Raw genomic sequence first — 50,876 nt, 5'->3', positions numbered from 1 at the left:
TGCGGTTCAGCTGCAGATGCCAGTAACCGAAATCCTTGAGGAACGGCGGAAAACTGCGGGCATAATCGCCCCGTTCCGGCTCTTCGATTTTGATAACCTCTGCGCCGAAATCGGCCAGCAGCATTGTACAATACGGTCCCGGCAGCAGCCGTGACAAATCAAGCACACGAATACCCTCTAAAGCCTGCACAATAACGCCCCCTTAACAGCAGCATATTTTTAGACTGAGTTTTTATACTACCTGGAAGATATAGAATTTGAGATAATTTGTTTCCGGCACCTGCCACAGAATCGGATGGTCCGGAGATTGCTGGCGCGCTTCAATCTGACGCAGAGAAACATTGGCGTCATGCGCAGCGTCCTGCAGCATCTTCACGAACAGCTCCTCCTTCATGAAGTGCGAGCAGGAGCAGGTTGCCAGATAACCGCCGCGCGGCAACAGCTTCATCGCCTTCAGGTTGATTTCCTTATAGCCGCGAATCGCATTCTTCACCGTGCTGCCGGATTTGGTGAACGCCGGCGGGTCCAGAATAATAAAGTCATATTCACGCGAATGCTTGTTGAACAAATCGCTCAGCAAATCAAAAACATTCGCCTGCAGGCCGTGCATAACATCGGAGCAATCGTTAATCGCTGCATTATGCTCCGCCATCTGCACTGCCTCCGCACTGATATCAACCGCGGTAACGCTCGCAGCGCCGCCCTTGGCAGCATTCAGCGCAAAGGAACCGGTGTGGGTAAAGCAGTCCAGCACATGCTTGCCCTTGGCAATCTTGGCAATCGCCTGACGGTTATATTTCTGGTCGAGGAAGAAGCCTGTCTTTTGGCCGTTTTCTACATCAACCGTATATTCGATGCCGTTTTCGACAATCTCGGTAGTCACAGCGCCGGGCTCGGGGCACAAATCGGTAGCAAACCAGTGCTTGCCCTCCTCCATGCCCTCCAGCAGGCGGATTCTTACGTCATTGCGCTCATACAGACCACGGATTTCCTGTCCCATCTCGCGCAGAATTTTAATCAGCAGCTCAAACAGCATCTGCTTGCGCATTTCAATACCCAGGGACAGGGTTTGCGTTACCAGCAAATCATTATAGCGGTCTACGGTCAGGCCGGGGAACATATCCGCTTCGCCGAAAATCAGACGGCAGCAGTTAAAATCACGCTCGCCCATAACCGTCAGGCGGTAATCCAGCGCATAGCGCAGGCGGCGCTCCCAAAAGGCTCCGTCAAACTTGTCGTTAGTATTGGTGGAAATAATGCGCACACGGATTTTGGAATGGTCGTTCACAAAACCGGTGCCCAAATATTTGCCCTTAGACGTTACCACATCCACCAAATCACCGTTGGCATACTCGCCTTCAATTTTAGTTACCTCTTCACCGAACACCCAGGGATGACCGCCGCGTGCAGCGCGCTCTCCCTTTGGGGTTACGAAAAATTTTGCATATTTACGCATATTCTACCTCACGATTTTTAGATTAGTTTTTCTTTAAGTATAGCATATTTTGCAGGCGGATGCGTCAAAAAAATAAAAAGCAGGCCCACGGCCTTACCATCAGGTAAAGCCACAAGCCTGCAAGCCGTCTAAAGCTTTTCTGCCACAACCCTGCACCTTTTCTTGCAGAAGGCTATACCATAAAGCAAAACTTTTTCTCTGCCATTGTTATGCAGATAATCTGCGTAGCGTTTTGCGCGAATCTGCGCCAACGCCTTCGCACAGTTCTTCTCCATAGCCGTCATCGTCTGCGCATACTTCAGCTCTACGATTACGCCATCATCCAAATCATCTGTTTCAACAATAATATCCGCAAAGCCCTCGCCCGCTTCCACATTAGAGCGCACCAGCCAGTCTTCCTTTCCTGCCAACAGCCCTACCAAAAGCATGTGATAGGAATTTTCTCTTTCCGCATACCTGCCCTTAGCATCAAAAACGCTGATGGAATTGCTGAGAGTCCTGTTCAAAAACAGCTCTACCGCCTCGCTGTCACCCATGGCGAAAGCCTGCCAAAAGCTCTGCAGCTGCTCAGTGTCGGCAAAAACCTTCTTTTTAAACCATTCCTGAATCTGCAGCTTGTACACCTCGCGAATCTCCTGATTAGGAATCACCAGCTTATACGCGCCATCCTCTGTCACGCCCTTCTGCGTAAGATAACCGGTGGTAAAAAGCACGCTCCAAAGATTATCTATGCTGCTGTCTATTTCATCATAGGTCAGTTCCAAGCGGATATGCTTTTCTATAGCCTCGCCTGCAACCAGACGCTCCAGCTCATCACGCGTCGATTTATCGGCCATCTCTATGAAGAGCTTCACCAAAGCATTGCCACTGGTATTTATCCAATAAGCCTGTGGTTTTGCCGACGGATTGCTGCGCAGCACATCAACATGGTTGATAACATCCCACGGACAATAAACATCAGCATCACCAAAGCGGTAGCCGTCATACCACGCCTTGGTTTCCTCAAGATGGTCTGTCAGATTATAAGCCGCCAAAAGCTGCTCCACCTCAGCATCCGTAAAACCAAACTGCTCATCAAAACGGTTATCGGTAATCGAAAGCACCTTAAAATTATTCAGGCCGGTAAAAATGCTTTCTTTAGAAACACGCAGGCAGCCTGTCAACACAGCAAACTGCAGAAACTCGTTAGTCTTTAAGGCCTGGCCGAGCATACCGCGGATAAGTGACACCATTTCCTTATAATAGCCATTCTGAAAGGCCTTATCCAAAGGCACATCGTACTCATCAAGCAGAATAATCGTTTTTTGTCCGTAATGCTTAGATAAAAGCTTCGATAAAAGCTGCAAGGCAGAAACAAGGACTTCATCTGCCAGCGCATAACGTCCCTCGCGCACCGCCGTCAGTCCGCAATATAAGCTTTGCTCATTTTCCGTCAGCTTATCGCTCTGCGCCAAAAAAGCAAAGCGCTCCGCTTCTCCGGCAATCAGCTCTGCCAAACGATACTGCGCATCGGCAAAGGTAAGTCCCTCTACATTCTTAAAGGAAAGAAAAATTACCGGATATTTTCCCTGATACTCCTCGCACAGCTTCTTATTTTTTGCAATCTGCAGGCCGTCAAACAACGAAGCATCTGCTCCTATCTCAAAGAAATAGCGCAGCATACTCATATTCAGCGTCTTGCCGAAGCGCCGAGGTCTTGTAAACAAATTAACCTTGCCCCAGCCGTCCAGCAGCTGTTCAATGAATTTTGTTTTATCAACATAATAAAAGCCCGCCTGACGAATTTCCGCAAAATCTTCTATTCCCACAGGCAGTTTTAAAGCTTCCGTCATATGCTAAGCTCCCCCTTTCCGCAGTAGTAAACCGTTCTACACGCATCCCGTCTTTGTTATAATTGTATCATTATTACACCTGCATCGGCAACAAAATTTTGCTATATAAAAAAGCTGTCGCACTTTGACATGCGACAGCAGTTTTGCTTTGCTTAGAACGCTGCAACAACAGCGCCTTTGTATTTTTCGTCAATGAACTTCTTAACCTCGGGAGAACGCAGAGCATTCATCAGCTTCTGGATTTCCGGACGGTTTTCGTCACCCTTGCGGACAGCTACGATGTTAGCATACGGAGATTCCTTAGGCTCGGTGAACAGAGAATCCTTCACCGGATTCAGCTTAGCTTCCATAGCGAAGTTGGAGTTGATAACGGACAAATCGGTATCATCCATGGAACGCGGCAGCAGAGCAGCTTCGATTTCCACAATCTTCAGCTTCTTGTCATTGCCAACGATATCGCCTACGGTAGCCTTAACGCCAACGCCATCCTTCAGCTTCAGCAGCTTAGCGCTTTGCAGCAGAGCCAGCGCACGGCCGCCGTTGGACGGGTCGTTAGGAATAGCGATTTTTGCGCCTTCGGGAATATCATTCAGGGATTTGATTTTCTTGGAATAAATACCCATCGGCTCGATATGCACCTTGCCTGCGGATACAAGATTCATCTTGCGCTCGGAAACGAAGGTATCCAGATAAGGCTCATGCTGGAAGAAGTTGGCATCCAGCTCCTTATCGTTCAAAGCCAGGTTCGGTTTAACATAATCGCTGAATTCGATAATCTGCAGGTCTACGCCCTCTTTAGCCAGGGTGCCTTTGATCTGGTTCAAGATTTCAGCGTGCGGTACAGCGGTAGCGCCAACCTTCAAGGTAACCTTTTTGTCGGCACCGTTGTCTGCCTTTTTGTCTCCGCCGCCGCAGCCTGCAGCAACAACTGCAAGGCTCACTAATGCCAGTAATGCAACTAATAATTTTTTCATCTTTTTTACATCCTTTCTTTATCCAACACGTCTTGCAAAACATCCGCCTAAGAAAAAAACTCCTTCTGAGGAAGGAGCCGGTCTTCCTCTCATCTTTCAAGATTACACTTGCAGGATGTAGCACCATAACCTTCGTCTGGTTGCCGGGCATCATCGGGCCTGTTCCCTCCGCCACTCTTGATAAGAGCGTGTTATTAAGATGTGAGTAATAATATATTATCCTAGTGTCTTTGTCAACATTAATCGCAAAAAAAATTAAGGGCAGAAAATCCTGCCCTTAATCTGTTAACAATGTTACTCTTTTTTATATTTGGCAATACCAACTTTATAGAAGTCATTACCCTCGCTGTCGATGCAGACGATAGCCGGGAAATCCTTAACCTCGTATCTGCGGATAGCCTCCGGTCCAAGGTCCTCGTAAGCAATCATGGTTTCGCTCTTGATGGATTGGGTGATAACAGCAGCAGCACCGCCGACAGCAACGAAATAAACAGCGCCATGCTTCGCGCAGGCATCAATAACCTCCTGGCTGCGCAGACCTTTGCCGATCATGCCGCGCATGCCCTGCTCAATCATAGTCGGAGTGTATTTGTCCATACGGCCGCTGGTGGTGGGGCCGGCACTGCCGACAACCTCGCCCGGTTTGGCAGGAGTAGGACCAACGTAATAAATAACATTATTGGTCAGGTCCAAAGGCAGCTTTTCGCCGCGCTCCAGCGCTTCATACAAACGCTTGTGAGCAGCGTCGCGTGCAGTGTAGATATAACCGCTGATGCGTACAACGTCGCCTGCATGCAGGTCTTTGACAGTTTCTTCGGTCAGCGGAGCATTAATATATTTGATTACAGCTTCTTCACTCATCTTCAGGCGCCTCCTTTAAATTTCTGCTTCAGCCTTGCGTGCCTGGTGGCAGTTCAGGTTTACAGCACAGGGCATACCGCCGATATGGGTATGGGTAAATTCAACATTTACAGCCAGAGCGGTAGTGCTGCCGCCCAAGCCGGAAGGACCTACACCGGTCTTGTTTACCAGCTCCAGCAGCTCGTCCTCCAGTGCCGCATAGCGCTCATCCTTGTTGTGTTCGCCTACGGTACGGGTCAGCGCGTATTTAGCCAGAATAGCGGCGCGCTCCATGTTGCCACCGATGCCTACGCCGACGGTAATCGGCGGGCAGGGGTTCGGGCCTGCAGCACGCACGGTATCAACAACAAATTTTTTGATGCCTTCAACACCGTCTGCCGGCTTCAGCATCTTCAAAGCGCCCATGTTTTCGCTGCCGCAGCCTTTGGGGCAAACGATAATTTTAACCTTTTCACCGGGAACAATCTTGGTGTGGATGATTGCCGGAGTATTATCACCGGAATTTTTACGATCAAATACCGGGTCGCCTACAGAGGATTTACGCAGATAGCCTTCAGTGTAGCCCTTTGCTACGCCTGCATGAATGGCAGTGTACAAATCGCCGTCAACGAAATGCACTTCCTGGCCGATTTCCAGAAATACAACGGTCAGACCGGTATCCTGACACAGAGGAACAGCTTTTTTCTTAGCCAGCTCGAAGTTCTCAATCAAGGTAGCAAGGATTTCCCTGCCCAAAGGAGATTCTTCTTCAACAGCGGCATTTCTGATCTTGTCCATCATCTCCTGCGGGAGATAGTAGCAGGAATCCATGCACAGCTTGGCAATAACATCAGTGACTTCACTAACCTTTATTTCTCTCATGTTTTCATCCTCCTAAGCTCACATCGTCATTGTGAGAATAATATTTGTATACTGCGGCTTAACGGCCGATGCGTTTAGCAGTATTGGCTCTTACAACCTCAGGATCTACAATTTTGCGTGCCAGGCCCTTTTCAATAGCAACCTTAGCTACAGCGGCAGCAACCGCAGGAGCAACACGCGGGTCAAAAGCGTCCGGTACTACATAGTCCTCACGCAGGTCTTTTTCGTCAATCAAATCTGCAATAGCATAAACAGCGGCAACCTTCATGTCCTCGGTAATAGCGCGTGCGCGTACATCAATAGCACCGCGGAATACGCCCGGGAATACGGTTACGTTGTTAACCTGGTTCGGTCTGTCGCTGCGGCCGGTGCCCGCAACTGCAACGCCTGCTTCCTTGGCAGCATCATAGCTGGTTTCCGGAACAGGGTTAGCCAGAGCAAAAACAATAGCCTTGTCAGCCATGCTCTGCATAATTTCTTTAGTGAATACGTTCGGAGCGGAAGCACCGATCATAACGTCCGCACCCTTGGCAACATCAGCAAGAGTACCCTGCTTATGCTCTTTATTGGTTACGGTAGCCAGATAGCTCTGGATGCGATCCAGCTTAGCGTCAATGCCTTCATACAGAGCGCCGAAGCGGTCAACCATGATTACGTTTTGTGCGCCCATGTTTACCAGTAGACGGCCGATAGCACTGCCGGCAGCACCGCAGCCGTTGACAACGAATTTAGCGGTAGCAATGTCTTTTTTAACAAAGCGCAGTGCGCCCAGTACAGCAGACAGGCATGCAATAGCGGTACCATGCTGGTCATCGTGGAATACAGGAATATCGCAGATTTCTTTCAGCTTATCTTCGATATCATAGCATTTGGGAGAGGAAATATCCTCCAGGTTAACACCTGCATAGTTAGGCTGCAGCAGCTTAACGGTGCGAATGAATTCGTCCGGATCCTTGGTATCGAGGCAAACAGGCACAGCGTCAACATCACCGAAGGTTTTGAACAGTGCAGCCTTGCCTTCCATTACCGGCATAGCAGCCTCGGGACCGATGTCGCCCAAGCCGAGTACACGGGTACCGTCGGTAATAATAGCAACCATGTTGCCGCGGCAGGTATATTCGAAGGAGAGGTTTTTGTCCTCTTTGATATCCTTACAGGGTTCAGCTACACCCGGGGTATAGGCAATAGCCAAATCATGGCGGGTTGCAATAGGCACCTTGCTTACTACAGCAATTTTGCCGTTATTATCCATATGTAATTTAAGAGCTTCTTCACGCAGAGTCATTGTCATCTTTTTTCCTCCCAAGATTTCCCGACGTAAGCTGTCTAAAAAATCATTAGCTCCGTCCGATAAATAGTATACACTTATTGTATATTAAACTACCCTGTTTTGCAAGATATTTTCCGTGTAAACTATATCATTTCGAGTAATTGTCAAAAGATTTTTGCTTACTGTGCAAAATTTTCTTAACCAAAGACTCACACCTTGAAGAATTCCACCTGCGGCGTCTGCCCCGCCTGCAGTGTAAGCACCGCAAAGCAAGGCTCCGAGCCGCCGCGGGGGCGGGACGGACTGCCGGGGTTCACCAGCAGCGTTTCCGCATAATACTCTGCCATCGGCACATGCGTATGACCGAATACCACAATATCCTGCCCCAGCTGCTTGGCCCAATAGCCCAAATCAGCCTGCACATTTCTTTCTATATATCTGTGTCCGTGCGTCAGCCAGATTTTATAGCCTTCTATTTCCAGGTACTCATCAAATTTACTGCCATCATCCAATAAATCGCAGTTGCCGCGCACACGCACTGTTTTGATGCCTGTCGCATCATGCAGGCGGTTGGCGTCGGCCGCATAATCGCCTGTATGCAGCCACAGCTCGATAGGCGGTGTCCGCTGCAGAATGCGGCGAATCGCTTGCGCGCTGCCATGCGTATCACCCGTAATGCCTATTCTCATTTCTTTTTGCTCCAGATAGCAACCAGCTTACGGATTGCCTTACCGCGATGGCTGATTTTGTTTTTCTCCTGCATGGTAGCCTCTGCCATACCCTTGTGCAGCTCGGTGGACCAGAACAGCGGGTCGTAGCCGAAGCCGTTTTCACCTAAAGGCTCATGCAGCAGCATACCGTCGCAGATGCCGTCTACCTCATTGAGCACCTTGCCGTCGGGCTGTGCTACGCACAGTGCACAGCGGAAGCGGCAGGTACGCTTAACCTGAAACTTCATGTTGTGCAGCAGCAGATTATTGTTATCCTCGTCGCTGGCCTTTTCGCCAGCATAGCGCGCACTGCGCACACCGGGAGCACCGTCCAGCGCCAGCACCTCCAGGCCGGAGTCATCGGCAATACAGGGCTTGCCCAGCTTCTTTGCATAATAGGTAGCCTTTTGGCGGGCATTGGCAGCAAAGGTACGGCCTGTTTCCGCCGGCGCTTCCACTGCGTCAAAATCTGCCAGATATTTGATATCAATCGGCAAATCCTTCATTAAAGTTTTAAACTCTTCCACCTTGCCCTGATTATGGGTAGCTACAACCAATTCATTAATCATTATTTAACCTCGATTCTCAGCTTAGGACGCATATTTATTTGCCGGCGTCCTAATGCTTATTATTTATAGATTTTCTACTGTACCTGTGGCAATATCCTGCACCAGCACATACTGCCAGCGGCCGCGCTTCTTTTCTGCCAGCGCTGCATCGTAGGCCTTTTGCCGGCAATGCGGACAGATTTCGCGCGTCAGGCAGGTAATGAAAGCGCTCTGGTCGCCAAAGCGCGTCCCTTCGGCCGCCGTCTGCAGGGTAAAATAACCGAGGCAGGCCTTGCGTTCGCAATAATGCACACTTTCCACCTGCTCCTCGCGGATACCCTCCTCATCGTAGTAGATATGCTTGCTGCGCTGCCAGGTATTGCCGCATTTCGCCAGCAATTCCTTGCTCGTGCGCTCACGGTTGAAGTACAAATCGCCTACCTCGGCAATAAGCTGGTCTACGCGTTTATTGCAGCGCTCATCCTGCGGTCGCAGTCCGCGCAGATCAGGCTCCACCACCTTGCTGTAATCCATGCCTGCCATCGCCAGAATAATACCGGTGTTGACATAGGGCAGGGCGCTTTCAATAGAATAACCGCCCTCCAGCACCGCAATATCCGCCTGCAGCTTATCCGCCAGACGCGCATAGCCCTGTGCCGTCACCTGCATAGACGCCAACGGGTCGCTGAAATGGTTATCCTGCCCGGCGCTGTTGATAATCAGCTCCGGCTGAAAGTCCTCCAGAATATGTGTTATTAAGCCGTCATACAGACGGTGCAGTCCTTCGTCGCCTGTTCCCGGCAGCAACGGCAGATTGATATTCGTGCCCCAAGCCGCAGGGCTGCCTGCTTCATTAGGAAAGCCTGTGCCCGGATACAAGGTGCGCCCGTCCTGATGGAAGGAGATATACAGCGTATCGGGATCATGGTAGAACACATCCTGCGAGCCGTCGCCATGATGCACGTCGGTATCCACAACAGCAATCCTGCGGATATTATACCTGCTACGTAAATATTCTACCATTATTGCTTCAATATTAATAGTACAAAAACCACGGATTCCGTGTACTACACGCATAGCGTGGTGTCCCGGCGGACGCACGAGAGCAAAGGCACGCTGCACCTCCCGCTGCATTACGGCATCGGCCGCCGCCAGGCAGCCTCCCGCAGAGGTCAGATGTGCCGGCGTAATCAGGCGTGCAATAGACGGCACGCCTACATGCGCGCGCTGCAAATCCTCGATTTCAGCAAGACGCGGGCGATATTCCTTAATCTCCTCGCAATCGAACAGTCCCTCCTCCTCCAGCTGGTCGCGCGTATATAATAAGCGCTCCTGCCGTTCGGGGTGACCGGGGCTGATCATCCAGTCAAACGCAGGGAAAAATACTAATCCCAAGGTATTCTTTGCCATCAGAAGCTCACCTCCCTGCCGCTAACCTTATAGAGAATTCCCGGCTTCAGCTGCATACGCAGGCTGTAAATATCGCCGGTTTCGTAATAGCCGTGTACTGTATGAAAATGCTCGTAGCTGATAAGCTCCGTTTCCTGGTCGGGCAGCTGCCACTGCGCCGTCTGCTCCCGCAGCCAGCTTGCGAGCAGCTCCTCTGCCGCCTGCTTGCTGAAGCGTCGCGGCAAGGCTTCGCGTTTTCCGCCCTCAGGAATAATATAATAGCCGTCGGTAGTATCCGCTCTGAGTCCTGCGCTCAGCGTCGGCCTTGCCACCGCTGCACCGATAGCATTCGCTACCATCGCTCCGGCAGGAATATCCACCGGCAGCGCCATAGATTCGCCCAGCGCCCTGATTAAGCCCGGTGCGCCGCCGCCCACGCCAATCAGCTGCTGCGGAATAAATTCCGTGCCCTTGATAACATCGTTAACCGTATATACGGGCTGCTTGGCCCATTCGTCCAGCATTTCCCGAATCGTTGTTTTAATCTGCTCAACAGCGGCAGCCACAATCTTGCGTGCTTCCGTCTGCGGCTCGCCGCCCAAAGCGGCAATCGCCGCCTGCGCCCGCTCTTCATCACCGAAATGCACATAACCCGCCGTAATCAGCGCATCGCTCAGCGTCGCTATGCTGCCGCCGACAGCGGCAGCGGGACCTTCGCGCTCGGGGCCGACAACATAACCGGTTTCCGTCTTATGCAGTCTGCTGTCACCGCCGATGCCGATGCTGCGCATATGAAAGGCGCGTACTGCCGTAGGATAACCGGCAACCGCCGCACCCTTGCGGGCCATCAGCGGCAGGCCGTTCTCCCAAAAGGCAATGTCGGTAGTAGTGCCGCCAACATCAAGCGAGATGCTGTTCACTTGGGGAGCAGCCAGTGCCTCTATGCCCAGTACGGAAGCAGCAGGACCGGTAAACACAGCCTCCACAGGCTGCTGCAAAGCTGCCTCCAGCGGCAGCGTACCGCCGTCCGCCTTCAGAATATGCACCGGAGCGCTGATACCGCGCTCTGCCAAAGCCCGTTCCACGCGCCTGCAGAAGCGGGTGAAAAGCTCATACACCTGCGCGGAAAAATAGGCCGAATTGCTGCGGCGCACAAAGTTCAGCTCACCGCTCAGCTCGCTGCCCAAGAACACCTTGCTGTAGCCGCATTTTTTCAGCTCATGCTCCGCCTGATATTCCAGCTGCGGGTTGCGCACGGAAAACTTGCCGCTCACAGCGCACACGCCGCTGCCCTTGCGCCGCAGCAGCTCCTGATGTCTGCTCCATTCGATATTAGCCGTAATCTTGCCGCGATGGTCCACATAACCCGACAAATAATACGGTGTCACCGGCAGATGTCCCTTGACGTTCATGCCCGGTCCGGCGATAATTGCCAAAAACGCCGGCGGCAGGCTGCCCTCGGTCAAAGCGTTGGTCACGATAGTGCTGGATATTACGACACGCTCCAGCTCCTGCGCCATTCCCGGCTGCAGCACCGCATCCAGCGCCGCCAGCACGCACTGCAGCACATCGTCATGCGTTGTCGCGCGCTTGGCCTGCGCCACCACCTCGCCCTGCCGCAGCACTACGGCATCCGTAAAGGTTCCGCCTACATCAATACCTAACAGCATTGCTTCATCCCTCCTTCGTTGAAACCAGAGTGTCAATGCGTATTCTTTTAATCTATGCTATATTTACTTTCACCAAGCTAATAACAGACAGTCTATATTAATTATATTATATCATGTTGCCAAACTCCGTGCGAAGAAAATTCCTTACTATAATTATATGCCAACACACCAGCAAGCGTTTGCGGGCAGAAAAAAAGACGTAAGCTCCGTTGCTTACGCCTTGTAATTATTTTTGGCATCCGGGTGGGGTAATCCTGCAGACATTTTATATTTCTGATAATGTCCTGCAGCTGCGATTGCCGGATGTAAATTGCCACCGCTTAAATTTAGCTAAGCTCTTAAAAGAGCATCATAGTAAACCAGGCTGGCAGCACCGCATAAAGATAAAATGACAGTACTCAAAATAATAAGATACTTTTTCTCCATATTAATTCTCCTCTACACACAAAACGCATCTCTGTGTGTGAGGCTATTATAAAATAGGCTCTGCCCATAGTCAAGTTAAATGTTATAACGGTTTGTAATATTTAATATTCCCGATAGGCCTATATCAAATTCACCGTTACCGCAGCCTGCGAGAGCATTTATTTCTCTTTAGCTTGCTAAAAACAGGATAATAGCTTATACTATATACTATTATTGTATAAGTAAGGGAGACGATATGTATTATGGAACGTGAGAGCTTTTCTTCACGCCTGGGATTTATCCTGATTTCCGCCGGCTGTGCCATTGGCTTAGGCAACGTCTGGCGCTTTCCTTTCGTCACAGGTCAATATGGCGGCGCATCCTTTGTGCTCATCTACCTGTGCTTCCTGCTGCTGTTGGGCCTGCCCATCATGGTAGCGGAATTCGCTGTCGGCCGCGCCAGCAGACGCAGTCCGGCCAAATCCTTCGACACATTGGAGCCGAAGGGAACTAAATGGCATCTGTTCAAATATGTAACTATTGCCGGCAACATCATCCTGATGATGTTCTACACCACCGTCAGCGGCTGGATGCTGTATTTCCTCTACAAAATGGCTGTCGGTGATCTTTCCGGCCTTGACGCTCAGGGCATCAAAGGTGTTTTCGGTGCTCTGCTGCAGGACCCGGCAACTATGGCCGGCAACATGGCAATCATTATCATGCTCTGCTTCGGCGTCTGCTACCTGGGCGTTCGCAACGGCGTTGAACGCATCACCAAGATTATGATGGCCTTCCTCATCGTGCTGATGGTTGTGCTTGCAGCCAACTCCATGCTGCTTCCGGGCAGTGAAGCCGGCCTCAAGTATTACCTCTACCCCGACTTCGACAAAATTGCCGAGCATGGTGTACGCGAGGTAATCTTCGCAGCTATGGGCCAGGCCTTCTTCACCCTGAGCATCGGCATGGGCTCTCTGTCCATCTTCGGCAGCTACATCGGCAAGGAGCAGAAGCTCACCAACGAAGCGCTGTGGATTATGTTCCTCGATACCTTCGTAGCAATCGTTGCCGGTCTGATTATCTTCCCGGCATGCTTCAGCTTTGGTATCCAGCCGGATGCAGGCCCGAACCTGCTCTTCATCACCCTGCCCAACGTATTCAACGCTATGAACGGCGGACGTATCTGGGGCACTCTCTTCTTCCTCTTCATGCTCTTTGCGGCAATGTCCACTGTTATTGCCGTATTCGAAATGATTATCTCCAGCATCTGCGAGCTGACCGGCGGTGGCCCCCCAGCATCGGCGAGCGGACCGGCGGTGACCGCCGTCGCCTCATCCCCTTTGCTGTTATCGGCATGATTCTGCTGTCCCTGCCCTGCGTTTTCGGCTTCAATATCTGGAGCGGCTTTGAGCCTCTGGGCAAAGGCACCTGCGTGCTGGATTTGGAAGACTTCCTCGTCAGCAACAATATCCTGCCTTTAGGCAGCCTTATCTTCCTGGCCTTCTGCACTAGCCGCTACGGCTGGGGCTGGAATAAATTCATTGAAGAGGTTGATACTGGTAAGGGCATCGGCTTCCCGAAATGGATGCGCTTCTATGCAACCTACATTCTGCCGCTGATTGTCCTGTATATCTTCTTCAACGGCTATTACGCCATGTTCTTCAAATAAGATAAATTGGGGTGTCCTGTAGCGTCAAACCCAATTTTACACATTTCTATAACGCGAAACGAGCACTACCTGCATACCCTGCAAGTAGTGCTCGTTTGATTATGTCAATTATTAAATATCGCCAGCAGTGTTTTCTCCACCTAGTCCACGTCGATAAGCTTAGCAAAGCATCACTGCCTGCTTACCTGGCTGAGCAAAAACTTCTGTTAATTGCTGTAACTCTGCTTCTCTACCGACAAACATCCTGTAACCTCCGTTTATACTGAATTCCGTTTCACTGAATTTAATTTCAGTATAATTTTATATTTCCTATCAGAATTTATCAATATTTTTTTGCTAACCCCTGCACTACAAGCAAAGAGGCTGCCACTTTCGTGACAGCCTCTATAATTTTGCTCTTTTAAATTTTTACAGCTTGCTTTGCAGCTCCTCCAGCTTAGCCTGCTGCACTGCCAGCACCTTGTCACCGATAGCGAACTGCTTCTCGTTTTCGGAGAAAGCAGGGCCGCCGTAGGATTTACGTGCTTCTACGCAATGCTCGGGCTTCAGAGCTACCAGCAAATCGCTCTCGAAAAGGTCGGAGAACTGCTTGTATTCCTCCAGAGAAATCTCCGGCAGGAATTTGCCCTGATGAATTGCATAGGCAACGCATTTGCCGACAACCTCATGTGCCTGACGGAAGGGCAGTCCCTTGCGTACCAGATAGTCTGCCAAGTCGGTGGCATTGGAGAAATCCTTGCTCACTGCCTGTGCCATCTTGTCCACATTAACCGTCATCGTCAGAATCATATCACGATAAACAGCCAGCGTAAATTTTACGGTGTCGATAGCGTCGAAGAAGCCTTCCTTATCCTCCTGCAGGTCCTTGTTATAGGTCAGCGGCAGGCCTTTAGCCGTTGTCAGCATAGCCATCAGATGACCATACACACGGCCGGTTTTACCGCGTACCAGCTCGGAAATATCAGGGTTCTTCTTCTGCGGCATCATGGAAGAGCCGGTGGCAAAAGCATCGTCCAGCTCCACAAAGCCGAATTCCGTGCTGCTCCAGAGGCAGATTTCCTCGCTCAGACGGCTCATATGCATCATGAGGGTAGAAGCAAAGGAAAGGAATTCAATGATATAGTCACGGTCGCTTACTGCGTCCATGCTGTTCGGATAAACTGTGCCGAAGTTCAGCTCCTCCGCAACCATAAAGCGGTCGATGGGGAACGTGGTACCTGCAATCGCACCGGCACCCAGCGGCATCATGTCCGCGCCTTCCCAAACGCCCAGCAGGCGGCGGAAGTCACGCTGCAGCATATTGAAATATGCCAGCATATGATGAGCAAAGGTAATAGGCTGCGCACGTTGCAGATGGGTATAACCCGGCATCAGAGTTTTTTCGTGCTTTTTGGCAACTGTTAAGAGAGCTTCCTCAAATTTAAGCAAAAGCTCGGCAATTTCGGCAACCTCACGCTTCATATACATATGCATATCGAGTGCAACCTGGTCGTTACGGCTGCGTGCGGTATGCAGACGGGCGCCGGCGCTGCCGATACGTTCGGTCAGACGCGCTTCCACATTCATGTGAATGTCCTCCAGCGCAACGTCAAAATGGAAGTTGCCTGCTTCAATATCAGCCAGGATTTCTTTCAGACCGGCAATAATCTTCTCCCCGTCCTCTGCCGGAATGATACCGCATTTAGCCAGCATACCGGCATGAGCAATGCTGCCGCGGATATCCTCGTGATATAAGCGTTTATCAAAATCAATGGACGCATTAAATGCGTCCACCAATTCGTTCGTATTCTTACTGAAACGACCGCCCCAAAGCTTAGCCATTATTTCAGGTTGCCTTTCTTCATCAGCGCTCTTACTTTCAGCGGCAGGCCGAAGAGGTTGATGAAGCCGGTAGCATCTGCCTGGTTGTAAACTTCGTCTTCGCCGAAGGTTACATATTCCTGGCTGTACAGGGAGTACGGGGATTTAACGCCTGCACTGTAGATGTTACCTTTATAAAGTTTCATGCGAACAGTACCGGTAACGGTTTTTTGAGTTTCGTTAACGAAAGCATCCAGAGCCTCACGCAGCGGGCTGAACCACATGCCATCGTAAACCAGCTCGGAATAACGGATGGAAACCTGTTGCTTGAAGGATTGGGTTGCACGGTCCAGGCAAAGGTTTTCCAGATCGTTGTGGCCGTAGTAGATGATAGCGCCGGCAGGGTTTTCATAAACGCCACGGGATTTCATACCAACCAGACGGTCTTCAACCATATCGGTGATACCAACAGCGTTGCGGATACCGATTTCGTTCAGTTTTTCAACGAGCTTAGCCGGGCTGAGTTTTTCACCGTTAACGCTTACAGGCACGCCTTCAACGTATTCCAGTTCAACATATTCCGGTTTATCGGGAGCTTTTTCAGGAATGTTGGTAACGATGAACAATTCATCTTTCGGTGCATTCCACGGATCTTCCAGATCGCTGCCTTCATGGGACAGATGCCACATGTTGCGGTCCATGGAATAGTCATGGTCATGAGATACAGGAATAGGAATGTTGTGTGCTGCAGCATAGTCGATTTCCTGGTCACGGCTGCGCAGTTCCCACTCACGCCACGGAGCAATGATCGCCAGCTGCGGAGCCAGAGCCTTTACGGACAGTTCGAAACGAACCTGGTCGTTGCCTTTGCCGGTAGCACCATGAGCAATAGCGTCAGCACCTTCTTTTTCAGCGATTTCAACTAATTTTTTAGCAATCAGCGGACGAGCAAAGGAAGTACCCAGCAGGTATTTCTTTTCGTATACAGCACCGGCCTTAACGGTGGGCCATACATAGTCGCTGATGAATTCTTCTTTCAGGTCCATGATGTAGCATTTGCTTGCACCGGTTTTCAGTGCTTTGTCATGAACGGGTTCCAGTTCGTCGCCTTGGCCAAGGTCAGCGCAGGCAGCGATAACTTCGCAGTTGTTATAATGCTCTTTCAGCCAGGGGATGATTACGGATGTATCAAGGCCACCGGAGTAAGCCAGAACTACTTTCTTAATATCTTCTTTTTTCATTATAATAGCCTCCCATTTCTGTATAATGCTATGCATTAGTGAATAAACTTACAAACTTCTTGTATTATATACCCTTTTTATGCATAAATCAAGTATTTAAGCGCATGTATACAATACTTTTTGTGTACTAGATGTAACAAAAAACCTAAAATATAGCTTGTTTCAGAAAATTTTGTCTGTATACAAGAACGGCTAAGCATATAAACTATACGCTCAGCCGTTATATTTATACATTCAAGACCTGATTTAGAGTACTTCGTCGCTCATCAGCAGCGCCATAATAGCCTTTTGTACGTGCAGTCTGTTCTCTGCCTGGTCAAATACAACAGATTGCGGTCCTTCCAGCACTTCCTCGGTAATTTCTTCACCGCGGTGTGCGGGCAGGCAGTGCAGAACGATTGCTTCCGGACGTGCTTCGTTCAGCAGCGCCTGGTTAATCTGATAATTATGCAGTGCTTTGAAACGAACCTCACGCTCTGCTTCCTCGCCCATGCTGGTCCATACATCGGTATAGAGCACGTCGGCGCCCTTAGCAGCCTTGAAGAGATCCTCCTCTACGGTAATGCTACAGCCGGTCTGGGCAGCGTCCTCTTGTGCCAGACGCAGGATTTCCGGATCAGGCTGATAGCCCTTCGGGCTGGCGCAGATCATGTTCATGCCAACCTTGGCGCAGGCAAACATCAAAGAATGTGCCATGTTGTTGCCATCGCCTACATAAACCAGCTTACGGCCTTTCAGAACCTTCATCTTCTCCTGAATAGTGAAGATATCGGTCAGAGCCTGACAGGGATGCAGCAAATCGGTCAGGCCATTGATAACGGGAACGCTTGCATATTTAGCCAGCTCAATAACGGAATCGTGGGAAAAGGTACGGATCATAATACCATCAACGAAGCGGGAAAGTACACGCGCGGTATCACGTATAGGCTCACCGCGGCCGATTTGGGAAGCGGAATCGCTCAGATAAATCGGATGGCCGCCCAGCTGCCAGAAGCCTACCTCAAAAGAGGTTCTGGTACGTGTAGAAGCCTTGGAGAACAGCATAGCCAAAGTTTTGCCCTTCAGATACTGGTGAGGCTCACCGGCCTTTTGCTTACGTTTCAATTTTTTTGCCACATCAAGAATTGTTGCGACCTCGCCTACGCTAAGGTCATGAATAGAAATCAGGTCTTTGTCTTTTAAACTCATTTTTTATCCCCTCTCGTTTTTTAACAGGCCGCCAGCGCCTTATCCAACGCAGCAACCACGATATCAATTTCTTCCCTGCTGATAATCAGCGGCGGTACAATGCGGATAACATTGCCTGCAGTGCAGTTCACAATAACATTGTTCGACAAACAGCTTTCCACAATCGGCTTGCCCTCACCAGCAACCTCCATGCCCAGCATCAGGCCGCAGCCGCGGACATCGGTAACCTTGTCAGGATATTTTTCCTGCAGCTTACGCAGCTCATTCTTAAAGTATTCACCCTTCTCCGCAACCTTGTCTACCAGACCTTCGGACTTGATAGTCGTCAGCGTTGCGTACACAGCGGCACAGGCCAGCGGGTTACCGCCGAAGGTGCCGCCATGGTCACCAGGCTTAAACACATGCGCCAGGCGCTCCGGCACAGCAAAGCCTGCAACCGGGAAACCGCCGCCGATGCCCTTGGCGAAGGTCAGAATATCAGGCTTCACGCCACTGTGCATATAAGCAAACCATTTGCCGGTACGCGCAACACCGGTCTGCACCTCATCAAAAATCAGCAGTGCATCATGCTTGTCGCACAGCGCACGCACCTGCTGCAGATATTCGTCAGGCGGTACATGCACGCCGCCCTCACCCTGGATAGGCTCCAGCAGTACAGCGCAGACATCATCATCCATCTGAGCCTCCAGCGCCTTAATATCACCGTAGGGCACAAGCACATGTCCGGGGCTCAGCGGGCCGTAGCCGACATGATAATAATCATGACCCGTAGCCGCCAGCGTATCAAAGGTACGTCCGTGGAAGGATTCGTCCGCAGAAATAATTTTATATTTCGTAGGTGCTTTGCTCACGCCATACTTACGCGCCAGCTTCATAGCGCCCTCATTGCCCTCTGCACCGCAGTTGGCAAAGAAAATGCGGTCCATACCGGTAGCCTCGGCCACCATACGCAACGCCTTAGCCTGAATCTCGGTATAATACAGATTGGAGCAATGCATCAGCTTGCCTGCCTGCTCGCTGATAGCCTTCACCAGCACCGGATGATTATAACCAAGGCTGTTGACAGCAATACCGGCAAAGGCATCTACATACTCATTGCCCTCGTTGTCCCACACACGGCAGCCCTGGCCAAGCTCCATAACCATCGGATATCTGCCGAATACAGGCAGATAATATTTTTCTGTTTCTTCTATAATTATTTTTTTATCCATTGCCAAGAATATCTCCCCCTCATGTAACCCCTGCTATCAGATTTCTTTAACTACCTCGGTACCAACGCCCTTGTCGCTGAAAAGCTCCATCAGAATAGAATGCTCGGCACGCCCGTCAATGATATGTGTTTTCTTGGCACCGCCGCTAAGAGCCTTAATGCAGGAGCGAACCTTAGGAATCATACCGCCGTCAATACTGCCCTTAAGAATAAGCTCATGAGCCTTTTCAAAGCTCAGAGTGGAAATGAAGCTGCTTTCATCCGGATATGCAGAATAAATACCGCGTACATCGGTCAGCACCAGCAACTTTTCTGCCTTCAGCGCACCGGCAATTTCACCGGCAGCAACATCTGCATTAATGTTATAGGTTTCACCCTCGTCACCAACGCCGGTCGGAGCGATTACAGGAATATAACCGCCGTCCAGCAGGCAGTTGATCAAATCAGTGTTGACCTCCTTAACGCTGCCTACAAAGCCGATATCTACCAGGTTAACCTCACCGTTTTCATAAACATCAGCCAGATATTTTTTAGCCTTCAGCAGATTAGCATCCTTACCGTTGAGGCCGACAGCCTTGCCACCCAAAGCGTTCAGACGGCCGACAAGGTCAGTGTTCAGTTTGCCTACAAGCGCCATTTCGGCAATAGCTGCAGATTCTGCGTCGGTTACACGCAAACCGCCGACAAATTCGCTCTTTTTACCGGCCTGCTCCAGCTGACGGCTGATTTCCGGACCGCCGCCGTGAACAACTACCGGACGCATGCCGGCGTATTGCAGGAACAGGATATCCTGCAGTACCTTGTTTTTCAAATCATCGTTAAGCATAGCGTTGCCGCCATATTTTACAACAATGGTTTTATCTTTAAAATTGCTCAGATACGGCAATGCTTCCATTAAGGTATGTACTTGTTGTTCGTTCATTAACATAGGTGATGTCCTCCCTCATTTTTTATATTTGTTTTACGTTTATATTTATTACTTCTGCTTCTCTCCAAAGACGCGAGAGAAGGTATTAGATGTAAACCATCATAATAATATTATGCTCTCACTATCAAGGACGAGCTAGAAAGTACCAGAGACGAGGAAAGCCGACGAAGGCGTACTAACAGTACGTCTAGGAGGCTTGACAAAGTATATGGTGCTTTATCACTCGGCCAATCAAGTATGGTACTCGCCGTTAATCTTCACATACTCATAACTGAAATCGCAAGTCCACACAGTTGCGCTTTCCTCACCGGCACCCAGGTCAATGCTCATGGAAATATCATGCTCGGACATAGTCGGCGCCAGCTTTTCGGCAGGCACGTTGCAGTTCATGCCGTTTTCTACCAGACGGATACCGCCGATAGAAAGATTTACCTTATCTGCCTCCATGGCAGCGCCGCTGTAGCCTGCAGCGCAGACAATGCGTCCCCAGTTAGGGTCCTCACCGAAGAAGGCTGTTTTTACCAGCGGCGATTTGGCAATCGCCATCGCTGCGGTTTTGGCATCCTCCCAGGTTGCGGCACCGGTAACATTTACCTCTAGGAATTTGGTAGCACCCTCGCCGTCATGCGCAATCATCTTGGCAAGGTCGGTAGCACAGGCAACCAGCGCTTCAAAAAAGGCCGGATAATCCGGATGCTCCTCCGAAAGAATGATTTCGTTTTCGGCAAGACCGTTGGCAAGCACAATCATGCTGTCGTTGGTACTGGTATCGCCGTCGACAACAACCATGTTGAAGGATTTGTCGGCAGCCTTTTTTACCGCGCGCTTCAGCACATCGGGAGCAACGGCAACATCGGTAGTGATAAAGGTCAGCATAGTTGCCATGTTCGGATGAATCATGCCCGCACCCTTGGCAATACCGGCAAAGGTTACCTTCTTGCCGCCGATTTCCGTTTCATAGGCAGCATGCTTGATAAAGGTATCCGTAGTCTGAATCGCCATAGCGCAGCTTTCGCCCTCGCATTCGTCCAGGCTGTCGACAGCATCGGCAATGCCGGTCAGCAGCTTGTCCATCGGCAGGAATTGGCCGATAACACCGGTGGAGCAGACAAAGACTGCTTCCGGCGCAATACCTAAAAGCTCTGCCGTATGCGCCTGCATTTTCTTGGCATCCGCCAGGCCCTGCTCGCCCGTGCAGGCGTTGGCACAGCCGCTGTTTACAGCAATAGCCTGCGCATAGCCGTGCTTGTTGACCTCGCGGCTCACGAGCACAGGAGCAGCGCACATTTTATTTTGTGTAAATACCGCACCGCAGGCAGCAGGCACGGTACTGAAAATAACTGCTACATCATGATTGCCGCTGGCTTTGATACCGGCCTTGACGCCGGCAGCAATAAAGCCCTGCGGTGCAGTCACCCAGCCTTCAAATTTCTTCATGAGATTCCCCTCTTTCCTTGGTGCTTACATCTTTTCTTCTGCAGCAGCATCACCGCTAAGCACCTTTTTATAGTATAATAGTTATAACAAGCTTAAGGAACAAGCGGCAGCTGACGCAGGCCGGCAGCTTCATCAATGCCAAACATTACATTCATGTTCTGCACTGCCTGTCCCGCAGCACCCTTAACAAGATTATCAATACAATTCATCACAATAATGCGGCCTGTACGCTTATCGGTCTGCCAGCCAAGGTCCACATAGTTGGAGCCGCGGATATTCTTCAATTCCGGGCAAACTCCCTTACCACGCAGGCGGATGAAAAATTCATCGCCGTACATTGCCTGATAGGCCTCTTCTATCTGTGCATCCGTTACCCCCTGCTTCAGCTGTGCGTAGCAGGTTGCATAAATACCGCGGTCCACAGGCAACAGATGCGGTGTGAACTGAATCACTACATCCTCACCGGCAAACTCACTGTAAATCTGCTCGATTTCCGGCGTATGGCGGTGCGAAGCAACGCCGTAGGCCTTAAAGCTTTCGTTGACGCTGCAGTAAAGACTGCCTGCCTTCAGGCTGCGGCCCGCACCAGTCGTACCGCTTTTGGCATCAATCACAATGCCCTTAGTTTCAATCAGCTTATATTTTAAAAGCGGCACCAGCGCCAGAATGCTGCAGGTTGTGTAACAGCCGGGATTTGCCACCAGCTGCGCCCCGCGCACCTTATCACGGAAAAGCTCGGTCAGACCGTAGACAGCCTGTGCCTCCGGGTCCTCATGCTTCACCTTGTACCACTGTTCAAACACATGGTAATCCTTAAATCTATAATCGCCGCCGAGGTCAATAATCTTGGTCTTGCTGCCTCGCAGCTGCTTGCCTATCTTCATAGCATGGCCATGAGGCAAGGCAATAAAAATCACATCACTTGCTGCTGCAATAGCATCCAGCTCCTGCATAGACTGCAGATTCTTTTCAATACGTCCCGACAAATGCGGATACATAGAAGCAATCGCCTCTCCCGTACTGCTTTCAGAAGTAATTACGGCAATCTCCGATTCCGGATGTCCGTCCAAAAGTCGAAGAAGCTCAACTCCTGCGTAGCCTGTTGCACCGATAACACTTGCTTTCATATCCATCCTCCTTTGTACTCGATAATTATACAACTAAATTGTATAATTTTGCAAGCACTTTGTGAATTTTTTTGTAAAAATTAAGGGACAATAATCCATTTTACAATCTTATTTTACTACCTAAAAGGTAAATACACCAGTATTTTTTGCCAAATTCACACTTTATTGTTACAATAGACGTGAAAGCTATACACGTCACTGTTTAAAATATATCAAAATTACTAACGAGGTGTATCTTATGTTTAAAATTATTATCATGGCTTTGCTTATTTTTATAGGCATGGTGGGTTATGACAGCATTACGGATAAGGCTCAGCCTACCACCCCCGTACAGCAGGAACAGCAGAAGGTCAGCAAGCACGAAAAATCCGCAGCTATGGCGCTTTTCACCAGCCTGCTGCCTCCCAAGGAGGAATGGCCCTCGCCCGTACATAAATTCTATCTGGCCTTTAATATGGATGAGGTTATCGATCCTATCCGTCAAAACCCGAACTGGACAAGTCTTGATGCCATGTCGCGCGATATACCGCAGGCCCTGATTGCTATTGAGGACCACGCTTTTTATAATCACGGTGCTATTGCCGTAGAAGGCATTCTGCGCGCCGCACTGGCCAACATCAACGCCGGCGAAGTAGTGCAGGGCGGCAGCACGCTGACACAGCAGTTTGTCAAAAATGTTTTTCTGTCGCACGAGCAAAGCATGGAGCGTAAAATTGAAGAGGCTGTGCTCTCGCTCATGCTGGAGGATAATTACAGCAAGGACGAAATTCTGGAGCTTTATCTGAACACCACCTACTTCGGCGCAGGCAGCACCGGCATCAGGCAGGCCAGCAGAACCTACTTCGGCAAGGCACCTTCGGCACTGACTCTGGCCGAGGCCGCCGTAATTGCTTCGCTTCCCTACGCGCCCACCAGCCTCAATCCGCTGGAAAACCCCGAGGGCTGCAAAAAACGTCAGCTGCTGGTGCTGGCCGCTATGCATAAATATGGTATGATTAATCAGGGACAGCTGGCAGAAGCCAAGGCCGAAAAAATCCGCCTCACCAACGGCACCGTCATGTAAAGCTGTAACAAAATCTACATTGTATATTTTTTAATTAAAGTTTATCGGTAAAAACCCTGTTTTACTTGACCGCTTCATGCTTCATATATATAATTAAAGCTTAAGCAAAATCACTCAAAGAAGGTCAAAATCATGGAAACTACAACATTAGATAAGCTTCCCTTAGGTCAGGAGGCTATCATCGCTAAGGTCGGCGGCGAAGGCAGCATTCTGCGTCGCCGTCTGCTTGATATGGGGCTCACGCCCCGCACCCGCGTTATGGTACGCAAGCGCGCACCGCTCGGCGACCCGCTGGAAATCTCTCTGCGCGGCTACGAGCTGACGCTGCGTGCGGAGGAGGCCGCAAAAATCACTGTAACGCCGGAGGTGAGCGAAGCATGAAGCTGCATTTCGCCCTCGTCGGCAACCAGAACTGTGGCAAAAGCACGCTGTTCAACTATCTCACCGGCAGTAACCAGCACGTCGGCAACTTTCCCGGCGTAACCGTCCAGAAAAAGGAAGGTACGATTCTCGCCGTGCCCGACGCAGGCGTTATCGACCTGCCCGGCATCTACTCGCTTTCTCCCTACACCTCGGAGGAAATTGTTACGCGTGACCTGCTGTTATACAATAAGCCGGACGCTATTATCAACGTCATCGACGCAACTAATATCGAACGCAGCCTCTATCTTTCGCTGCAGCTCATTGAGCTGAATATCCCGATGGTCATCGCCCTCAACATGATGGACGAGCTCACCGGCAGCGGCGGCAGCATCGACATTAAAGCAATGGAGGATTCGCTGACCGTGCCTGTTGTCCCCATCACCGCCAACTCCGGCGAAGGCGTAGGCGAGCTTTTGCGTCGCGCCGTAGAGGTAGCGCAAAACCAGCAGCTGCCACAGCGTCTGGACTTCTGCAGCGGTCCTGTGCATACCGCTATTCACAGTATCGCCCACTTAATCGAAACTAAAGCACGCCGCCAAAACCTGCCGCTGCGCTTTACCGCCACCAAGCTTATCGAAGGTGACAGCGATTTCGCCAAGGCACTGCAGCTTTCGGAAAACGAATGCGATATCATCGGCCACTTCGTTACCGAAATGGAGCAAAACCTAAAAACGGATAAGGAAGCAGCGCTGGCAGATATGCGCTATGCCTATATCGAGGACCTCTGCGCGCAGACCGTGCAGAAGCCCAAGCATACGGAAGCACAGCTGCGCTCCGTCAAAATCGACCATTATCTGACGCATAAATTCTATGCTATCCCTATTTTCGTGCTTATCATGGGCATTGTATTCTGGCTCACGTTTGACGTTATCGGAGCTTTTCTCAGCGACATCCTCAGCAATGTTATCGATGCTATAACAGCTTCAGTTGATAATACGCTCACCGTGCTGGATATTGCACCGCCGATGCATTCGCTGATTATCGACGGCATCTTCTCCGGTGTCGGTGCCGTACTTTCCTTCCTGCCGACCATCGTTACGCTATTCTTCTTCCTTTCGATGCTGGAGGACAGCGGTTACATGGCGCGTGTTGCCTTCGTTATGGATAAGATGCTGCGCAAAATCGGCCTCTCCGGTTCGTCCTTTGTGCCGATGATCATCGGCTTCGGCTGCAGCGTGCCGGCCATCATGGCCTCGCGCACCCTCGCCAGTGAGCGCGACCGCAAAATGACCATCATGCTCACCCCGTTCATGAGCTGCAGCGCCAAGCTCCCCATCTACGGTATGTTCATCGCTGCCTTCTTCCCGCATAACGGCGGTCTGGTCATGCTTTCGCTCTACCTCACCGGTATCTGCGTAGCTATTCTCTCCGGCTTTTTGCTCAACAGCCTGGTGTTCCGCGGCAAGCCGGTCCCCTTTGTCATGGAGCTGCCTGCCTACCGTCTGCCGACGGCGCGCAACATCATCATGCATATGTGGGAAAAGGCCAAGGATTTTCTGCATAAGGCCTTTACGGTTATTTTCCTCGTCAGCATCATCGTCTGGTTCCTGCAAAACTTTGATGTACGCTTTTACATGGTAGATGCCTCCGACAGCATTATTGCCTCCATCGGCAAGCTGGCGGCGCCTATTTTCGCACCGCTCGGCTTCGGCAGCTGGCAGGCAACAACCTCGCTCATCTGCGGCATTACCGCCAAGGAGGTTGTCATCAGTACGCTTTCTGTGCTCGCAGTCGGCAGCGGCGGTGCGCCTGATCTGGCAAGCCTCTTCTCGCCGCTCACAGCCTACACCTTCCTGGTGTTCTGCCTGCTCTATCCGCCCTGCGTCGCAGCGCTGGCTACCATCCGCCGCGAGCTGAACTCCGATACCAGCACGCTCTGCCTTATGGGCTATGAGCTTGTTGTGGCCTGGTGCGTGGCGTTTATCGTAAGACAAATCGGCTTAATGCTTGGCTTCGCCTAAAAAATTGCATAAGAAAACAGCCCAAAACTCATGCTTTGAGAATTGGGCTGTTATTTTTTGTCCCTATTTTTCCGCGCTACAGCTCTTTTATCCGTGCATACGCCTGCTGCCAGCTCGTCAGCGACAGCTGCCACAGCTCGCTGTACGCCCGCACTGCAGCCTGCGGCGAACTTACATGCAACGCGCACAGTCCACGCACTCCTGCATAAGGATAGTGTGGAATGCACGTCCGCACCTCCTCGGGCGTCTGCAAAAGCGCCTGCGCCTGCGCCAAATGCCCCTGCTTCAGGCACCACAGCCAGCGGGCAAACTCCGCCAGCGTTTCCTTGACTACGGCAGCCTGCGCCGCCTCCGTCTGCCGGCCGTACCAATAGCGCTGCGCCTGCTTGTACTCCGCACTCTGCACCGCTGCGCCGGCAGCGCCAAAATGCGCCAGCACCGCCTGATAATGCAGCAGATGTACACGCTCATGCATCAGCACAGAATCATAATAGGCTGCGTAATCCCAGCCATGCTCAGCACATTCCTGCCTGATAGCATTCACATAAAGCGTAATCCCCTTGCCCGCAGCAAATTCACCGTGCAGCAAGCGTTTAAACTTTAGCTGCTGCAGCTTTTTGCTCCACTCAGAATATTGCTTGGCAAGCCTTGGCAAAGCAGCAATATCATACTCCGCCTGCAACGCTTCCGCACGCTTTAATAATTGCCTGCCCTCGCGCTGCACGGCAACAATGTCATAGCGCCCGTACTGCCTATAAAGCAGCACATCGGACTCCGCATACGCTGCAGGCAGGCCAAGCCGTTCGGGAGCAGTGACGATATTTTCTAAGATAAGCTCTAACATTCTTTTTGAATAAACAAGCACTTTGCAGCCTCTCGGGCCATCTCTGCGCTTAAATTATAATACCATGGCAATGGTCAATCTCATGCTGGATAATCTGCGCCGTAAAGCCGCTGAAGCTTTGCTTGCACTTTTTAAACTGCATGTCCTGATAGGCCACGGTAATTTTTTCGTAGCGTACTACAGCACGCTCACCCTCCAGCGACAGGCAGCCTTCCTCCGTCATATACTTGCCGGAGCGCTTGGTAATCTCCGGGTTCAGCATAGCAATATTCGTAGGGCCGATATTTACGGCGATAACGCATTTCTGCATGCCGATCATATTTGCTGCCAGGCCCACGCAGTGGTCCGCATGAGCTGCGAGCGTATCTAATAAATCCTGCGCTACTGCAATATCCATAAAGGTTGCAGGCTGCGATTTTTGTGCCAAAAAGGCTTCGTCTTTTACTATTGGTTTTTCCATGGTGTACCTCCGGGAATTTTTTTATATCTAAAGCTATTATCCTCTTACTGAGAACTGACCGACAATCTGTATATAAGTATCCTTATCAGCTTCCAGATAATTTTCCAGCCAAGAATCCAACGACTGAATAAAATGTCCCTTGCTGTCTTGCATCGGATATATATGTTCATCGATACTCTCAAGATAATCTTTAAGCTGATATTTTACCTTCAAATAATCTTTGCCGGCAGCCTTATCTATAATATTCTTAAGACCGACTATCTTATTATCAAAGTACTGCTTAAGATAGCCTCTTTTGATAGTAATAACATTATTATGTAACTCACATAAATTAGCATCTGCATATGCGTTGACCAGCTCATAAAATCTTGCAACAGCATCCGCCAAAGCTTCCGTGTCCTGCAGCTCGTCCATACAAGCATAAGCACCTTCGCCAAAGCAAGCGGTAAAATATGTATCGCTATAAATATCCATTTCCGATATATCTCTATATACCTGACTTTCTTGCAACGTTAATGCTTTAGCTGTACTCAGGGTTTTAATAATATAAACATTGCTTAAAAAGCTCATATTTTTTATATCCTTTTCTTGACTATATTCTCTAATATTTACTTAACAACAGACGCAGCTTCACTCTTTTTCAAATATGCAATCCCGATGCCATTCTAAAAATGTTTTATCGATATTATATTTGCCGGGAACAGCTAATTCTTTGCCTTTAATAGGCAAAAAATATTTTGCATAATATTCCTGCGTGATTGCTTTCTCCAATCTGGACGAGAATATAGTTCTGTTGTTTTCATCAAAGGCGATAATGCCTTTATCAAACGCCTTGTCATACAATGCTGATAAGCATATTCCATTGCTTGGATTTAAGCGTTCTTTCTCATTCATCGCCCAAGGAATAATATGGCTTGCTACCAACAATTCAGGAATATCTATACCTGTAAGCGCACACTTGCCAGCAAAATTTGCCATTACTAAACTTCTAAAAACATTTTGATTAACTCTTTGCTTTATTAATCTTAATTTTTCTGCACCCACAAGATAATCAGGGATATCCTGCAACTGCTGCTGATATTTTTCTTCGATAGTTGACTGCTCATAGCGCGCAAGAATAGCTTCACTTTCATATATCAGCTTTTCTCTGTCATGAGAAAATTCATCCCAATACTGCTGACACTTGGGACCACCATGCTGCATGCCAGAAACGCCTCTTTGCTTCAGCATCGGGTCACAAGAAGCGTAGTTAACAAGCCTATAAGCAACAGCATCAGGAGTTCTGCCAATAAGCTTTGCAACTCTGATGACCTCAGGATTGGTTTTATGCATTTTGCCAAACGGCATCTTTAAATATAGATTTAAAGCTAAAATCATTTCATCCCTAGACCATAAATTTCTAGCCACAAGCAACCACACCTCTTATAAATTACATTTCTATCTTAGCACGCGTCAACAACCTTAGCTTACGCCCAAGAACATCCTTCACAGCGTTCTCAGACTATCATCCTTCAAAATAATCATAAATCTTTGCTTCTACCGGCGTTTTCATTTCGTAAAACATTTGCACTATAGACAGCTTTTCACCCTTATTTCCGGTAATCGTGGTACCGATGCTCTGCTTATGCAGCATTTCGCCCATAAAATAAAACTCTGAGCCCTCAGCATCACTCTTTTTGATAAACAGGAGCTTCAGTGTTTCCGGCTGTTCAATTGCCACAACCTCCGGCGAATCAATATTAACTCTGCTGCGCGTCTGCCAATTAAATATTGTCGGACTGGCAAATCTGTCATCATATTTAGTGCTTTCGCTAATGTTTTCGTCCTTTTTATAGGTTACAAATATCGGACAGGTATTATATTTTACCCTATAGCCATAAACAACAGCGCTTTCATCCTTCGCCCAGTTCAATATACGGCAGACATCCTTACGCGTATACGAACCATACAGCTTGAAGCCATGATAAAATTTTGCTGGCTTATAATCAGACAAAAAGCGTTTTTCCGCATAGGCCAAAGCATCATTAACATAGCCGTAAAATTCTTTATTTGCAAGCATGCTGCTAAATTTTTCACTTAAGCAAATGCTGTCTGCATTCGCATTCACCAACGGCATATTACCATATTTTTGGGCATCCGCAGTTTTAAAAAATTGCATACTCAATACATTCACTACGCTGGTAACAGTTGCTGCCGAGGTAGTAAGCTGATACTTATTCTGCATATATTGCATAAATGCAGGCACATCAATTTGCGTATGCTGCATTAAATAGCGCAGCAGCGCAACCTCTTCCAAGCGTCTGCCATTAGCAAGCTCCAAGCAGATAAACTCCAATAGCTTGCACTGAGAGGCATTTAACGTGCTTTCGTAATGATCTGCGTACTGCCTGAAGTTATAATAGGATTTTTTCTTTTGGATAAACAGATACGGATCCTTGTCACCCAAATCCAGAAAATCCAGCATCATCGGTGCATGACCAAGCTTAGACTTTACTAATTGGTAGGATTCCTTTAGCTTGCGCAGCTCCAGAAAATTATTTTTATTTAAGGATTCAAAAATGCGCTCACGAACTACATCGGTAAAATAAACCGTCGATGCCCCCGGTAAAAAGTTATTATGCACAATGCGACGCAGCTTTTCCTTACTGCCGCTGCGGTCGCCATACAAAGCTATTGGCAGCATGTAATTATTTTCATAGTTACCGATAAAATCAATAACCTCCAGATAGCGCTTTGCCTTGCTCTTACGTAGACCACGGCCAAGCTGCTGCACAAAAACAATGGCAGACTGCGTAGGACGCAGCATGATAATCTGATTTACAGAAGGAATATCTACGCCTTCATTCAAAACATCAACCGAGAAAAGATAATCAAGCTTATCTACACCCTCCTCGTCGCTTTCAAGACGTTTGATAAGCCTTGCACGCTCTTCCTCACTGGTAGCACCAGCCAAAAAGGCTGCTCTTTTGCCATGCTTATTAAACGCCTCTGACAAGGCTTTCGCTTCTTCTATCCTGCTGCAAAAGACTATACCCTTGACACGCCCTTGGTCACAGCCATAAAAATCTGCATAATACAGGATATTTTTGACACGTTCTTCACTTGTCAGGCGTACAAAATCAGTATTATCATCTAAAAGCTCGCCATCTACAACAATTTCGCTTACGCCATGATAATGAAACGGCACCAGCATATTTTCAGCCAAGGCCTGATGCAAACGGATTTCGTAAGCAATATTATGGTCGAAGGTTTTAAAAATATCGCAGTCATCAGAACGCTCCGGCGTTGCCGTCATACCCAGTAAAAACTTAGGCTTAAAATAGCTCAGCACCTTTTGGTAGCTTTTAGCTCCGGCATGATGCGCTTCGTCGATAATAATATAATCAAAAGCATCTGGTGCAAAGGCATGCAGGTTTTCATCCTTCACCAAGGTCTGCACAGTAGCAAAAACATAATCTCTGTCTATTTCTCTGTGACCGCTGGTAAACAAGCCTGTCGTAATATGCTCATCAATAATCTGCTCAAAGCTCTCCTTAGATTTACGCGCAATCAGCCCGCGATGCACAATAAACAGGCAGCGTTTAGGTTGCGCTGCCCGCACATCAAAGGCCGAAAGATACGTTTTACCTGTACCGGTAGCAGAAATCAGCAAAGCGCGATTCTTGTCCTCTGCCCTAAGCGCTGCAATATTTTGTAAGGCTGCTGCCTGCATTTTATTAGGATTGATTTTGTACAGCTTATGTATTTTGGTATAAGCACGCTGTCGTTGGTTGCGCGCTTCGCCATAAATGCGCTCATAGGCAGCAATCCATTCCTCAGTAACAGGCGTAGCATCATCCCACGCCTGATTAAGCTCCTCCTGCATCTGCCTGATTAAAGCGCCATCTTTCATGGAAGAAAGCTGCACATTCCACTCACGGTTAACCGTCAACGCACTTTGCGTCAAATTACTGCTGCCAACAATCATAGTGTAATTTTCATCCTTAGCAGAAGTTGCGTGTGTATGGAACAAGTAACCCTTGGCATGAAAATTATAATCGGAAGTAATTATCTTCAATTCCAGATTGGGAAACTGCAGTAATCTGCGCAACGCTCGCGGTTCCGTAAAGTTTTGGTATTGCGAAGCCAAAATTTTTCCCTTAATATGCTTATTCTCCAATTCCTTTAGCGTGTCAATCAAGCAGGCAATACCGCTGTTGGTTACAAACGCTACAGAAAAGAAAAATTCATCACAATGCTCCAGCTCAAAGAGCAGGTTTTCCAATACCTTTACCTGCTCCTGCTGATTATTGGTCAATATCTTAGGCAAAAAGCGCTCGTCAGTTTCAATATTAAAATCAATAAAGCCCGCCTCCAAATACAAAGCAAGTTCACTGCTGTTCACGATTATTCAATCTCCTCTTGCTGCAGGCGCTCCACAATCGGCATATCCGCTGCTGCCCAATCTAAGGTGTTTAAATCTGCCGGAGCCAGCCATTTTGCTGCCACATGCTCCTTCATAACGAACTTGGGCTGTGCCAGCTTGCACAAATACGCATGCATGGTAATCGCAAAATCCGGATAGGTGTGCTCCACCGTCATAAGATACGCATCCTCGGGAATGCTGATATCCATATCCATTTCCTCACGCAGCTCGCGTTCCAGCGCAGTGTGACGCTCTTCGCCGGCCTCTATCTTACCGCCGGGAAACTCAAATTTATAGCTTACATAATCAAATTTGCCTTTATTACGCTGCATGCACAAAATCTTGCCGTCATGCTCAATTACCGCTGCCACTACCTCATAATGCTTCATCATTACAACCTCCGTGCGTTTTCTCTTGTTTCCTTCAACAAAACCACTGCATCATATACCGCTTCTCCATTAGTACCGGGAATAATATCCTCAAAATCAGCATAGCTTCTGTTATACGAATTAATAACTTCATTTTGACTATTATAAAACGTAGCATGCAGTGTTCTACTCATTCTGCAGTCAAGATCATATTCATCATGCGAAATAAGATATTCATCTTTATCTGCGTCATACCATTCCACCCATACAAGCGCACATTGATGATTTCTATGCGCATATTTTTCGCTACCTGTGTAAAATCTAGCCGTTGCCGTATCAATCCACATTCCATAATGTGCATCAGAACCTATCCAATACCATCTCGGCGGCTGCGGCGGATTAAAGGCTGCACACGTTGCAGTCAATGACAGCAGCAAAACCAACAAACACAATATTTTCTTCATCACTATCACACCTTTCAGGCTCATTTATCCAGAGCCTTCGTCTTTCTATTCCCTATTCTACCCCACATCTTCTTCTTAATCAACCGCCTACCGCTCCGTCAGCACATCAAAGCTCTTGCCGTCCGTTGTCACCGTCAGCGTCCCGTGGTCGTGCGTCGTCAGCACCTTCGCGCCAAGATGCGTTAAGCTGCCCACCACGTTCTTGTTAGGATGCTTGTAAATCGAAAAATCACCGCAGCTGATAAGCGCATATTTAGGCTTAACCTTGCTAATGAACGGCCAATAGGACGATGTCTTGCTGCCGTGATGGCCCACCTTCAGCACATCCGCCTGCAGCGCAGTGCCGTATTTTTGCTGCAGTGCATCCTCCAACGGTGCCTCCGCATCACCCGTCAGCAGCATTTTAAAGCTGCCATAATGCAGCATCAGCACCAGGCTAGTGTTATTCATATTCTTCAGGTCCTTTTTGCTGAGGAAGTCTCCCGGCGCCAGCACCTCAATATAATAATTTTTATCAATCTTAATCGTATCCCCGGCCTTCAGCGCCTGTCCGTTATACCTGCCGGCGCGCAAATCCCGGTCCAGCGCCACGGACGCTTTGTAGCCGTTGTTCACATAGCCGCTGTCATAAATATTGCTGACGCCGTATTTACCGCGCACGTACATGATATTGCCCATATGGTCACGGTGATGGTGCGTCACAAAAACAGTCTTAATCCTGCTGACGCCGGCCTTGTCGAGCGCCTTAATCAGCGCCTGCCTGCCACCGCTGTCGCCAACCTTGTCCTTAACGTCGTTGCCCACATCAATCATGATATTACGCTTGCCGTCCTGCAGCAAAATCGCATCTGCCTGCCCCACATCCAGCACGCTGATACGCAGTCTGCCCTGCGCTGTGCCTGTGTCCTGCTTTTGCTGCATGCTCTGCGGCAGGTTATTTTTTACCGCCGCACGCACACTTTCGGCGTTTGGCTGATAAAGACCGCTGTACGCTGCCAGCGCCACGATAAAGGCTACAATAATCTGAAAAACAAGCTTTAATTTACGCATGAATATCTTACTTCCCTCTTCTTTACTTAATTAATAAGCTTTTTACTAATGTATTTATTATATCACGCATATAAAAAGGCGTACATACTTTTAAATCGTACGTACGCCTCATTCTTAACCTATCAGTTTAAAAGGCCTGAAATTTTTCTTATTTTTTCGGAGTAATCGCCAAGACGCGCGCCGGCAGGCCGGTCGCTCCTTCAATACGCGGCCAAGCAGCAACAAGTAATGCTCCCGCAGGTGCCACACGGTCCAGGTTCTGCAGCACTTCAATCTGCAGCTTGCCCTTGCCCAGCACATAGCGCTCGCACGCCAAATCTCCTGCCTTGGCAGCCTCTGCCGAAGCATCGGTATCCAGTGTTTCGTGGCCGTTGGCTGCAGCGTTGCGCTCTTCATAAATATATTGCAGCGCCGGCAAAGACCAGCCGGGGAAGTTTTCGCTGCCGTCGTCAGCAATACCGCTCAGCTTATCCATATCCGGCCAGTTTTTATACCAGTCTGTACGCAATGCCACAAAAGCGCCGTCGGGAATCGCTCCGTATTCCGCTTCATAAGCCTTGATGTCTTCCACCGTTACGGCGTAATGCACATCCTCTGCCACCTTGGCAGTGATATCAATCACGCACAAGGGAAACAGCATCTGCTGCGCACCGAACGCCTCGGACAAAGGCATATTCTTGACAAAGTGACCGGGAAAGTCAATATGCGTGCCGTATTGGCCGGGAAATTTGAAGGTTTGAATCAAACATTCCAGCATCGGGTTGCCCCAATCGAAAACCGTCTTGCTAACCTCCACCGAGCCTGCGGGAATACCGCTCCACACCGGGCTGTCGTTGTTCATAGAGTGAGAAAGCTCCACCCATTCATAAGCGTCTGCTTTCATTTCTGCTAACATATTCCATAATTTGTACATAAGAAAACCCCCTCAATAAAAAATATTGGTCCTCACTATTATCATAGTACATTGATAGGATTTTGTAAAGCAGATATTATATAACTGAGTTTTTGTATAAAGGCAAAAGACCCGCCACCGCTAAAAAGCGGCAACGAGTCCTTTTATACATAATAATTATATCTTAATTAATCTCTCAGCTTAGCCTTATATGCTTCAGCAACCTCAGCGATAACCTTCTTCATAGAAGCATCAACCTCAGCGTCGGTCAGGGTGCGGTCTGCAGCCTGATAGGTCAGGTTAAAGGCCATGGATTTGCAGCCTGCAGCAACCTGCTTGCCGGTGTAGATATCGAATACACGCACACCCTGCAGCAGCTCGCCTGCATGCGCACGGATAACCTGCTCCAGCTCGGCGTTGGTTACCTCTGCCGGAACAACAACGGCAATATCACGGCTCATGCTCGGGAACTTGGGCAGATGCTTGTATTGCGGTACAGCGGTTGCGCTTGCTACCAAAGGCTCTACTGCCATTTCCAGCACATAGGTAACCTGATCCAGCTCAAAGTTTTCCTGAACTACCGGGTGCACCTCACCGAAGGAGCCGATAACCTCGCCATTGACAACGATGTCACAGCTTTTGCCCGGATGCAGGTACGGCTGTTGGCTGCGAGTCATGGTGTAATCGCTCACCTGCATTGCTTCCAGCAGGCCTTCAACGATGCCCTTCATATCATAGAAGTCAACGCTGCCTTTATCGTCGCACCAGTTGAGTGCCTTGCGGCTGCCGCTCAGTACTGCGGTCAGCAGCTGACGCTCTTCGGGATCCTCGGTCAGCGGCAGTGCCTTCGGCAGGAAGATACGGCCGATTTCAAACAAGGCAACACTGTTGTTGTGGTTACGCAGGTTGAAGGAGGCAGTCTGCAGTGCGCTCGGAACCATGGTGGTGCGCATTACGGAGAAAGCGTCGGTAATCGGGTTCAGCAGCTCGATGCAGCTGCGGCGTGCATCATCTGCCGGTAGCAGCATTTTATCGTAAGCGTTAGCCTTGATGAAGCTGTAGGTCATCATCTCGCTCAGGCCTGCACCTACCATGTAATCCTGTACGTCGTCCTTAACATCGTCCAGCACAGACTGGCTGCCTTGGGTGATGGTCAGCTCCGGCTGATGGCTTTCAATGAAGTCATAGCCATGCATACGCGCAATTTCTTCGCTGATATCGGCATCGCAGTCAATATCACGGCGCCAGGTGGGAGCGGTAATCAGCAGCTCGCCATCCTTTGCTTCTACGCCGAAGCCCAATTTGCTAAGAATAGCAACCATTTCGTCCTCAGCGATGTTTACGCCGATGCGGCCGTTAATCTTGGCTGCGGTAGTGGTGATTACTGCCGGCTTCAGCTCTTCCGGATAAGCCTCTACGATACCGCTGAAGGTTTCGCAGGCACCCATTTCTTCCAGCAAGTGAGCAGCACGGTTCAGTGCGTCATGGTCGCGGATGGTATCAACACCGCGCTCAAAACGGCCGCTGGCTTCACTGCGCAGGCCCAGCGCACGGGAGGTGCGGCGGATAGAAGGACCGTGGAAGGAAGCAGCCTCCAGAATAACGTTCTTGGTTTCGCCGGTAACCTCGGTCAAGAGGCCGCCCATAACACCGCCCAGACCGGCAGCCTTTGCGGCATCACCGATGGTAATCATAGCAGAGGTCAGCTCACGCTCCTTGCCGTCGAGGGTAACGAGCTTTTCGCCTTCTTCTGCACGGCGCACAATCAGAGTGTGTCCTGCAACCTTGTCGGCATCATAAGCATGCATCGGCTGGCCCAGCTCCAGCATAACATAGTTGGTAACGTCAACTACGTTGCTGATGGGACGCACGCCGCAGGCACGCAGACGGCGCTGCATCCATTCGGGGGAAGGCATGATTTTGATGTCCTTCAGCACACGGGTAGCAAAGCGGGAGCACAGCTCCGGTGCGTCAATTTTAACGTTTACATAATCGCTGGCCTTGCCTGCGGCAGCTTCCTTAACGTCCATAGCAGGCATTTTCAGCGGGCAGCCGGTAATAGCGCTGATTTCACGCGCCAGACCGATAATGCTGAAGCAGTCGGCACGGTTGCTGGTCAGGTCGATATCAATAACGGTATCATCCAAGCCTAAAACGGTTTTGATGTCTATGCCAATCGGAGTGTTTTTCGGCAGAATGAAGATGCCGTTTCTTTGCTCCGGCAGCAGCAGCTTGGATTCAATGCCCAGCTCATCGGCACTGCACAGCATGCCGAAGGAATCAAGGCCGCGCATTTTAGCTTTTTTCAGCTTCAAGCCTTGCGGGTTGCGCTCGCTCGGAGGCAGTACGCTGCCAACTACGGCAACAGGCACAATGTCATATTGATGTACGTTTTGCGCGCCGGTAAGAATCTGCACCGGCTCGCCGCCTTGGCCGTAATCCAGCATGCAAACCCACAAGTGGTCGCTGTCGGGATGACGGTGAATTTCCATAACCTTACCGGTGATAACACCCTCCAGGCCCTTGCCCAGTTGGGTTACGGTGTCAACCTCCAGGCCGACACGGGTAATTTTATCGCACAGCTCCGCAACGGAGATGTTAATATCTACATATTGTTTTAACCATTCTAAAGATGCAAGCATGATTGATCCTCCTTATTTGAATTGACTGATGAAGCGTTGGTCATTTTCGAAGAACAGGCGCAAATCGTCAATGCCGTATTTCAGCATAGCGATACGTTCAACGCCCAGACCAAAGGCAAAACCGGTCATTTTCTCAGGATCATAACCGCTCATGCGCAATACGTTGGGATGTACAACACCGGCGCCGAGGATTTCCAGCCAGCCGCTGTCCTTGCAGACATGGCAGCCGCCGCCCTTAGCATGGCAAATCGGGCAGGATACGTCAACCTCAACGGAAGGCTCGGTGAAGGGGAAGTAGGAAGGACGCAGGCGCACCTTAACATCATCGCCAAACATTTGCTTACAGAACAGCTCCAGAGTACCCTTCAAATCTGCCAGGCTGATGTTTTTATCTACAACCAGACCTTCTACCTGATGGAACATCGGGGAGTGGGTTGCGTCGTAGTCGCAGCGGTAAACGGTACCGGGGCAAATCATGCGAATCGGAGTATTAGGCTCCTTGCTTTCCAATGTACGCGCCTGCACGCCGGAGGTTTGGGTGCGCAGCAGATAGTTTTCGGTGATATAGAAGGAATCCTGCATATCCAGTGCCGGATGATCAGGCGGCAGGTTCAGTGCGGTGAAGTTGTGGTATACATCCTCGATTTCCGGACCGTCGCAAACATCAAAGCCCATACGCATGAAGATTTTTTTAATCTCACGCATGGTCAGGGTTACTGGATGCAGATGACCTGTTTTCGGCTTGCGGCCCGGCAGAGTAATATCAACCTGCTCGTTAGCGAGCTTGTCAGCCAGCGCCTTTTTCTCCAGAACGGCAGTTGCTTCGTTGATTTTGCCTTCCAGCTCAGCCTTGATTTCGTTAACAATCTGGCCGATTTTCGGACGTTCTTCGGCAGGCAGCTTGCCCATGCCGCGCAGGATTTCGGTCATCGGGCCTTTTTTGCCCAGATATTTGACGCGCAGGTCCTTGAGCGCATCAAGAGAAGTTACGGCAGCAAGCTCTTCTAAAGCCTGTGCTTTTAATGCTTCCAATTTTTCTTTCATTGATTTCATCCTTTCTTCATTGGACAGTTCAGAAAGTACCGGATATGCAAATTAATAACATAGCCGTTGCATTATCAACTGTCCCTAAAATAAGAAAACGCCCCTGCAAAACTGATAAGTTTACAGGGGCGAAAAACTTCGCGGTACCACCCAAATTTGTTCCTTCATTTGCAAGCTTTAACGCAGCCTTACGCCCACCCTACGCAGCCATGCAGCCTTCAGGCAGGACACTCCCAAGGGAACTTCGGCATAATTTTGTGTGCGAAGCTTACAGCCGGTGACTTCGCTCTCTTAAACACAGCCTTAAGCCTACTTGCTTGTTCATCGTGTTATCAGGGGTCGATTCAATTTGATGTTTATTATAGCACTTTTAGAAGAGAAAATAAAGGGGGGGGAAATGATTTATTATTTTCTTCTTTCGTCCAACCTGTTTGCTTTTCGTCCAAAACCATCATCTATTTGGATGAAACCAGCAAATATAATAACAACCGCCCCTTGAAATTAACTTTTCAGAGGGCGGTTCAGATATAACCCTATTTAACTCTAAAATAGCAAGTGCTTTTCCCCTTGCCTTCTTTTTGCAATTCACCATAAAGCACCAGCTTACGCAATGCAGCTTCAATAGAGCTGTCGCTAAGCGTAGAACAAAGCTCACGAATATCCTGCTTATTAAAGCGTCCGATTTTATTTTCACTTGCTCTACGTACCATTTCCAAAGCAGAAAGCTTAGGCTCAATGATAGTCATACGTTCTTCAAAGTCTTTATAAGCAGCAAGAATTGTCCCCAAAATATATTTTACAAATGGTATAGCATCTTCCTTACCCTCATGCCAGCCTACTTGCGAATCAGCCAAAGCTTCATAATATAAATCCTTATTCTTAGCGATTTTGGCTTCCAACGAAATATATTTGCCTACATAAAAACCATTTCTATACAAAAGTAAGGTTGTAAGCAAACGGCTCATTCTTCCATTACCATCATTAAATGGGTGAATGCATAAAAAATCATGAATAAAAACAGGTATAGCAATAAGTGGCTCTAACTCCAAATTACCTATTACTCTATTATATTCTTCACAGATACGCTCAAGCGCTTCCGGTGTTTCGTAAGGAGCAAGCGGTGTAAATAAAATCTTAGTACTACCATCCGGATACGTAGCACTGATGTAATTTTGTACGCTCTTAGTTCTTCCTGCAAATTGGTTATTCATATGGTTGTACAAAATTTTATGAAGCTGTAAAATATAGTTTTTGGAGATGGGGATAACATCGAAATTCTCATGTATTATATTTAATACATCACGATAGCCGGCAATTTCCTGCTCATCACGATTTCTCGGTGTTGTTTTCTCGTTTACAAGCTCACGTATTCTAGTGCTAGTCGTAACAATACCCTCAATCGCATTAGACGCTTCCGTACTTTGAATTTTTGCTATTTCTACCAGCTTATTAAGCTCTTCCGGCCGTTGCTTTACAAAAAGCTCCTGTTTACCTGCCTCTTTATAAATTGCAGCTATCAAGCTCAAAATTTCTGAATCCCATTTTTGTTCTCTAATTATTGAGTAGTTAAAGCTTCTCATTCCCTTACTCCTCCTTCCATTCCCTTAAATTATACCATAAAATAAGGGAATCACCAATAGGCTAAGGGAAAACCCACCCCTATTCATCCAACTCCTTAACCTTTCGTCCAAAATCGGTATATAATTGGACGAAAGTAACAAATATTAGATAAAACCGCCCCCTGAAATCAGCTTTTCAGAGGGCGATTAATTTTTTCAATATAAATTATTTTACGCAGGAGCAGGCCACAAAATGCTGCGGCTCAACCTCGCGCAATACCGGATTACCTTTATCACAAACGCCGGCAACAGGGCAGTCGCAGCGCTTCATGAAACGGCAGGCATCCGGCAGGTTGATAGGAGCGGTAATTTCGCCCTTGATAACCTGACGCTTGGGCTTATCCTTGCCCACGATAGGCAGAGGAATTGCCGAAAGCAGTGCCTTGGTGTAAGGATGCAGCGGATTCTTGAACAGCAGATTAGCGGGTGCTTTTTCTACCATAGTGCCCATATACATAACCGCAATATCATCCGAGAAATATTTTACTACAGACAGGTCATGGGTAATGAAGATATAGGTCAGGCCCAAATCCTTTTGCAGCTGTTTGAGCAGATTCAGAATCTGCGCCTGAATGGAAACGTCCAGCGCGGAAACAGGCTCGTCGCAGACAATGATTTTAGGATTCATGGCCAAAGCGCGGGCAATGCCGATACGCTGACGACGGCCGCCGTCCAGCTCATGCGGATAGACATTGGCATAGCGCTCTGCCAAGCCAACGGTACGCATCAGCTCCAGAGTGCGTTCTTCAATTGCTTCCCTGCCTTTAATCAGCTTATGCTCAATAATAGGCTCGCTGATAAGCTGCATAACGGTTTCACGCGGGTCCAGAGAGGAAAACGGATCCTGGAACACCATCTGCATCTTTTGGCGCAGCGGACGCATTTCCTTACGGCTCAGCTTGGTGATATCGTTGCCTTGGAAGATGATTTTGCCGCTAGTGGGCTCAATCAGCTTCAGAATGCAGCGTCCGGTAGTGGATTTACCGCAGCCGGATTCGCCTACGATACCCAGAGTTTTGCCTTCCTCCAGAGTAAAGCTTACACCGTCGACAGCATGCAGCTGACCTGCAGCGGTATTAAAATATTTGGACAGATTGTCAATAACTAACAGCGGAGCATTACTCATTTTTGGTTCCTCCTTAAAGCAAATCCGGGTCTGGAATAAGCGTGGCAGGCTACAAAATGAGTTTTGCTGCCATCTACGGAATGCAGCTCAGGCACGGAGGCAGAGCATGCTTCGGTAGCATAGGGACAACGCGGAGCGAAGGTGCATCCGGGTGGCAAATCCGCCGGGTCGGGCATCAGGCCTTTGATAGGCTCCAGCATTTCGCCCTGCTCCTTCAGGTTAGGCAGGCTGTTGAACAGGCCCTCGGTGTAGGGATGGCGCATATTGTTGAATACATCGTCAACAGTGCCCTTCTCCACAATACGGCCGGCATACATAACTGCCATATCGTCACAGACCTCGGCAACGATACCCAGACTGTGCGTAATCATCAGCATGGACATATCGCGGTTGTTGATGAGGTCCTTCATCAGCTCCAGCACCTGCGCCTGAATGGTTACGTCCAGTGCGGTGGTCGGTTCATCGGCAATCAGCAGCTTGGGGCTGCAGGCCAGCGCGATAGCAATAACTACACGCTGCTTCATACCGCCTGAGAACTGATGCGGATAGTCGTTGGCTCTTGCCTCGGCAATACCAACGAGCTTCAGCATATCCTTAGCCTTTTCCAGAGATTGCTCTGGAGTAAGGTTCTGGTGCAGCTCCAGGCTTTCGGCAATCTGCTCGCCTACGGTCATAACAGGGTTCAGAGCGGTCATCGGGTCCTGGAAAATCATTGCCACGTCGTTACCGCGCATTTCCTCCAGCTCACGCTCGCTCATTTCGAGTACGTTTTTGCCTTCAAGCTTAATCATACCGCTTTTGATAACTCCCGGCGGATCCGGAACAAGGTTCATGATAGACAGTGCGGTAGTGGTTTTGCCCGCACCGGTTTCGCCTACCAGACCCAAAGTACGTTTTTTGCTGATTGCGATGTCAATGCCGTTGACTGCATGCACATCGCTGTCTTCTGTTTCATAATGGACCACAAGGTCCTTAATATCTAATACTAAATCCATAATGCAGCCCCCTTATTTCTTCAGCTTAGGATCCAGCGCATCGCGCAGGCCATCGCCCAACAGGTTCAAGGCTAATACAGTAAACATAATAGCTAAACCTGGAATAACACAAATGTAGCTGGCATCACGAATATGACCTCTGCCGCCGGAAAGCAGCGCGCCCCATTCGGGAGCAGGTGCCGGTACGCCGATACCCAAGAAGCTCAGGGAGGAAGCGGAAATAATGGTGGTACCGATCAGCAGAGTAGTCTGTACGATAATCGGAGACAGGCAGTTTGGCAGGATATGTCTGAGAATAATCTTCCAGGTGGGCAGGCCCATCGCATAGGAGGATTCAACATATTCCAAATCGCGCACTGTCATAACAGAAGCACGCACGATACGCGCATAGTTGGTTGCGCAGGAAATTGCCAGAGCAATAATCAGGTTGATGGTGCTTGTGCCCAGCAGAGATACGATTACTACTGCCTTCAGAATGTTAGGAATGGAGTAGAAAATATCAATACCGCGCATGATGATATCATCGGCCTTGCCGCCGTAGAAGCCGGCAATAGAGCCTAAAATGGTACCAACAATCAGACCGAAGCCTACGGAACCGATGCCGATAGCCATAGAATAGCGTGCGCCGTACATAACACGGGCAAACAGGTCACGGCCGTATTCGTCGGTGCCGAACCAGTGCTCCCCGCTGGGAGGCTGCAGCTTAATAGCCAGGTTCTGACCGATAACGTCGGTTTCATAGTTAAATACCAAGGGACTTACCAGAGCGATGACGCACAGCAGTGCCAGAAAGGCCATGCCGATTACAGCGCCCTTATTTTTCAGCAGACGATGCCAGGTTTCCTGGAACATGGTGCGTCTTTTAGTTCTTTTCTTTGCAGCCATCTTCCTCACCCCTTCTTGCTGTACTGTGCCTTGATACGCGGATCAAAGAATGCGTATACCAGATCGACAACCAGGTTAATCAGGCACATCAAAATAGAACACAGAATAATAGAACCTGTTACCATCGGAATATCACGTCTGGTAATAGATTCGTATACCAGACGGCCGATGCCGGGCCAGCTGAATACGGTTTCAGCCAGTACGGAGCCGGTGATAACCAAGGACATTTGCAGACCGATAGCAGTGATAATAGGAATCAGTGCGTTTTTCAGACCATGCTTGTAGATTACACGATGCTCGCTGCAGCCTTTGGCACGTGCGGTGGTCATATAATCCTGACGCATAACGTCCAGCATGGAGGAACGGGTAATACGGGTAATCAAAGCTGCCAGACCGAAGCCAACGGTTACAGCAGGCAGAACCAGGCTCTTCCAGCCGAAGTTACCGCCGGTCGGGAATAATCTCATATGCAGAGCAAAGATAATAATCAGCATCAGGCCCAGCCAGAAGTTAGGCATGGAGGTACCGAACAGTGCGAAAATCATGCCTGCTGTATCCTTCCAGGTGTTCTGGTGGATAGCGGTGTAGATACCCAGAGGAATGGATACCAAAGTAGCGATAATAACAGCAGCGCCGCCCAGATACAGGGTGTTCGGCAGATATTGGAAGAAGGTATGGAATACGTCCTTGTTGGTTACATAGGATTTGCCCATATCACCTACAAGCATACCTCTCATATAGTTAAAATATTGCAGCAGGAAAGGCTGGTCCAGACCAAGCTCATGGCGGATCTGATCAATCATTTCCTTCGAAGCGCCGTCGCCGGCAATCATCATTGCGGGGTCGCCCTCAGTAAGACTCATTGCCCAGTAAATCAGAAAAGAGGTTACTAAAATTACCGGAATCAAACTGAGGAGTCTGTTGACAACATATTTAAGCATTCAACAAAGCTCCTTTCCGTAGAACTCAAATAAAAGGTGCTATGATAAAACAAGAGAGGACTACGCCTCCCTTGTTTTACGCCTTTGTAAATTTTTCAGCAAAATTATTTAGCGATATAAGCATGACGCCAATCGTGGTTGCCGCCGCCGTAGAAATATTGACCTTTCAGTTTTTTATTGTAGGCAACTACCAGGTTAGCAATGTACAGAGGAACCTGCGGGCATTCGTCAACCAGGTATTTTTGCAGCTCAACGCCAGCTTCCATACGTTTGTTCTGATCCTTCAGGGTTGCAACATCATCAATCAGCTTGTCAGCCTTCGGATCGGAGAAGTGATGATAGTTGGAGCCGGAACCGGTGTAGAACAGGTCGCGATATACAAAGTCAACCTTGGAGTCTTCGTTCCAACGCCACAGGAACAGGCTTTGTTTGCCGTCCTTGCAGGCAGCCTTCAGAGCAGCTTGCTCCATCGGAACCAGATCTACGGTAATACCGATTTGTGCCAGGTTAGCTTGGATAACAGTTGCAATCTGCTCGTAGGGAGCGCCGGTTGCATAGGTCAGAGTGGTTTTGATAGGACCGGTTACGCCGGATTCCTTCATCAGCTGTTTAGCACGCTCCAGATTGTAGTCATAGCCGGGCATTTCATCATAGAAGCCCCACAGACCACGGTTCAGAATAGTTTTTTGCAGAGTGCCTTTGCCATTCAGAGCAGCGTCCAGAACGGATTTCTTGTCGATTGCGCAAGCTACAGCCTGACGCAGTTTTTGGTTATCCCACGGTTTCTTTTCAACATTGAATGCAAAGTAGAACAGACGGGTACCGGGTTGTTCGTAAACAGTGATATTCTTGTCATCCTTCAAGAATTTCAGATCGCTGATAGGCGGATTTACGCATACATCGATTTCGCCGGCCTGCAGAGCCATTACGCGAGCAGAAGCCTCAATCATCGGACGGAATTCGATGATATCGGATACGCCGGGAGCAAAGTTATCGGTTGCAGGCAGGTTGTTGCCCCAATAATCCTTAACCTTGGTCAGACGGCAGTATTCGCCTTGAACCCATTTGTCATATTTGTAAGGGCCGGTACCGATAAGCCACGGCTCTTTTACGCCATCATCATAAGCCTTTTTGGATTGGATGGACAGAGGAACGGAGGACAGAGATTGAATGAACTCGTTGTTATAGGAGCTGATTTCGATTTCAATCTGATATTTGTCTTTAACGGTAGATTTAACATAGCCTGCCAGAGCGGATTTGATAACGTTTTTCATTGCCATATCCAGGGTGAATTTAACGTCATCTGCAGTCATCGGAGTCTTTTTACCATCGTTGAAGTATACGTCCTTACGCAGGTTCATGATGATATGGGTATCATCTACGAACTTCCAGTCGGTAGCCAGACCGGGGCCGAAACGCTCCTTGCCTTGAGAGCCGTTATTGAAGAATACCAGAGTCTGGTGAGTGTTCTTCAGAATAACGTTGTTGGCAGCGTCCTGTTGTTTTTGCAGGTTAAGGTTGTTGATATCGGCATCGGTACCGATAACCAGCTTCTCCTTGTGTGCAGTACTGCCTTTGTCAGCTTTGTCATCGCCGCCGCAGCCTGCAACAGCCATAGCAAGAATCATCAAAGCTGCCATGATGAGCACTAATAATTTTTTCATAATGCACCTTCCTTTCAAAATTGCATTTTATGACTACTTCCATTGTACACTATGAAAGAACTTTACGCAAGACACAATTTTGTCAATAGTTCTACACTTTTAGTTTATCGTTTAAATTTCTCTGCCATAAAATGCTTTTACAATAATAAATGCGCAGCCAAACTGCGACTGCGCATTATAAAACACTGTTCTTATATGAAGGACTGCTCTTACATCATCTTCAAAAACTTGTCATACATAGCCAAAAAGCCCTGCATAAAGCTCTTGGCCTTTGCCAGGTCCGCTGCATCCGGATGGCTGGCAGCTGCTGCCCAACGGGCTTCGCTCTCGGTACTGGGACTGTGCGGGCTGCCTGCCGGCATCTTGCGCATCATGGCAATCAGCGCCGGGTCAATCGCACCGCGGATAGATAAAGTACCCAGTACCTTGCAGTCCTTGTTCATCAGTACACCTGCATTTACCAGGGAGCTTACAGCGTGGTCGCTCGCCGGGTCTGCGCCCAAAGTCTGGAACAGCACTACCTTTTTGCCGTGCAAATTCTCCAAATATTTTTTCATCTTTGCGTTCGGTGCGCCCTTGTCAACCCAGTAGCCTGCTACCACAACAGCGAAGTCATCCGCAGCCGGAGCAGCATCAACCTGCGCCAGCACACAGCGCTCGCCTGCAGCCTCAGCCAAAGCCTTGGCAACCTTTTCCGTATTACCGGTTTTGCTGTCATAAACGATTAAAATGTCCTGCATAGTAGTACACTCCTTTTATTTCATATTCTTCATAATACCCATCATTTTCTGGCCTGCCTGCTCCATCAGTCCCGGTTTGCCGTAAAGTGCGCATTCCGCAGCTGTCAGCAGCACTCTGTCCATCTGACGATAGTAATATTTGCCCTTCGCCGTAAAGAAATACTTGCCGTCCATAGCATAAAGCAGGTCCAAAAGCTCCCACTGCTCCAGCAGCGGCGCAAGCAGGCTTTCCCAATCCGCATCGCTATACTGCTTCAGCAAAGCAAAATCAAATCTGCCGGAATCACACTGTCCGGACAGCTTTTCGAGGAGCAGATAGTTTTCGTTATGCTTGCCCATGCCCATGACAGCGTACTGTCCGGCAGTAGCCTTTTTTACATAGTCGCTTCGGTCCATAGTCTTCATGTAATTGTACATTCCCATGTGACCGCCGCAGGCTGCACCGCAGGTAATAATGTTTGCACCGCTCTTCACCAGCGTATTGTAACCGCTGCGTTCATCCTCGCGCATTGCCCAATGGCAGCAGCTCAGTGCCTTTGCTCCCTGCTCTGCGAGCAGCGCATCGGCAGCGACGAACATTTCCGCCAGCATTCTGTCATTATATTCATATTTAATATTGCCCTTGGCAATCGCCTGACCTAAGGGAGATTTAGGCATAATCTGCAGCTTGTACAAATCCATACCGCTCACGCCGCAGGCCAGCGCCGTTCTGATATCGTTCAGCAGCATTGCCTGCGTTTGGCCGTTCAGGCCATAAATCAGGTCGATGATGACCTTTACGTCTTTAGCCGCAACCTCTTCGAGCTTGGCCGTTACCTCTTCCTTCGCATTAAGCCTGCCTAAGGAGCGGCGCAAATGCGTATCAAAGGCCTGCACGCCAAAGCTGAAGCGGTTCACGCCGCCGGCAATGCAGGCAGCGAGCTTATCCGCCGATAAATCATAGATACTGCTTTCAAAGGTTACCTCACAATCATCCGCCAGGCATGCAGCACTGTGAATTTTATTCAGCAGCGCAGTGATTTGTGCAGGATTCAGCACGGACGGCGTGCCGCCGCCAAAGAAAACAGCTTCCGGTCTTTGTTTGGCAAAAACGCCCTGCTGCTGCAGAAAATCCAGCTCCGCCAAAAGCGCCTGCACATATTCTTCCACCTGCTCCGCCTCAAAGGGATTGCGGTAAAAGCTGCAATAGGAGCAGCGCAGATTGCAGAACGGAATATGCAGATACAGCGCCGTAGGCTGCTGCGGCTGCAAAGCAAACTCCTGCAGCATCGTCCCGGCCATCATCCCCGGCAGCGGTTTTGTCTTGCGCGGAATGTAGGTCAGATCTTTGAAGCTTGCTTCTACAGCAGTAACCCCCGGCTGGCCGGCAAGAGCCTTATAATCATCGCGCTCATAAAACGCCTGAATATTTTTTGCATAATCAATCATCAGCCTACTCCTTTACTGCATCAGGATACATTTTAGCTGCCATGTAGCGTACTGCCTTAGGATACTCTAACCCCGGATTGAGCAGGAACAAATCGTCCGGCAGGAAAAATACCTGCTTATTTTTTACCGCATCGATGGAATTCCACGCCGGGTTGCTCATAATTTCCAGCTTAGGATTACCCTCAGCATCACGCGGCGCACCCATAGATGTAATAAAAATTACCTGCGGATTTTTCTCCAGCAAATCCTCTAAGCTATAGGGAGCCTTGTCAGGCTGAGTTCCCATCGGTCCGCTGACAGGCTTGGTTTCGCCCTGTACTACGTTGCGTAATTTAAGCATTTTGGCACAGCAGCCGGCAATACTGGTTTCCTTTTCCATAGTAATGCCCATGCTGGTGGTGTGCAGAATCGCTACGCTACGCTCGCTTTTAGGCAGCTTGCTTACTGTAGCATTGATATCCTTATCGAGATTTGCCACAACCTTCTGCGCCTTATCATCCTTACGCATTATTTTGCCAATGGTGAGCATGCTGTGCTTAACATCCTCATAGGATTTCAGATTCAGCACAACAACTGGAATATTGTTGGATTCCAATGTATGCAGATAACGCTCGTGCATGCCCTTGTAAGCAATTACCAGATCAGGCTTCAGCTCCACGATTTTTTCTACATTGATATTAAAGATAAAGCCTACCTCGGCAGCATCCTTGGCAAAAGCGGGCACCTTGCCTACCTGTGTTTTGGCACGGCCGACAACCTTGCCATCTACTGCCTCCACCAGCTCCAGGAAGGACGGTGATAAAACAACGATTCTTTCCGGAACCTTCTTCAGAGTAACAATACGCTGGTTATCATCGGTGATTTTTATTGCGGAGCCTGAACCGGAGCTGCCGGTTAGCGATGTGCAACCGCTTATACATAAGCATACCATAAGAACTGTAAAAATGAAACTGAAAATTTTTCGCATAATACTTCCTCGTTAGGCAAACAAAGCAGGCCATCGGGCCTGCTTTATTTGTTCTTTTACTTTACCGCTATGTTTAGAATTTATATTCCATGCCAACTCTGTACAAGCGACCAAGATTGCCGTCAGAATACGGGCCAAAGTTCTGGTGATTGCTGATGTTGTCAATACCCAGATAAATCTTGGTATCCTTGTTGAGATGTCTGGAAGCCATGATATTGGCAATGGTGAAGTCCTTGGTTTCGTAAACGAAGTTGCCCATGGTGCTCTTATCGCCATTATTGAAGTAGTAGCCAAGGTTAGATACAAGGTCAAAGCTCAGGTCCCAAGCATAGATGTTTTCCGGCTGATAGGAAACACCGAAGGTTACCTGATGCTTAGCTCTGTCTTTCAGACGAGTTCCCGCTGTTTTATCTTTAGCATCCAGGAAGGTGTAGCCGGCATTCAGATAAATATTCTTGCCCAGTCTGTGAGAACCGTACAGCTCTACGCCCTGCAGAGTTGCTTCAGGAATATTCTTGTACGCCATAATCATGTCGCCTTTAACGCCGGGATACAAATCCGGATCATCATCGGTCAGCTTACCGGTCCAATAGGTGCTAATCAAATCCTTAACTTCATTTCTGAATACGCCCAGATGAACGGTAGATCTGTCGCCCCAGTCCTTTTCAACAGATAATTCATAGCTTAAGGATTTTTCCGGTTTCAGATCAGGGTTACCAACATAGAATTGGCCTTTACCACCCGGATTTGCAGCATACATTTCCCAGAAAATGTACAAGTCATTTACAGTCGGAGTTTTATAGCCCTGACCAATTGCAGCCTTAATACGTACATCATCGGCAGCATTATAGGTTGCAGCCAGGTTGCTGGTCAGCTTGTTGCTGAACTGATCACTGTGGTCGAAACGTACGGAAGGAATAATCAGCCATTTATCATCAGGTCTGAATTCATCCTGAACATATGCTGCCAGATAGTTGATAGCTGCCTTGTCATAAGCATCATGAGCATTACCGTCTGCCAAAGATGTATTCGGTTTCTTTAAGCGGGTGCCTTCGCTCTGATCCTTACGATATTCGAAACCGGCAGTCAGCTTGTTCTTATCGCTCAGATTGAAGGTGTCCTTGCCTTCAATAACGCTCAGAGTACGTTTAACAGTATCAACCTTCGGATCCTGCAGAGTCCACTTGCCGGGCCTGCCCATCATGGTCATACGGGTATTATTCTGGTTCTTATAGTTCTTATCGAATACTGATTTATAAGCTCTGAACATCCAGTCCTGCTTATCATCGGAACCCTTATACGTAATAGCATAGTCAGTACGCTTATTATCGTTATAAATCGTCTGAACCTTATCCTGCCATACCTTACCGGGCACCATAACAGTTTTGCTGGTCGTAGATTTTTGATTCTCTTCTTTAATCTTGCTGAAATCTACGCTTAATTCATTGCCATTATCGAACTTATAGCCTACATTCAAAGAAAGCGGCTGCTGCTTACCATAAAAGTTCATGGAATCTCCGCTGCCTTTGGGATCCAAATACGGTCTGTTTTTATTCAGGCCGGCGTTGATTTTATAGGAATAGTTTCCTTCAGCGCCTTGCAGATACAGGTTTCCTTTATAGCCTGCGCCCTTGCCGTCCTCATACCAGCCATATTCATAGTTAATGTCAGCAGTTGTCTTATCCGGAGTTTTGGTAATAACGTTAATTACACCGCCCATTGCATCACTGCCATACAGTGCGCCTGCAGGTCCGCGGATGATTTCTACTCTTTCAACATCCTCCATACGAATACGGTCTACGTCCCAGGCATTGGCAGAGTTGTAAGCTGCCTCGCCGCCTAAACGCTTGCCGTCAACCATAATCAATACGTGACGGGATTCACTGCCGCGGATGCTGACATTGCTGCGTCCCTGGAAATCATTAAATACATTAACGCCCAAAGCGCCCTTTAAAGCATCATGCAAGGTTTTAGCCTGTGTCTGTTCCAGCTTTTTGCTGTCAACAATCTCTACGGTCGAAGGGGTTTCCTTAACGGTCATTGCCGTTCTGGTTGCGGTAACAACCATGGTGTCCAAAGAAAACTCTTGTAAATTCTCTTCAGCAGCGAATGTTGTCCCCCCCCAAAGCACGCTGCCGGTCAACAGGGTTGTCAGGACTAACTTGGAAAGATCTTTTTTCTGCATACTCATACCACTCCTTAAAATATATACTAATTACAGCTATGACAGAGTGAACGTACCCCCGCCTATAGAGGTGGAAGCTTCCTGCTTCAGCAAGAACAGCACCACTAACTCCGAAGAATTATGGCGACTTACACTCT

General features: G+C 48.9%; 42 protein-coding genes, 1 pseudogene, 1 riboswitch and 1 other annotated feature. Of the genes and pseudogenes, 4 read left to right on the top strand and 39 right to left on the bottom strand.

Annotated elements, in window-relative coordinates; all coding sequences use genetic code 11:
- From BN587_RS11440 to BN587_RS07845, 11 genes are all read right to left on the bottom strand, one after another.
- On the bottom strand, positions 1-190 hold a 190-nt coding region (locus BN587_RS11440; protein WP_303684927.1), incomplete at its 3' end, for a CoA transferase.
- 42 nt (positions 191-232) lie between these two features.
- The gene (locus BN587_RS07890; RefSeq protein ID WP_021720588.1) at positions 233-1,456 is read right to left on the bottom strand and encodes a class I SAM-dependent rRNA methyltransferase; all 1,224 of its coding nucleotides are present in this window, start codon (positions 1,454-1,456) and stop codon (positions 233-235) included.
- Between the two features lie 128 nt (positions 1,457-1,584).
- Positions 1,585-3,288: an AAA family ATPase gene (locus tag BN587_RS07885; protein WP_021720587.1), complete on the bottom strand. Its 1,704-nt coding sequence runs from the start codon at positions 3,286-3,288 to the stop codon at positions 1,585-1,587.
- A gap of 152 nt (positions 3,289-3,440) precedes the next feature.
- Positions 3,441-4,262: a MetQ/NlpA family ABC transporter substrate-binding protein gene (locus BN587_RS07880; RefSeq protein WP_009145042.1), complete on the bottom strand. Its 822-nt coding sequence runs from the start codon at positions 4,260-4,262 to the stop codon at positions 3,441-3,443.
- An 86-nt stretch (positions 4,263-4,348) separates the two neighbouring features.
- Positions 4,349-4,449, bottom strand: a riboswitch (SAM riboswitch).
- 107 nt (positions 4,450-4,556) lie between these two features.
- Positions 4,557-5,123 carry a Fe-S-containing hydro-lyase gene (locus BN587_RS07875; RefSeq protein ID WP_021720586.1) on the bottom strand — a complete coding sequence of 189 codons (567 nt, stop codon included), beginning with the start codon at positions 5,121-5,123 and terminating at the stop codon, positions 4,557-4,559.
- Positions 5,124-5,138: 15 nt separating this feature from the next.
- Complete coding sequence (locus tag BN587_RS07870; RefSeq protein ID WP_009145044.1) at positions 5,139-5,984, bottom strand: fumarate hydratase; 846 nt, start codon at positions 5,982-5,984, stop codon at positions 5,139-5,141.
- Between the two features lie 58 nt (positions 5,985-6,042).
- A complete protein-coding gene (locus BN587_RS07865; RefSeq protein ID WP_044484590.1) occupies positions 6,043-7,269 on the bottom strand; it encodes an NAD(P)-dependent malic enzyme in 1,227 nt (408 codons plus the stop codon).
- 194 nt (positions 7,270-7,463) lie between these two features.
- Positions 7,464-7,943 carry a metallophosphoesterase gene (locus BN587_RS07860; protein ID WP_021720584.1) on the bottom strand — a complete coding sequence of 160 codons (480 nt, stop codon included), beginning with the start codon at positions 7,941-7,943 and terminating at the stop codon, positions 7,464-7,466.
- The gene (locus tag BN587_RS07855) at positions 7,940-8,533 is read right to left on the bottom strand and encodes an XTP/dITP diphosphatase (protein ID WP_021720583.1); all 594 of its coding nucleotides are present in this window, start codon (positions 8,531-8,533) and stop codon (positions 7,940-7,942) included. The genes BN587_RS07860 and BN587_RS07855 overlap by 4 nt, the downstream gene beginning before the upstream one ends.
- 63 nt (positions 8,534-8,596) lie before the next feature.
- On the bottom strand, positions 8,597-9,922 hold the full coding sequence (locus tag BN587_RS07850) for a histone deacetylase family protein (RefSeq protein ID WP_021720582.1): 1,326 nt from the start codon (positions 9,920-9,922) through the stop codon (positions 8,597-8,599).
- Positions 9,922-11,571, bottom strand: a complete 1,650-nt coding sequence (locus tag BN587_RS07845) for a hydantoinase/oxoprolinase family protein (protein ID WP_021720581.1) — start codon at positions 11,569-11,571, stop codon at positions 9,922-9,924. The genes BN587_RS07850 and BN587_RS07845 overlap by 1 nt, the downstream gene beginning before the upstream one ends.
- A gap of 668 nt (positions 11,572-12,239) precedes the next feature.
- On the opposite strand from BN587_RS07845, the pseudogene BN587_RS07840 reads away from it, so the two are divergent.
- Positions 12,240-13,642, top strand: a pseudogene (locus tag BN587_RS07840) (sodium-dependent transporter).
- Between the two features lie 408 nt (positions 13,643-14,050).
- Here BN587_RS07840 and argH read toward each other — a convergent pair.
- From argH to argC, 7 genes are all read right to left on the bottom strand, one after another.
- Entirely contained in the window at positions 14,051-15,463 is a 1,413-nt protein-coding gene (gene argH / locus BN587_RS07835) for an argininosuccinate lyase (RefSeq protein ID WP_021720577.1), read from the bottom strand.
- Positions 15,463-16,683, bottom strand: a complete 1,221-nt coding sequence (locus BN587_RS07830; protein WP_021720576.1) for an argininosuccinate synthase — start codon at positions 16,681-16,683, stop codon at positions 15,463-15,465. The genes argH and BN587_RS07830 overlap by 1 nt, the downstream gene beginning before the upstream one ends.
- 246 nt (positions 16,684-16,929) lie before the next feature.
- Positions 16,930-17,871 (bottom strand): ornithine carbamoyltransferase, encoded by a 942-nt coding sequence (gene argF / locus BN587_RS07825; RefSeq protein ID WP_021720575.1) that lies wholly within the window; start codon positions 17,869-17,871, stop codon positions 16,930-16,932.
- 20 nt (positions 17,872-17,891) lie between these two features.
- On the bottom strand, positions 17,892-19,082 hold the full coding sequence (locus BN587_RS07820; protein ID WP_021720574.1) for an aspartate aminotransferase family protein: 1,191 nt from the start codon (positions 19,080-19,082) through the stop codon (positions 17,892-17,894).
- Between the two features lie 36 nt (positions 19,083-19,118).
- The gene (gene argB, locus BN587_RS07815) at positions 19,119-20,009 is read right to left on the bottom strand and encodes an acetylglutamate kinase (protein ID WP_021720573.1); all 891 of its coding nucleotides are present in this window, start codon (positions 20,007-20,009) and stop codon (positions 19,119-19,121) included.
- A 231-nt stretch (positions 20,010-20,240) separates the two neighbouring features.
- Complete coding sequence (gene argJ, locus BN587_RS07810; protein ID WP_021720572.1) at positions 20,241-21,446, bottom strand: bifunctional glutamate N-acetyltransferase/amino-acid acetyltransferase ArgJ; 1,206 nt, start codon at positions 21,444-21,446, stop codon at positions 20,241-20,243.
- A gap of 92 nt (positions 21,447-21,538) precedes the next feature.
- Positions 21,539-22,573 carry an N-acetyl-gamma-glutamyl-phosphate reductase gene (gene argC / locus BN587_RS07805; protein ID WP_021720571.1) on the bottom strand — a complete coding sequence of 345 codons (1,035 nt, stop codon included), beginning with the start codon at positions 22,571-22,573 and terminating at the stop codon, positions 21,539-21,541.
- Positions 22,574-22,811: 238 nt separating this feature from the next.
- Here argC and BN587_RS07800 point away from each other — a divergent pair, with 238 nt between their 5' ends.
- The 3 genes from BN587_RS07800 to feoB all read left to right on the top strand — a co-directional run bounded on the left by BN587_RS07800 (position 22,812) and on the right by feoB (position 26,020).
- Positions 22,812-23,636 carry a transglycosylase domain-containing protein gene (locus BN587_RS07800; protein WP_021720570.1) on the top strand — a complete coding sequence of 275 codons (825 nt, stop codon included), beginning with the start codon at positions 22,812-22,814 and terminating at the stop codon, positions 23,634-23,636.
- Positions 23,637-23,768: 132 nt separating this feature from the next.
- A complete protein-coding gene (locus tag BN587_RS07795; protein WP_009145060.1) occupies positions 23,769-24,017 on the top strand; it encodes a FeoA family protein in 249 nt (82 codons plus the stop codon).
- Positions 24,014-26,020 carry a ferrous iron transport protein B gene (feoB, locus tag BN587_RS07790; RefSeq protein ID WP_021720569.1) on the top strand — a complete coding sequence of 669 codons (2,007 nt, stop codon included), beginning with the start codon at positions 24,014-24,016 and terminating at the stop codon, positions 26,018-26,020. Before BN587_RS07795 ends, feoB begins: the two co-directional genes overlap by 4 nt.
- Before the next feature lie 76 nt (positions 26,021-26,096).
- On the opposite strand, the gene BN587_RS07785 is transcribed toward feoB, so the two are convergent.
- From BN587_RS07785 to BN587_RS07685, 21 genes are all read right to left on the bottom strand, one after another.
- Positions 26,097-26,885, bottom strand: a complete 789-nt coding sequence (locus BN587_RS07785; RefSeq protein WP_021720568.1) for a hypothetical protein — start codon at positions 26,883-26,885, stop codon at positions 26,097-26,099.
- Positions 26,886-26,913: 28 nt separating this feature from the next.
- A complete protein-coding gene (locus tag BN587_RS07780; protein WP_021720567.1) occupies positions 26,914-27,324 on the bottom strand; it encodes a peptide deformylase in 411 nt (136 codons plus the stop codon).
- 36 nt (positions 27,325-27,360) lie between these two features.
- Entirely contained in the window at positions 27,361-27,894 is a 534-nt protein-coding gene (locus BN587_RS07775) for a hypothetical protein (protein WP_021720566.1), read from the bottom strand.
- Between the two features lie 60 nt (positions 27,895-27,954).
- Positions 27,955-28,731 (bottom strand): HNH endonuclease, encoded by a 777-nt coding sequence (locus BN587_RS07770; protein ID WP_303684915.1) that lies wholly within the window; start codon positions 28,729-28,731, stop codon positions 27,955-27,957.
- A 97-nt stretch (positions 28,732-28,828) separates the two neighbouring features.
- Positions 28,829-31,708 carry a DUF3427 domain-containing protein gene (locus tag BN587_RS07765; RefSeq protein ID WP_021720564.1) on the bottom strand — a complete coding sequence of 960 codons (2,880 nt, stop codon included), beginning with the start codon at positions 31,706-31,708 and terminating at the stop codon, positions 28,829-28,831.
- A gap of 2 nt (positions 31,709-31,710) precedes the next feature.
- Positions 31,711-32,118 carry a (deoxy)nucleoside triphosphate pyrophosphohydrolase gene (locus tag BN587_RS07760; protein ID WP_368482940.1) on the bottom strand — a complete coding sequence of 136 codons (408 nt, stop codon included), beginning with the start codon at positions 32,116-32,118 and terminating at the stop codon, positions 31,711-31,713.
- Between the two features lie 2 nt (positions 32,119-32,120).
- Positions 32,121-32,561, bottom strand: a complete 441-nt coding sequence (locus tag BN587_RS07755; protein ID WP_303684913.1) for a hypothetical protein — start codon at positions 32,559-32,561, stop codon at positions 32,121-32,123.
- 87 nt (positions 32,562-32,648) lie between these two features.
- Positions 32,649-33,611: a ComEC/Rec2 family competence protein gene (locus tag BN587_RS07750; protein ID WP_021720561.1), complete on the bottom strand. Its 963-nt coding sequence runs from the start codon at positions 33,609-33,611 to the stop codon at positions 32,649-32,651.
- Between the two features lie 148 nt (positions 33,612-33,759).
- Positions 33,760-34,524 carry a cyclase family protein gene (locus BN587_RS07745; RefSeq protein ID WP_021720560.1) on the bottom strand — a complete coding sequence of 255 codons (765 nt, stop codon included), beginning with the start codon at positions 34,522-34,524 and terminating at the stop codon, positions 33,760-33,762.
- A gap of 167 nt (positions 34,525-34,691) precedes the next feature.
- Positions 34,692-37,145, bottom strand: coding sequence for a phenylalanine--tRNA ligase subunit beta (pheT, locus tag BN587_RS07740; protein ID WP_021720559.1), 2,454 nt, complete (start codon positions 37,143-37,145; stop codon positions 34,692-34,694).
- A gap of 12 nt (positions 37,146-37,157) precedes the next feature.
- Entirely contained in the window at positions 37,158-38,189 is a 1,032-nt protein-coding gene (pheS, locus tag BN587_RS07735) for a phenylalanine--tRNA ligase subunit alpha (protein WP_021720558.1), read from the bottom strand.
- Positions 38,190-38,310: 121 nt separating this feature from the next.
- Positions 38,311-38,523, bottom strand: a binding site (T-box leader).
- Between the two features lie 199 nt (positions 38,524-38,722).
- Entirely contained in the window at positions 38,723-39,769 is a 1,047-nt protein-coding gene (locus BN587_RS07730) for a Fic family protein (RefSeq protein WP_021720557.1), read from the bottom strand.
- A gap of 205 nt (positions 39,770-39,974) precedes the next feature.
- Positions 39,975-40,934, bottom strand: a complete 960-nt coding sequence (locus BN587_RS07725; protein ID WP_009145788.1) for an ABC transporter ATP-binding protein — start codon at positions 40,932-40,934, stop codon at positions 39,975-39,977.
- Positions 40,931-41,929, bottom strand: a complete 999-nt coding sequence (locus tag BN587_RS07720) for an ABC transporter ATP-binding protein (RefSeq protein ID WP_021720556.1) — start codon at positions 41,927-41,929, stop codon at positions 40,931-40,933. The genes BN587_RS07725 and BN587_RS07720 overlap by 4 nt, the downstream gene beginning before the upstream one ends.
- 12 nt (positions 41,930-41,941) lie before the next feature.
- The gene (locus tag BN587_RS07715) at positions 41,942-42,814 is read right to left on the bottom strand and encodes an ABC transporter permease (protein ID WP_021720555.1); all 873 of its coding nucleotides are present in this window, start codon (positions 42,812-42,814) and stop codon (positions 41,942-41,944) included.
- Positions 42,815-42,819: 5 nt separating this feature from the next.
- Complete coding sequence (locus BN587_RS07710) at positions 42,820-43,755, bottom strand: ABC transporter permease (RefSeq protein ID WP_021720554.1); 936 nt, start codon at positions 43,753-43,755, stop codon at positions 42,820-42,822.
- Between the two features lie 104 nt (positions 43,756-43,859).
- A complete protein-coding gene (locus tag BN587_RS07705) occupies positions 43,860-45,419 on the bottom strand; it encodes an ABC transporter substrate-binding protein (protein ID WP_021720553.1) in 1,560 nt (519 codons plus the stop codon).
- A 209-nt stretch (positions 45,420-45,628) separates the two neighbouring features.
- Positions 45,629-46,159 (bottom strand): flavodoxin family protein, encoded by a 531-nt coding sequence (locus tag BN587_RS07700; protein WP_021720552.1) that lies wholly within the window; start codon positions 46,157-46,159, stop codon positions 45,629-45,631.
- 15 nt (positions 46,160-46,174) lie between these two features.
- Positions 46,175-47,587, bottom strand: a complete 1,413-nt coding sequence (locus tag BN587_RS11435) for a radical SAM protein (RefSeq protein ID WP_021720551.1) — start codon at positions 47,585-47,587, stop codon at positions 46,175-46,177.
- A gap of 4 nt (positions 47,588-47,591) precedes the next feature.
- The gene (locus BN587_RS07690) at positions 47,592-48,554 is read right to left on the bottom strand and encodes an ABC transporter substrate-binding protein (protein WP_021720550.1); all 963 of its coding nucleotides are present in this window, start codon (positions 48,552-48,554) and stop codon (positions 47,592-47,594) included.
- A gap of 73 nt (positions 48,555-48,627) precedes the next feature.
- A complete protein-coding gene (locus tag BN587_RS07685; RefSeq protein WP_021720549.1) occupies positions 48,628-50,739 on the bottom strand; it encodes a TonB-dependent receptor plug domain-containing protein in 2,112 nt (703 codons plus the stop codon).
- Positions 50,740-50,876: the final 137 nt, after the last annotated feature.

The sequence above is a fragment of the Phascolarctobacterium succinatutens CAG:287 genome (assembly GCF_000434895.1).
Classification (GTDB): domain Bacteria; phylum Bacillota; class Negativicutes; order Acidaminococcales; family Acidaminococcaceae; genus Phascolarctobacterium_A; species Phascolarctobacterium_A succinatutens_A.
Note: the sequence above shows the minus strand (reverse complement) of the source record. Positions and strands in the feature narration are given on the sequence as shown.

Excerpts from the sequence above, each read along its gene's own strand:
- BN587_RS07730 (WP_021720557.1), bottom strand. The coding sequence starts at position 39,769 with ATGAGAAGCTTTAACTACTCAATAATTAGAGAACAAAAATGGGATTCA.
- BN587_RS07850 (WP_021720582.1), bottom strand. The coding sequence starts at position 9,922 with ATGGCAAAGAATACCTTGGGATTAGTATTTTTCCCTGCGTTTGACTGG.
- argH (WP_021720577.1), bottom strand. The coding sequence starts at position 15,463 with ATGGCTAAGCTTTGGGGCGGTCGTTTCAGTAAGAATACGAACGAATTG.
- BN587_RS07700 (WP_021720552.1), bottom strand. The coding sequence starts at position 46,159 with ATGCAGGACATTTTAATCGTTTATGACAGCAAAACCGGTAATACGGAA.
- pheS (WP_021720558.1), bottom strand. The coding sequence starts at position 38,189 with ATGAAAGAAAAATTGGAAGCATTAAAAGCACAGGCTTTAGAAGAGCTT.
- argF (WP_021720575.1), bottom strand. The coding sequence starts at position 17,871 with ATGAGTTTAAAAGACAAAGACCTGATTTCTATTCATGACCTTAGCGTA.
- BN587_RS07745 (WP_021720560.1), bottom strand. The coding sequence starts at position 34,524 with ATGTACAAATTATGGAATATGTTAGCAGAAATGAAAGCAGACGCTTAT.
- BN587_RS07865 (WP_044484590.1), bottom strand. The coding sequence starts at position 7,269 with ATGACTCTGCGTGAAGAAGCTCTTAAATTACATATGGATAATAACGGC.
- BN587_RS07685 (WP_021720549.1), bottom strand. The coding sequence starts at position 50,739 with ATGCAGAAAAAAGATCTTTCCAAGTTAGTCCTGACAACCCTGTTGACC.
- argC (WP_021720571.1), bottom strand. The coding sequence starts at position 22,573 with ATGAAAGCAAGTGTTATCGGTGCAACAGGCTACGCAGGAGTTGAGCTT.
- BN587_RS07870 (WP_009145044.1), bottom strand. The coding sequence starts at position 5,984 with ATGAGAGAAATAAAGGTTAGTGAAGTCACTGATGTTATTGCCAAGCTG.
- BN587_RS07750 (WP_021720561.1), bottom strand. The coding sequence starts at position 33,611 with ATGCGTAAATTAAAGCTTGTTTTTCAGATTATTGTAGCCTTTATCGTG.
- pheT (WP_021720559.1), bottom strand. The coding sequence starts at position 37,145 with ATGCTTGCATCTTTAGAATGGTTAAAACAATATGTAGATATTAACATC.
- BN587_RS07795 (WP_009145060.1), top strand. The coding sequence starts at position 23,769 with ATGGAAACTACAACATTAGATAAGCTTCCCTTAGGTCAGGAGGCTATC.
- BN587_RS07720 (WP_021720556.1), bottom strand. The coding sequence starts at position 41,929 with ATGGATTTAGTATTAGATATTAAGGACCTTGTGGTCCATTATGAAACA.
- BN587_RS07760 (WP_368482940.1), bottom strand. The coding sequence starts at position 32,118 with ATGAAGCATTATGAGGTAGTGGCAGCGGTAATTGAGCATGACGGCAAG.
- BN587_RS07830 (WP_021720576.1), bottom strand. The coding sequence starts at position 16,683 with ATGAAAAAAGAAGATATTAAGAAAGTAGTTCTGGCTTACTCCGGTGGC.
- feoB (WP_021720569.1), top strand. The coding sequence starts at position 24,014 with ATGAAGCTGCATTTCGCCCTCGTCGGCAACCAGAACTGTGGCAAAAGC.
- BN587_RS11435 (WP_021720551.1), bottom strand. The coding sequence starts at position 47,587 with ATGATTGATTATGCAAAAAATATTCAGGCGTTTTATGAGCGCGATGAT.
- argJ (WP_021720572.1), bottom strand. The coding sequence starts at position 21,446 with ATGAAGAAATTTGAAGGCTGGGTGACTGCACCGCAGGGCTTTATTGCT.
- BN587_RS07755 (WP_303684913.1), bottom strand. The coding sequence starts at position 32,561 with ATGAAGAAAATATTGTGTTTGTTGGTTTTGCTGCTGTCATTGACTGCA.
- BN587_RS07715 (WP_021720555.1), bottom strand. The coding sequence starts at position 42,814 with ATGGCTGCAAAGAAAAGAACTAAAAGACGCACCATGTTCCAGGAAACC.
- BN587_RS07690 (WP_021720550.1), bottom strand. The coding sequence starts at position 48,554 with ATGCGAAAAATTTTCAGTTTCATTTTTACAGTTCTTATGGTATGCTTA.
- BN587_RS07780 (WP_021720567.1), bottom strand. The coding sequence starts at position 27,324 with ATGGAAAAACCAATAGTAAAAGACGAAGCCTTTTTGGCACAAAAATCG.
- BN587_RS07875 (WP_021720586.1), bottom strand. The coding sequence starts at position 5,123 with ATGAGTGAAGAAGCTGTAATCAAATATATTAATGCTCCGCTGACCGAA.
- BN587_RS07860 (WP_021720584.1), bottom strand. The coding sequence starts at position 7,943 with ATGAGAATAGGCATTACGGGTGATACGCATGGCAGCGCGCAAGCGATT.
- BN587_RS07855 (WP_021720583.1), bottom strand. The coding sequence starts at position 8,533 with ATGATTAATGAATTGGTTGTAGCTACCCATAATCAGGGCAAGGTGGAA.
- BN587_RS07710 (WP_021720554.1), bottom strand. The coding sequence starts at position 43,755 with ATGCTTAAATATGTTGTCAACAGACTCCTCAGTTTGATTCCGGTAATT.
- argB (WP_021720573.1), bottom strand. The coding sequence starts at position 20,009 with ATGTTAATGAACGAACAACAAGTACATACCTTAATGGAAGCATTGCCG.
- BN587_RS07885 (WP_021720587.1), bottom strand. The coding sequence starts at position 3,288 with ATGACGGAAGCTTTAAAACTGCCTGTGGGAATAGAAGATTTTGCGGAA.
- BN587_RS07705 (WP_021720553.1), bottom strand. The coding sequence starts at position 45,419 with ATGAAAAAATTATTAGTGCTCATCATGGCAGCTTTGATGATTCTTGCT.
- BN587_RS07880 (WP_009145042.1), bottom strand. The coding sequence starts at position 4,262 with ATGAAAAAATTATTAGTTGCATTACTGGCATTAGTGAGCCTTGCAGTT.
- BN587_RS07800 (WP_021720570.1), top strand. The coding sequence starts at position 22,812 with ATGTTTAAAATTATTATCATGGCTTTGCTTATTTTTATAGGCATGGTG.
- BN587_RS07725 (WP_009145788.1), bottom strand. The coding sequence starts at position 40,934 with ATGAGTAATGCTCCGCTGTTAGTTATTGACAATCTGTCCAAATATTTT.
- BN587_RS07775 (WP_021720566.1), bottom strand. The coding sequence starts at position 27,894 with ATGAGCTTTTTAAGCAATGTTTATATTATTAAAACCCTGAGTACAGCT.
- BN587_RS07820 (WP_021720574.1), bottom strand. The coding sequence starts at position 19,082 with ATGGATAAAAAAATAATTATAGAAGAAACAGAAAAATATTATCTGCCT.
- BN587_RS07890 (WP_021720588.1), bottom strand. The coding sequence starts at position 1,456 with ATGCGTAAATATGCAAAATTTTTCGTAACCCCAAAGGGAGAGCGCGCT.
- BN587_RS07845 (WP_021720581.1), bottom strand. The coding sequence starts at position 11,571 with ATGCTGTTAGGTATTGATGTAGGCGGAACCTTTACGGATGCCGTAGTG.